This is a genomic window from Streptomyces mayteni, from assembly GCF_054783955.1.
Genome location: NZ_BAAGPR010000044.1, coordinates 1 through 57,671, shown reverse-complemented (window position 1 = coordinate 57,671; position 57,671 = coordinate 1). Strand labels below are relative to the sequence as shown.

The 57,671-nt window shown below is 71.1% G+C and carries 42 protein-coding genes and 6 pseudogenes; 25 read left to right on the top strand and 23 right to left on the bottom strand.

What is annotated here, in order from left to right; all coding sequences use genetic code 11:
- Nucleotides 1-313: 313 nt before the first annotated feature.
- Nucleotides 314-1,255 carry a hypothetical protein gene (locus tag ACYVPE_RS20230; RefSeq protein ID WP_461035056.1) on the bottom strand — a complete coding sequence of 314 codons (942 nt, stop codon included), beginning with the start codon at nt 1,253-1,255 and terminating at the stop codon, nt 314-316.
- A gap of 2 nt (nt 1,256-1,257) precedes the next feature.
- A complete protein-coding gene (locus ACYVPE_RS20225) occupies nt 1,258-1,659 on the bottom strand; it encodes a hypothetical protein (RefSeq protein ID WP_461035055.1) in 402 nt (133 codons plus the stop codon).
- A 57-nt stretch (nt 1,660-1,716) separates the two neighbouring features.
- On the opposite strand from ACYVPE_RS20225, the gene ACYVPE_RS20220 reads away from it, so the two are divergent.
- Nucleotides 1,717-5,172 (top strand): CHAT domain-containing protein, encoded by a 3,456-nt coding sequence (locus ACYVPE_RS20220; RefSeq protein ID WP_461035054.1) that lies wholly within the window; start codon nt 1,717-1,719, stop codon nt 5,170-5,172.
- 344 nt (nt 5,173-5,516) lie between these two features.
- On the opposite strand, the gene ACYVPE_RS20215 is transcribed toward ACYVPE_RS20220, so the two are convergent.
- The gene (locus ACYVPE_RS20215; RefSeq protein WP_461035053.1) at nt 5,517-5,864 is read right to left on the bottom strand and encodes a winged helix-turn-helix transcriptional regulator; all 348 of its coding nucleotides are present in this window, start codon (nt 5,862-5,864) and stop codon (nt 5,517-5,519) included.
- An 86-nt stretch (nt 5,865-5,950) separates the two neighbouring features.
- On the opposite strand from ACYVPE_RS20215, the gene ACYVPE_RS20210 reads away from it, so the two are divergent.
- Both ACYVPE_RS20210 and ACYVPE_RS20205 read left to right on the top strand, forming a co-directional pair.
- The gene (locus ACYVPE_RS20210; RefSeq protein ID WP_461035052.1) at nt 5,951-6,841 is read left to right on the top strand and encodes a pirin family protein; all 891 of its coding nucleotides are present in this window, start codon (nt 5,951-5,953) and stop codon (nt 6,839-6,841) included.
- Nucleotides 6,842-6,986: 145 nt separating this feature from the next.
- Nucleotides 6,987-7,925: an NmrA family NAD(P)-binding protein gene (locus ACYVPE_RS20205; RefSeq protein ID WP_461035051.1), complete on the top strand. Its 939-nt coding sequence runs from the start codon at nt 6,987-6,989 to the stop codon at nt 7,923-7,925.
- Between the two features lie 72 nt (nt 7,926-7,997).
- Here the strand turns inward: ACYVPE_RS20205 and ACYVPE_RS20200 are convergent, their stop codons facing one another.
- From ACYVPE_RS20200 to ACYVPE_RS20190, 3 genes and pseudogenes are all read right to left on the bottom strand, one after another.
- Nucleotides 7,998-8,285 carry a hypothetical protein gene (locus ACYVPE_RS20200; protein WP_461035050.1) on the bottom strand — a complete coding sequence of 96 codons (288 nt, stop codon included), beginning with the start codon at nt 8,283-8,285 and terminating at the stop codon, nt 7,998-8,000.
- 256 nt (nt 8,286-8,541) lie between these two features.
- Nucleotides 8,542-8,685 (bottom strand): annotated as a pseudogene (locus ACYVPE_RS20195) (transposase); the annotation flags it as partial.
- A gap of 247 nt (nt 8,686-8,932) precedes the next feature.
- Nucleotides 8,933-9,889: a quinone oxidoreductase family protein gene (locus ACYVPE_RS20190; RefSeq protein WP_461035058.1), complete on the bottom strand. Its 957-nt coding sequence runs from the start codon at nt 9,887-9,889 to the stop codon at nt 8,933-8,935.
- Between the two features lie 50 nt (nt 9,890-9,939).
- Between ACYVPE_RS20190 and ACYVPE_RS20185 the strand changes: the two genes are divergently transcribed.
- Nucleotides 9,940-10,521, top strand: coding sequence for a TetR/AcrR family transcriptional regulator (locus tag ACYVPE_RS20185; RefSeq protein ID WP_461035049.1), 582 nt, complete (start codon nt 9,940-9,942; stop codon nt 10,519-10,521).
- Between the two features lie 373 nt (nt 10,522-10,894).
- Here ACYVPE_RS20185 and ACYVPE_RS20180 read toward each other — a convergent pair.
- From ACYVPE_RS20180 to ACYVPE_RS20155, 6 genes and pseudogenes are all read right to left on the bottom strand, one after another.
- Nucleotides 10,895-11,809: pseudogene (locus tag ACYVPE_RS20180) on the bottom strand (ISAs1 family transposase); the annotation flags it as partial.
- A gap of 451 nt (nt 11,810-12,260) precedes the next feature.
- Nucleotides 12,261-12,527 (bottom strand): annotated as a pseudogene (locus tag ACYVPE_RS20175) (SDR family NAD(P)-dependent oxidoreductase); the annotation flags it as partial.
- A gap of 240 nt (nt 12,528-12,767) precedes the next feature.
- Nucleotides 12,768-14,216 (bottom strand): amidohydrolase family protein, encoded by a 1,449-nt coding sequence (locus ACYVPE_RS20170; protein ID WP_461035048.1) that lies wholly within the window; start codon nt 14,214-14,216, stop codon nt 12,768-12,770.
- A 361-nt stretch (nt 14,217-14,577) separates the two neighbouring features.
- Complete coding sequence (locus ACYVPE_RS20165) at nt 14,578-15,507, bottom strand: alpha/beta fold hydrolase (protein ID WP_461035047.1); 930 nt, start codon at nt 15,505-15,507, stop codon at nt 14,578-14,580.
- A 187-nt stretch (nt 15,508-15,694) separates the two neighbouring features.
- Nucleotides 15,695-16,564, bottom strand: coding sequence for a DUF4232 domain-containing protein (locus ACYVPE_RS20160; protein WP_461035046.1), 870 nt, complete (start codon nt 16,562-16,564; stop codon nt 15,695-15,697).
- Between the two features lie 97 nt (nt 16,565-16,661).
- Nucleotides 16,662-18,083 (bottom strand): serine/threonine-protein kinase, encoded by a 1,422-nt coding sequence (locus tag ACYVPE_RS20155; RefSeq protein WP_461035045.1) that lies wholly within the window; start codon nt 18,081-18,083, stop codon nt 16,662-16,664.
- A 46-nt stretch (nt 18,084-18,129) separates the two neighbouring features.
- Between ACYVPE_RS20155 and ACYVPE_RS20150 the strand changes: the two genes are divergently transcribed.
- The gene (locus ACYVPE_RS20150; protein ID WP_461035044.1) at nt 18,130-18,681 is read left to right on the top strand and encodes an RNA polymerase sigma factor; all 552 of its coding nucleotides are present in this window, start codon (nt 18,130-18,132) and stop codon (nt 18,679-18,681) included.
- Nucleotides 18,682-18,699: 18 nt separating this feature from the next.
- Here ACYVPE_RS20150 and ACYVPE_RS20145 read toward each other — a convergent pair whose 3' ends face one another.
- Nucleotides 18,700-20,085, bottom strand: coding sequence for an FAD-binding oxidoreductase (locus tag ACYVPE_RS20145; RefSeq protein ID WP_461035043.1), 1,386 nt, complete (start codon nt 20,083-20,085; stop codon nt 18,700-18,702).
- 264 nt (nt 20,086-20,349) lie between these two features.
- Here ACYVPE_RS20145 and ACYVPE_RS20140 point away from each other — a divergent pair, with 264 nt between their 5' ends.
- The 3 genes from ACYVPE_RS20140 to ACYVPE_RS20130 all read left to right on the top strand — a co-directional run bounded on the left by ACYVPE_RS20140 (nt 20,350) and on the right by ACYVPE_RS20130 (nt 27,426).
- Nucleotides 20,350-21,639: a hypothetical protein gene (locus ACYVPE_RS20140; protein ID WP_461035042.1), complete on the top strand. Its 1,290-nt coding sequence runs from the start codon at nt 20,350-20,352 to the stop codon at nt 21,637-21,639.
- 46 nt (nt 21,640-21,685) lie between these two features.
- On the top strand, nt 21,686-26,374 hold the full coding sequence (locus tag ACYVPE_RS20135; protein ID WP_461035041.1) for an FtsK/SpoIIIE domain-containing protein: 4,689 nt from the start codon (nt 21,686-21,688) through the stop codon (nt 26,372-26,374).
- Nucleotides 26,375-26,685: 311 nt separating this feature from the next.
- Nucleotides 26,686-27,426 (top strand): MerR family transcriptional regulator, encoded by a 741-nt coding sequence (locus ACYVPE_RS20130; protein ID WP_461035040.1) that lies wholly within the window; start codon nt 26,686-26,688, stop codon nt 27,424-27,426.
- Nucleotides 27,427-27,456: 30 nt separating this feature from the next.
- Here ACYVPE_RS20130 and ACYVPE_RS20125 read toward each other — a convergent pair whose 3' ends face one another.
- Both ACYVPE_RS20125 and ACYVPE_RS20120 read right to left on the bottom strand, forming a co-directional pair.
- Complete coding sequence (locus tag ACYVPE_RS20125; RefSeq protein WP_461035039.1) at nt 27,457-28,347, bottom strand: RICIN domain-containing protein; 891 nt, start codon at nt 28,345-28,347, stop codon at nt 27,457-27,459.
- 167 nt (nt 28,348-28,514) lie between these two features.
- The gene (locus ACYVPE_RS20120) at nt 28,515-38,624 is read right to left on the bottom strand and encodes a hypothetical protein (RefSeq protein WP_461035038.1); all 10,110 of its coding nucleotides are present in this window, start codon (nt 38,622-38,624) and stop codon (nt 28,515-28,517) included.
- A gap of 359 nt (nt 38,625-38,983) precedes the next feature.
- Between ACYVPE_RS20120 and ACYVPE_RS20115 the strand changes: the two genes are divergently transcribed.
- From ACYVPE_RS20115 to ACYVPE_RS20105, 3 genes are read left to right on the top strand one after another with little or no spacing between them, the layout of a single operon-like run.
- Nucleotides 38,984-40,240 carry a hypothetical protein gene (locus ACYVPE_RS20115; protein WP_461035037.1) on the top strand — a complete coding sequence of 419 codons (1,257 nt, stop codon included), beginning with the start codon at nt 38,984-38,986 and terminating at the stop codon, nt 40,238-40,240.
- A gap of 56 nt (nt 40,241-40,296) precedes the next feature.
- A complete protein-coding gene (locus ACYVPE_RS20110; RefSeq protein WP_461035036.1) occupies nt 40,297-40,602 on the top strand; it encodes a hypothetical protein in 306 nt (101 codons plus the stop codon).
- A gap of 12 nt (nt 40,603-40,614) precedes the next feature.
- Nucleotides 40,615-41,085: a hypothetical protein gene (locus ACYVPE_RS20105; protein ID WP_461035035.1), complete on the top strand. Its 471-nt coding sequence runs from the start codon at nt 40,615-40,617 to the stop codon at nt 41,083-41,085.
- Nucleotides 41,086-41,525: 440 nt separating this feature from the next.
- On the opposite strand, the gene ACYVPE_RS20100 is transcribed toward ACYVPE_RS20105, so the two are convergent.
- Nucleotides 41,526-41,915 (bottom strand): winged helix-turn-helix transcriptional regulator, encoded by a 390-nt coding sequence (locus ACYVPE_RS20100; RefSeq protein WP_461035034.1) that lies wholly within the window; start codon nt 41,913-41,915, stop codon nt 41,526-41,528.
- A 146-nt stretch (nt 41,916-42,061) separates the two neighbouring features.
- On the opposite strand from ACYVPE_RS20100, the gene ACYVPE_RS20095 reads away from it, so the two are divergent.
- Nucleotides 42,062-42,895: an enoyl-CoA hydratase/isomerase family protein gene (locus ACYVPE_RS20095; protein ID WP_461035033.1), complete on the top strand. Its 834-nt coding sequence runs from the start codon at nt 42,062-42,064 to the stop codon at nt 42,893-42,895.
- A gap of 358 nt (nt 42,896-43,253) precedes the next feature.
- Here the strand turns inward: ACYVPE_RS20095 and ACYVPE_RS20090 are convergent, their stop codons facing one another.
- Nucleotides 43,254-43,811: a hypothetical protein gene (locus tag ACYVPE_RS20090; RefSeq protein WP_461035032.1), complete on the bottom strand. Its 558-nt coding sequence runs from the start codon at nt 43,809-43,811 to the stop codon at nt 43,254-43,256.
- Nucleotides 43,812-43,943: 132 nt separating this feature from the next.
- Between ACYVPE_RS20090 and ACYVPE_RS20085 the strand changes: the two are divergent.
- Nucleotides 43,944-44,703, top strand: a pseudogene (locus tag ACYVPE_RS20085) (transposase family protein); the annotation flags it as partial.
- 523 nt (nt 44,704-45,226) lie between these two features.
- Here the strand turns inward: ACYVPE_RS20085 and ACYVPE_RS20080 are convergent.
- Both ACYVPE_RS20080 and ACYVPE_RS20075 read right to left on the bottom strand, forming a co-directional pair.
- Nucleotides 45,227-45,367 carry a DUF6126 family protein gene (locus ACYVPE_RS20080; protein WP_461035031.1) on the bottom strand — a complete coding sequence of 47 codons (141 nt, stop codon included), beginning with the start codon at nt 45,365-45,367 and terminating at the stop codon, nt 45,227-45,229.
- Between the two features lie 30 nt (nt 45,368-45,397).
- Complete coding sequence (locus ACYVPE_RS20075; protein ID WP_461035030.1) at nt 45,398-45,739, bottom strand: STAS domain-containing protein; 342 nt, start codon at nt 45,737-45,739, stop codon at nt 45,398-45,400.
- A 308-nt stretch (nt 45,740-46,047) separates the two neighbouring features.
- Here ACYVPE_RS20075 and ACYVPE_RS20070 point away from each other — a divergent pair, with 308 nt between their 5' ends.
- From ACYVPE_RS20070 to ACYVPE_RS20045, 6 genes and pseudogenes are all read left to right on the top strand, one after another.
- Nucleotides 46,048-46,380 (top strand): ArsR/SmtB family transcription factor, encoded by a 333-nt coding sequence (locus ACYVPE_RS20070; RefSeq protein WP_461035029.1) that lies wholly within the window; start codon nt 46,048-46,050, stop codon nt 46,378-46,380.
- Between the two features lie 282 nt (nt 46,381-46,662).
- A complete protein-coding gene (locus ACYVPE_RS20065; protein ID WP_461035028.1) occupies nt 46,663-47,004 on the top strand; it encodes an ArsR/SmtB family transcription factor in 342 nt (113 codons plus the stop codon).
- Nucleotides 47,001-48,743 (top strand): SulP family inorganic anion transporter, encoded by a 1,743-nt coding sequence (locus ACYVPE_RS20060; protein ID WP_461035027.1) that lies wholly within the window; start codon nt 47,001-47,003, stop codon nt 48,741-48,743. The genes ACYVPE_RS20065 and ACYVPE_RS20060 overlap by 4 nt, the downstream gene beginning before the upstream one ends.
- 23 nt (nt 48,744-48,766) lie before the next feature.
- Nucleotides 48,767-49,150 (top strand): pyridoxamine 5'-phosphate oxidase family protein, encoded by a 384-nt coding sequence (locus ACYVPE_RS20055; RefSeq protein ID WP_461035026.1) that lies wholly within the window; start codon nt 48,767-48,769, stop codon nt 49,148-49,150.
- A 134-nt stretch (nt 49,151-49,284) separates the two neighbouring features.
- Complete coding sequence (locus ACYVPE_RS20050; RefSeq protein ID WP_461035025.1) at nt 49,285-49,653, top strand: anti-sigma factor antagonist; 369 nt, start codon at nt 49,285-49,287, stop codon at nt 49,651-49,653.
- 602 nt (nt 49,654-50,255) lie between these two features.
- Nucleotides 50,256-50,799: pseudogene (locus tag ACYVPE_RS20045) on the top strand (AAC(3) family N-acetyltransferase); the annotation flags it as partial.
- 41 nt (nt 50,800-50,840) lie between these two features.
- On the opposite strand, the gene ACYVPE_RS20040 reads toward ACYVPE_RS20045, so the two are convergent.
- Nucleotides 50,841-51,155, bottom strand: a complete 315-nt coding sequence (locus ACYVPE_RS20040; RefSeq protein ID WP_461035024.1) for a DUF1330 domain-containing protein — start codon at nt 51,153-51,155, stop codon at nt 50,841-50,843.
- A 77-nt stretch (nt 51,156-51,232) separates the two neighbouring features.
- On the opposite strand from ACYVPE_RS20040, the gene ACYVPE_RS20035 reads away from it, so the two are divergent.
- Nucleotides 51,233-51,982: a TetR/AcrR family transcriptional regulator gene (locus tag ACYVPE_RS20035; RefSeq protein WP_461035023.1), complete on the top strand. Its 750-nt coding sequence runs from the start codon at nt 51,233-51,235 to the stop codon at nt 51,980-51,982.
- A gap of 113 nt (nt 51,983-52,095) precedes the next feature.
- Here ACYVPE_RS20035 and ACYVPE_RS20030 read toward each other — a convergent pair whose 3' ends face one another.
- Complete coding sequence (locus ACYVPE_RS20030; RefSeq protein ID WP_461035022.1) at nt 52,096-52,776, bottom strand: hypothetical protein; 681 nt, start codon at nt 52,774-52,776, stop codon at nt 52,096-52,098.
- A gap of 44 nt (nt 52,777-52,820) precedes the next feature.
- Between ACYVPE_RS20030 and ACYVPE_RS20025 the strand changes: the two genes are divergently transcribed.
- The 3 genes and pseudogenes from ACYVPE_RS20025 to ACYVPE_RS20015 form a co-directional block, all read left to right on the top strand.
- The gene (locus tag ACYVPE_RS20025) at nt 52,821-53,300 is read left to right on the top strand and encodes a hypothetical protein (protein WP_461035021.1); all 480 of its coding nucleotides are present in this window, start codon (nt 52,821-52,823) and stop codon (nt 53,298-53,300) included.
- A gap of 298 nt (nt 53,301-53,598) precedes the next feature.
- Nucleotides 53,599-53,970 (top strand): ATP-binding protein, encoded by a 372-nt coding sequence (locus ACYVPE_RS20020; protein ID WP_461035057.1) that lies wholly within the window; start codon nt 53,599-53,601, stop codon nt 53,968-53,970.
- 286 nt (nt 53,971-54,256) lie between these two features.
- Nucleotides 54,257-54,583, top strand: a pseudogene (locus tag ACYVPE_RS20015) (ArsR/SmtB family transcription factor); the annotation flags it as partial.
- 355 nt (nt 54,584-54,938) lie between these two features.
- Here ACYVPE_RS20015 and ACYVPE_RS20010 read toward each other — a convergent pair.
- Nucleotides 54,939-55,676, bottom strand: coding sequence for a carbonic anhydrase (locus ACYVPE_RS20010; protein ID WP_461035020.1), 738 nt, complete (start codon nt 55,674-55,676; stop codon nt 54,939-54,941).
- 11 nt (nt 55,677-55,687) lie between these two features.
- Nucleotides 55,688-56,296, bottom strand: a complete 609-nt coding sequence (locus tag ACYVPE_RS20005) for a hypothetical protein (RefSeq protein WP_461035019.1) — start codon at nt 56,294-56,296, stop codon at nt 55,688-55,690.
- Nucleotides 56,297-56,759: 463 nt separating this feature from the next.
- Here ACYVPE_RS20005 and ACYVPE_RS20000 point away from each other — a divergent pair, with 463 nt between their 5' ends.
- The gene (locus ACYVPE_RS20000) at nt 56,760-57,218 is read left to right on the top strand and encodes an ATP-binding protein (protein ID WP_461035018.1); all 459 of its coding nucleotides are present in this window, start codon (nt 56,760-56,762) and stop codon (nt 57,216-57,218) included.
- Between the two features lie 84 nt (nt 57,219-57,302).
- Nucleotides 57,303-57,446 carry a hypothetical protein gene (locus ACYVPE_RS19995; RefSeq protein ID WP_461035017.1) on the top strand — a complete coding sequence of 48 codons (144 nt, stop codon included), beginning with the start codon at nt 57,303-57,305 and terminating at the stop codon, nt 57,444-57,446.
- Nucleotides 57,447-57,671 lie beyond the last annotated feature (225 nt).

The following is a 57,671-nucleotide window of genomic DNA, read 5'->3' as shown; positions in this document are numbered from 1 at the left end:
TCCAGATACGGGCCGAGTGCGGCACGGACGTGTCGATCTCGCCACGCTGAGTCGTCATGCTCTCCATCTCCTGTCATCACCGCTCGTCGCGGTCGCCCCCGACGAGCACAGCGAGCTCTTCCGCGCCAACTCCCGCGGTCCGCCCACCGGCTGCGGAAGGACGTGATCAGCGCATCATGCCTCTCTCGGGCGAGTTCCCTCGCCGGCAGGCCGGGGCGCGGCGGACTACAGGAGCCGAAGCACCTCGGCGCTGTGCGAGGTGCAACGCCCTTGGGGGCGTGATGTTCTCGGGATTGTCAGAGCCGCTGCGCACTCAGCGTTCTTCTTCCGAGGGTTCTGGCGCGGTCTGTAGGAGCCGGTTGAGTTCGAGGCGCTGCTCGGTGGTGAGCCGGCCGGTGACGTCGAGGCCGAGTCGCTGGGCCAGGTCGATGGTGTACAGGCGGACGGCGGCCTCCAGGAGAGCGGCGTAGTCGCTCGCGGCCGTGTGGGTTCGCCACCAGGCGGTGCTGGCGAGTCCGATGCTGATGAGCGCGGCCGGCCACCACCAGGTGGCGATGGGCAGGTAGAGGAGGGCCCACGCGGCGAGGGCGGTGGCGCGGCCGAGGTCCTGTCGGGCGGTGGTGAGCTGGCCGCGGCTGTCGTCGGGGAGGAGGAGCCAGAGGTGTGGCCATGCGGTGGCCAGGTCGAGCCGCTGATCGCGGGCGACGCGGACGGCGGCCGCGTGGACTCGGTCTCCGCTCCACGTGGGACGGTCGGGGTACTCGGGTGCGACGCGTTCCATGGCTCGCCGTGCGGCGTGCCGCTCGGCCGCCGGGAGGCGCTGCCCGAGCGCCCTGGCGCGTGCGGCTTCCGTGCGGAGTCGTCGCCAGGTTTCGTGGGCGCCGGACCAGCGGCGCTGCCGCTCCCTGACGCGCCGTTCGGCCAGGGCACGGAGAGGGCGCGGCCAGGAGCGCCATTCGGCGGCCAGCCAGAGCCGTTCGACGAACGAGCCGAGCGCGCGTGCGGCGATACCGGCCGCGGCCCCTGCGGCCAGGACGGCGGCGAGGACGACGACCTGACCGCCGACGGTCTCCGTGGTCGGGTGCGCGGCGAACTCACTGATCCGCTCGCTGAGGCGTGCCACGTCGAACGGGTGCGAGTGCCCCAGCTCCCGAGCGGCCACAGAGACGGCCAGATAGAGCACCCCTGGCAGGACGAGGAGCGACAGCCACTTCTCGGCGAGCTTGCTCCCGAGTTCGGACAGCAGGGTTTCCATGGTTACAGGCGATCTCCGCGCAGCGGCGCGCCATCGAGGCGGCAGTGGGGAACCGGGGCCGTGGCGGTGGGGAACCAGTAACGCGTGCAGCGGCCGGCCGGGCACAGGTACACGGTCTCGACGAGTTCGGATTCACTGATGCCGGTGGGGTGGATGCCGCGGGTCGTGGCGTCGTGGTCGGTGTAGCCGAGCAGGCCGAGCGCGTCGCCGGACGCCTGGAGCACGGCGTGCAGAACTTCCAGTGGACCTGACGGATCGCCGCCCGCGGCCATGGCGGCCAGCGCGTCGTCCAACGGCGCGGCGCTGTGGCCGGGGCTGGAGAGGAGGTCCGTCCGGATCTCGTCCGCGTGCGCGCACACGGAGGCGAGGAGATCCGCTGACCGCCCCCGTTCCTCGGTGCTCACGCCGCCCACCCCGTTCTCTTCCCCGTACTTCGTCGACGAATGGCTAGCATGACCGGTGTGGTCGCTCAACGGAAGTCCGAGCCACGGCAGTTGCCTTCCTGGGCGATCCGCGTCATCGACAGCGTGTTTCTGCCGCCGCTCCTGCGAGTCGAGCGACGGCTGCTCCGCTCGATGGCCCGGCGACGCCGAAAGCTGAGCGACCGCCTCACGGCACGACTGGCGGTGGACAAGGCGGTCCTCCAGCGCAGGGCCCTCAACGAGGCCCGAGCGTTGCACCGGCTCCTGAAACATGACGAAGGCCCGGACGCCCGCCTGGTGTTGGGACGGTTCCATCTCGCCCGCCATCAGGCGCTGCCCGAGGACCGGCGGGACGCGGAACGCCGGGCGGCCATGCTGGCCCTGAAGCCCCTGTTCCTGGCGGGCGTCTCCGACATCCCCGAGGCGTGGCTCCCCGACCTGGCCGACGCCGCGTACGCCGACGCCTTCCGCCGGTCGCGCGCGATCCGGGACGGCGCGGTGGCCGATGCGGAGGACGTGGCGCTGTGGCGGCGCATCGTCCGCCACACCCCGCCCTCGCACCCCGACCGCGCGCGGCGGCTCTTCTTCCACGCCCACGTCCTGCACGCACGGTACGCGGCGACGGGCGATCCCGAATTCCTGGACGCCGCGTTGGCAGGTGCCGAAGCGGCACGGAGTGTCCTGCCATCAGAGGCCGAGGAACGAGAACGCGGGGGCGCGGACCTGCTGCTGACGGCCCTGTCGCTGGAGAAAGGGCGTGCCCTGCTCGACAGGTTCGCCAGCGGCGACTCCCGAGAGGATCTGACCAGGGCGATCACCTGTCTGGAGGCGGCACGGAGCAGCCCCGAGGAGGCCATCCGGTTGTCGGCGGCCGTCCTGCTGGCGGGGGCACGGGCGCAGCGGGCGACGTTGACCAGGGACCGTGCCGAACTCGAAGCGGCCATCGGGCTGTCGCGCGCCACGCTCGGGTGCCTTCCCCACGATCATCCGGATCGCGCGCTGCTGCTGGCCAACCTCGGCGGGCTGCTCCGCGAGCGGTTCGAGTTCCTCGGTGCGCGCGCCGACCTCGACGAGGCGGTCGAGTCGTTGGAGACGGCACGCGCGGCCGTGATGGCGGGCGACCACGCCGAAGAGGACCTGAGCCTGATCCTCGGAACGTTGGGAGCGACCCTGTTCACACGCTTCTACCAGCAGGGCGAGTCGAAGGACCTCGACGCGGCGATCGCCTGCTTCGAGGCGGCCAAGGTCAGACGGTCCCACCACGCGATGGTCTCCCTCGTCTGGACGAACTACGGCATCGCGCTCTGGCTGCGCCACGAACGGGCCGGCGTCCGCGCGGATCTGGCGAAGGCGATCACCCACCTGTCGGCGAGTCGCGAGGTGCTGCCCTCCGAGGACCCGGGCAGGGCCCTCGCGAGCGTCTGGCTCGGCGCTGCCCTGGTGGCGCGCTTCCAGTCGCAGGGTCGCCTCTCCGACGTGGAGCAGGCCATCGCGCTCCTCCAGGAGGCGGTGCGTGGCATCCCCGGGCACGGTGCGGAGCGTTGCGTCGCCCTGGCCGGGCTCGGAGAGGCGCGCCTCGAGCGGTTCAAGGCGACCGGCGATCGCGGCGATCTGGACGATGCTGTCCGGTGGCACCGGGAGGCCGCAGCCGCCCTCCCCGAGGACCATCCCGAGGCGGCGGTGCTCCTGTTCAACCTCGGCGTGGCGCACCGAGCTCGCCACGAGGTCACGGGCGGGCCCGCCGACCTCGACGCGGCGATCGCCGCGTTCGCCGCGTCGGCCAGCTCGCCCCATGCCTCCAGGACCCGGCGGATCTTCTCGGCGCGCGCGGCCTACGAGCTCCTCGCTCCGATCGACCCGACACGCGCCGCGGACATCGCGGAAGCGGCGGTGCGCCTGTTGCCGGAGGTGACGCCCCGGCGGTTGAGCCGTGGGGACCAGCAGCACGCGCTCGCCACCTTCTCCGGACTCGCCGCCGACGCCGCCTCGCTGGCCCTCTCCTCCCCCGACGGCACGGCCGGCGAGCGCGCCGTGCGCGCGCTGAGGCTCCTGGAATCCGGCCGAGCCGTGCTCCACGGCCAGAGCATGGACACCCGCAGCGACCTCACCGACCTCCGCGCACGCCATCCCGACCTGGCGGCGAGATTCGTCGCCGCGCGAGACCACCTCGACCAGTCACAGCACGGCGGTCCCCTCCAAGCGTCGGCGGGCACCGGTCCGACACGGGCACGGCACCGGCTCGCCGACGAACTCACCACGGTCCTGGAGGAGATCCGCACCCGGGACGGCTTCGCGACGTTCGGCCTCCCGCCCGAGACCGAGGAGCTGCTGGCCGAGGCGGCGCATGGGCCGATCGTCGTGCTCAACGTCAGCCGCTACCGGGGCGACGCGCTGCTCCTCACCGCCCGCGGGGTTTCGGCCGTGCCGCTTCCGCTGCTGCGACTCGACAGGGTGAACGAGCACGTCGCCGCGTTCCGCACGGCCGTGAACGCCCACACGGCCAGCGGCCGAAGGCAGAAGGCGCGTCGAGAGGCCGCGCAGACGGCCGCGGCCCGGATCCTCGAGTGGCTGTGGGACGCGGTGGCCGAGCCCGTCCTCGACGAACTCGGCCTCGGCGCGCCCGCCCCGCCGACGGGAGTGCCGCCCAGGGTGTGGTGGGTACCGGTGGGCCCGCTCGCCGCCCTGCCGCTGCACGCCGCCGGCCACCACGCCAGTGATCCGGCCGCCGGACGCTCGGTGATGGACCGCGTCGTCTCCTCCTACTCCCCCACCGTCCGCGCGCTGCGCTACGCGCGGGAACGAGACCGGCGTCCCTTGCCCGCCGACGAGGAGGAGCACCGAGCCGTTATCGTCGCCATGCCCACAACACCAGGCCAGCAGGCGCTCCCCCACGCCGGCGTCGAGGCCGAGACGGTACGCCGCCACCTCCCCGCGGCCGTCGTCCTCCACTCCCCGACGGCCGACGTCCGAGACGGCGCCGAGCCCACCCGGTCCCTCCCGACCCGGGACAACGTGCTGCGCCAGCTCCGCGCCTGCCGGATCGCCCACTTCGCCTGCCACGCCGTCAACGACGTGGATCCGTCCGCGAGCCGCCTGCTGCTCCACGAGGACGCCGCCCCGCTGACCGTGGAGGACCTCTCCTCGACGGGACTCGACGACGCCCAGCTCGCCTACCTGTCCGCCTGCCACAGCGCCATCGCGGAGAACAGCGCCCTGTCCGACGAGTCCATCCACCTCACCTCCGCCTTCCAACTCGCCGGCTTCCCGCACGTCATCGGCACCCTGTGGGAGATCACCGACGAACTCCCGGTACGCGCGGCGGAGAACTGCTACCTCGCCATGAGGACCGGCGACGGGCGAGTCGAACCGAGCAGAGCCGCTGCGGCGCTCCACCAGGCGGTGCGGCGACTCCGCGACGGACACGACCTGCCTCGGGGCTGGGACCGTAGAAGCACGCCTCTCCTGTGGGCCGCCTATCTCCACAGCGGCGCATGACAGTGACCGGCTCCCCCGACGCCTCCCGCCGCACCACTCACGCTGCTGAAGACGAGGCCGGGGCGCGGATCAGGCGCAAGGCGTGCCAACTGGTCCGAGGAGCGAGCAGTCAGCAGATCATCGTGCTCGCGGGCCTTCGGACGCGAACGCCCCCGCGCGGCACATGTGTTGGCGATGGTGCTCACGGTGGTGCTCTCCGATCAAGGAACGACCCACCGGGACTACGACAAGATCAATTGCTTCCACCGGTTGTGATCAAGGTCGCCTCCACCCACCCCCCTCATCCCATGCCTGCCGCCGGACACACCGGCCCGATCACGGTTCAGGCAGGGAGTTGTTCCGCGTCACGCCTCGCTTCGCGTAGGGAGATTTCGTTCGCTCCAGTGTGACAACGGCCGCAGGGCGGAGATCAGCTCTTCGGCGTCGGGAGTGAGGGCGTACGTGATCTGGACCGGCGTGCTGGGGACGACTGTGCGTGCGATGAGCCCACGGCTCTGCAACTGCTTGAGTCGCAGTGTCAGCTGCGGATCCGAGATGCCCGGGACCAGAGCGCGGTACTCCTTGAACCGGCGGGCGCCCCGGGCCCCGGCGAGCAGGATCGGTCCGGTCCAGCGGACCCCGATGATGTCGAGCGCGCGCAGGATGCGGTGGCAGCTCTCCTCGTCGACAGGGGAGTCAGGGGATCTAGTCACTTCTCCAAAGTAAGTAACTTCGGTGCTCTTTGTCGATGCGGGCAGCCGGGATGGATGCTTTCCAGACCGACGAGAGGGAGGGCACGATGACCGCACGAACCGCGCCGACGGACCGCCGGGTGAACCGGGTCGTCGCCAGGGTGGACATCGGTCCGACTCCCATGTCCGACCGGAGTGCGCTGATCATTCCGCCGGGCGACGACGCCTGGACCGACCCTTTCCTGCTCATGGGAGAGGAACAGGTCAATCAGCCGGGGTTCGAGTGGCATCCGCACCGCGGGATGGAGACCGTGACCCTCGTACTGGACGGAGCCCTGGAGCACGGCGACAGTATGGGCAACGCCGGTGTCCTGGGGCCCGGAGACGTGCAGTGGATGACGGCCGGACGGGGCGTCATCCACCGCGAAGTCGCTGCCCGCGCGGAGCACGCCCATGTGATCCAGATGTGGCTCAACCTTCCGTCGCACAAGAAGTCGGTGCCCACCGGCTACCAGGACCTTCGGGCTGGTAGCCAGGCCGTGCACACCGAGCCGGGTGTCCTGGTCCAGGTGATCTCGGGCGAGGCCGGGGCAGTGCGCGGGCCGGCGGTCAATCACTGGCCGATTCTGGGCATGGTGATCACGCTCGACCCGAGAGCCGAGTACCGGCAGGTACTCGACGGGAGCGAACGCTCTTTCGTGTACGTGATCGCGGGCTGCCTGACGGTCGCCGGGCGAACCGTACGCGCGGGAGAGATCGCCTGGTCCGATCCCGTGTCCCGGCGGGGTGACCCGACCACGCTGGCCCTGGCCGCCCGCGACGCCGACGAACGGACAAAGGTGATGTTGTTCTCCGGCCGGCCCATCGGGGAGACCGTCGTCGCCCACGGTCCGTTCGTGATGAACAGCCAGGCCGAGATCGTCCAGGCCTACCGCGACTTCCATTCCGGCAGGTTCGGCAGCGTCCCCCGACACACGCGCTTCACCGCCGGGGCTTGATCGACCGCGCACACCGCCGCCGGGCAGGCATCCGGAACACCTTCATCGCCCTTTGGAGAGAACCCGAGGACCGGCCGCCCGGATCTCGCGACGCCGCACCGGGCGGCCGGCCGTCCACAAGCAGATCGAACAAGGAGTAACCGTAATGACGACAGTACTGGTGGCGGGCGCGACCGGTAGCCTCGGCAGCCTGATCGTGAAGAACCTTCTGGAGCGCGGCGCGGACGTACGCGCGCTGGTCCGTAAGTCCTCAACGGACAAGCTGGCGGCACACCCGAATCTGACACTGTGCGTCGGCGACCTGGCAGACGGTTCCGACGCTCTGCGGCGGCACGTCGACGGTGCCGAGGTCGTGGTGTCCGCAGTCCAAGGTGGGCCGGAGGTGATCATCGACGGACAGCGGGAGCTGCTGCGCGCCGCGGAGCGGGCTGGCGTACACCGGATGATTCCGTCCGACTTCTCGATCAACCTCTTCGGATACGGCTACGGCATCAACGTGCTGTCCGACCTGCGCCGAGTATTCGCGGACGCGTTCGCGACCTCGACCGTCGCGCGCACATCGGTGGCAAGCGGCGCGTTCCCGGAGTTCTTTCTCGGCCCGGCCCACGAGGTGCTCGACCCCGTCGCGGGCACGTTCTCCGTATGGGGCGACGGCATGCGCCCGATCGACATCACCACGATTGCGGACACCGCCGCGTTCACGGCCGCGATCGCGCTCGACCCGAAGACCGCGGGCCGCGAGGTGCACGTGGTCGGCCAAAAGCTGTCCATGCTCGAACTGCGGAACGAGATCGAGGCGGCGTCCGGGCGCAGGTGGGAACTGGTGCGCAGGGGCACCCTCGACGACCTGCGCGCGGAGATCGCGCGTCGGCAGTTCACGGCGTCCAGCGTGGTCGAGTACGCAGCGCTGCAAGCCCAGGTCGCGATGTTCGACGGAACGGCCTCGTTGCGCGACGTGCGCAACGCGGACTACCCGGACGTGATACCAACCTCGGTGGCTGCCTATCTGGCGCGCCGGGGTGCGGCCCACTTCGCGGCGTCCCAGGCGGCTCGGCACCGAGGCGAGTGGCCGACCCCTGTCTGAGATCCACCGCCCGGCACCGTCCAGCAGACGAGAAAGGACGCGCGTGCGCACGCAGGAAAGCGTCATCGGCCGTCACACCACGGCCGCCACCAGATCTCGCAATGGGCTCTCCAGCTCCCGGTGGTCTCCCCGGCTCACGGACCAAAGGAGTTCGTGCAGGTCGCCGTGGGTGGTGGACCACTCGGTGACGTGCGGGGCGGGACAGCCAGTGACGGCCGGGACGGCGCGGGCGATCCACTTCTTCCGGACCGCGACCCGCTGCGTGGGGTTGGCGGCAACCGTGTCCAGGTCGGTGCGCAGGCTGTTCCACCAGGTGTCGGGCAGGTCGAGGCGCTGGCGGATGACCGGGTCGGCGGCCATGGCCGGGGCGGTGACGTACTGGGGCAGCTCGGCCCGGTAGGCGGTGCCGTACGTCTGGTGGTCGTGGATCGCGAGCGGGGGATCGAATGTCGGGCCGGCCGCCCGGAAGTCAGCTCTCTGCGGCTCGTGGGCGCTTTCGGCGACTGCGCAGCTTGCGGGGCTTGTCGGTATAGGTCTGTTGCCAGGACCTCAGATACGTACGGTCGCCCTGGCCGGCGCCCTTGAGGTCGAGGAGTGAGGACAGCGGGGCTCCCTTCGACCAGGCGCCGAACTGCGCCGGCATCTCCCGCCACTGTCCGCCCGTCCTGAACCGCCGGATCACGCCCTCGAACTGTTGCCGCAGCCGCTCGGGGTACGGGCCGTACTCACCGACCGGCAGGTACGGCTTGATCAACTCCCGGTACGAATCCGTCGGTCATACTCACGTCACCAGGAACGTCCACCGGTCTGGAGCCTGCCGCGAAGGCAGATCTCGCGGATTGATCACGACGTGATGCGCGCCCTGGCACTCCAGCACAGGTTTTCGGCTGGACTTTTCCCGAGCTATGCCGGGCACGCGGCGGCCCGGAGTCCATTGTGGCCCATGCGGTCCAGAACTTGTACCGTGCGTCGCCGACCGCCCACCAGGCTGCACCACCGGTGACCGGTCACGGGATCAACAGCAGTTTCCCGGTGGTCGTACGCGATTCGATGTCCGCGTGGGCCCTCGCCGCCTCCGCCAGTGGGTAGCGGCCGCCGATCCGGACGACCAGCTCGCCCTGCTCGACGAGTGCGAACAGTTCGGCTGTGCGCGCCTTGAGTTGTTCGGGGGTGCGGATATGGTCCTCGGTCACGGGGTAGGTGAGGCGGGTGCTGCGGGGGATGTCGTTCATCGCGATGGTCGGCACGTCACCGATCAGCGGCCCGTAGAACACCATCGTGCCGTGCGTGCGCAGTACTTGGAGCGATGCGGCGAACGTGGTCGCGCCCGCCCCGTCGAACACCACGTGCACTCCCTCGCCGCCGGTCAGCTCGCGCACCGGCTCGACGAACGCGTCACCGGCGGAGACCAGGACGTGGTCGGCCCCCGCGTCGGTGGCGTACTTGGCCTTCTCCGGCCGCGACACCAGGCCGATCACGGCGCCGCCGCGGGCCTTGATGATCTGAGTGAGCATCATCCCGACCCCGCCGGCGGCGGCGTGCACGAGCGCGACGTCCCCCGGTCGCACCGGGTGGGACACGGTGGCGAAGTGGTGCGCGGTCAGCCCCTGCAAGAGCACGGCTGCGGCCGCCTCGTCGTCGACGGCGTCGGGCACCGGGACGGCACCGTCCGCGGAGAGCACGATCTGCTCGGCGTAGCTGCCGTGGCTGTTGATCGTCAACCACGCGACACGATCACCAAGGGCGAACCCGTGCACGCCCTCACCCGTCTCCACCACCACGCCGACGCCTTCCGCGCCCGGCACCTCGGCCAAGGCCTGTCTGCGGATGGCGGTGTCGAAGAAGTTCACACCCGCCACGCGCATGTCCACCAAAACTTCTCCCCGGCCCGGACGAGGTGCCGGCCGCTCGTGCAGCCGCAGCACCTCCGGTCCCCCTGCTTCGCTGACAACTATCGCTTTCATGCGGCCGAAGGTAGGCACCAGAAAATGTACCTGCAAGTACACTCTGGGCGGTGACCACGAGGAAAGGCGCCGCGACCCGCCTGCGTATCGTCGAAGCCGCCGCAGCCGAGATCCGGGAACGCGGCACGAACGCCATCACACTTGACGACGTGGGCCGGCGCAGCGGCACCGGCAAGGGGCAAATGTTCCATTACTTCCCGGAAGGCCGGGAACAGCTTCTGCTCGCAGTCGCCGAACTAGAAGCCGAGCGCGTTTTCGACGACCAGCAGCCGTACCTGAGCGAACTCACCTCGCGCGCGGCCTGGGAGGCGTGGCGCGACCTCATTGTCGAGCGCTACCGCGATCAGGGGCTGCACTGCCCGCTCGGGGTGCTGATCGCTGACGTAGGCCGGTACAGCCCGGCCGCGCAGGCCGTCACGGCGCAACTGGTGCGACGGTGGCAGGAGTGCGTCCGAGCCGGTATCGAGGCCACGCAAGCGACCGGCGAAGCCAACCCAGCCCTCGACGCCGACCGCACGGCAGCGGCCGTGATCGCCACGGTCCAAGGCGGTGTCACCGTCCTGCTCTCTACCGGCTCTGCGGAACATCTGGAGGCCGGGCTGAACCTCTGCCTCGACCACCTGCTGTTGTGAACGCACGATCACCGGCAGTTGGACCGCATGCACAGCGGAAGCATTCGTCCGGTGGGTGGCCCACCCGTCAGCGGACGACCGGATCGGGGCCGCCGCCCGCACCGCACAGGTCTGCCTCGCGATCCTCGAACATGACGAGTTGCGAGAGTTCCGAGAAGACCCTGGAACGGCGAGGGCAGGGCTTTGACGTAGCCGCATTACGTCCGGTTCGTGATTATTGAAGGCCGAGGAGTGTGAGGGGGCGGCGAGGGTCGCGGGCGTTGCGGCGGAGGCCGGCCGCGATGTTCTTCACTCCGGCCGTACGGAGGGCTCCGATGGCGAGGTTGCGCCAGGTGGCCATCGCGCGGGGTGCATTGCCGGTCCGCAGCTGGGAGGTGTCTTCGGCGAAGGTGGTGTCGCGGACATGATGCAGGGCCTCGATCTTCCAGTGGTCGCGGACTAGTTCGGCGAGCCGGGCCGCGGTGGCCTGCTCGGCGGTCAGGCTGGTGACGGCGCAGACCGTCTTGACGGTGGTCTTGCCAGCCTTGAGGTCGGTGCGCCGGCGCTTGATCTGGACAGCCTGGCGGGCTCCGGGGAAGACGAGGTTGTTCACGGTGGCGACTTTGATCCGGCGGATCTCCGAGCGACCGTGGCCGATGCCCCGGGTGCGTCCCTGCGGCGGGACGTCCTTCCAGGGAAGGGACTTGAGCTGTCGGCGCAGCTTCTTCTGGTTGCTCTTGACGATCACGATGTAGTGGGCACCCCGGCCGAGGAGGTAGTCGGCGTGCTCGCGCTGGGTGTGCATTGCGTCGCTGGTGACGACGGTTCCTGCCAGGTCGGCGACGGTGTCCAGCAGCGGCTGGAAGCAGGTGATCTCGTTCGTCTTCTCGCCGACGTCCAGCTGGGCCAGGACCAGGCCGGTGGCGTGCTCCAGTGCGGCGAGCAGGTGGATCTTCCGCCCCTTCGCTCTGGCCGCGCCGCGCAGGCTTTTGCCGTCCACTGCGAGGCCGCGCAGCCCGGTCGCTTTCGGGCGTCGGTCAGCGAGCCAGCGTCCGACCGCCCGGTCCAGCGCGTCGCCGTCGATGCGAGCCAGCAGCCGCCGGACCGTCGATTCCGCAGGCAGGAACCGCTTTGGGAACAGTGGGTCGAGGCGTACGCCGAGGCGTTGAAGGATGTGCGGCGGGGCGTCGGCGATCCACTCGCTGACCGCCAGCACAGAGCTCGCGCCCGCCAGAACCGCGCACGCGGTCAGTGCGAGCACGGCAACCAGAGCGTGCCGTACGCCGCGTGGGTCTCGTGGGTCGGGCACCTCGGCCAGCCGCTCCAGCAGGCGCGGGACCTCGTCGGATACGACCTTGGGATGCTCGCGGAGCTGGTCAAGGGCAGGCGGGATCAGCGATGATGCGTCGGCAGACACGGTCTTCCACTCGGATCACGGGGCGTAGAGAACTCCATGATCTTGGAAGCCGTGCTGTCACGTTCCCGGACACCCCAAACTGACAGAACATCACAAACCGGGGCGTCATGCGACTACGCCGAAGCCCTGCCCAGCACAAGCCTCGGTCCGAAGGACACCCGCCACCGCCCACGATGATCCGTGAGCCCGGGATTGCGCGGCGTTCCAGCCCTCGCCGTCTCGGAGAACGGGCGCGGCGACAGACGGCCCGGGCCGGCGCCCTCGCCTCTGTGGGCGGGCCCCCACCGCGTTCGAAGGCTCGCCGGAACCGGCCCGTGCCACCGGGGAACTGGCCGCGCGGGCTCTCGCTCATCACGGCGAGCAACCGGTCCCGGGTGATCCCGGCATTGGCGACGAGCACGTCGATCGGGCCATGTGCCTCTTCCACCTTCTTGAAGGCGAGATCGACCTGGCCGGGATCCGTGACGTCGCGGGGCACGCCCAGCAGTTGCGCCGGCGGTCGCTCGTTCCGATGAGTGACCGCGACGCGGTCCCCCGCGCTGGCGAACGCGCGGGCGAGGGCGAGCCCGATCCCCCGGTTGCCGCCGGTGACCAAGACGGAACGCGACATGGACAGCCCCTTCTCCTTTGGTGAGACGTGCCAGCGGGCGGTTCCATGGGTGCGCGAGACAGCCCAGCTCAGCCGCTCCCCGGCGGAGGGCCAGCCCACTCGACTCACCGCCCCGACCCGGGCGGCGCGTCGTGGCCGCGACCGGCCTCGTACCGCTTCGTCAGTGTCGAACCCGGCTGGTCGAGGGAGTGACAGGGCTCGGGTCCGGGTGGCCGGTTCCCCTCGGCCGTGGGCTCCTTCTCAGCTGCTGTGCGTCGAGGTGCTGCGGTAGTCGGTGTAGGTGTATGGGTTGTCCAGGACCCTCGTCCGGGGGACGTCCGGGTTCATACCCTTCGCCCACGCCTCCGCCCCCAAGGCCGATCGCAGATGCTGGACGGTCTCCTCGACCGTCCGCCGCACCACGGCCAAGTCGATGCCGACCAGGCGGTGCTCGTGCTTCACGACCCGGCCGTTGACGACCACGGTGTGCACATCACCGCGCTGGGCCTGGAAGGCGACGTGGCCGTAGGGGTTGAGCATCGGGAACGAGACCGGTGAGTGGTCGTTCTTCAGCAGGACGAGGTCGGCCTTCTTGCCGGCCTCGATGCTGCCGAGATCGTGGCCGCGGCCGAGCGCCCGGGCGCCGCCCAGGGTCGCCCACTCCACCACCTGGTCGGCGCGCAGGGCGCTGTGGGTGACGGTCTCGCCCTTGGCGTGGGCTTCCAGGTGCTCGCGCGCCCGGTCGGCGCCCAGGGTGGTGCGCATGGCGGAGAACAGGTCACCGCTCCACCACACGCTGGTGTCCATCGACAACGAGACGGGGATGCCGTGGGAGCGGATCGCCCAGGTCGTCGGATAGCCCTGCCCGGCGCTCTGTTCGCTCTCCGTGGACACCGAGACCGAGCCGCCGGTCGCGGCGATCCGGTGGTAGGAGTCGGCGGAGAGGGAGGAGCCGTGCACGTAGACCGTCTCGGGCGTCATGAAGCCGTGCTCGTGCATCAGTCGAATGCCGTCGTCGTTGGTCGCTCCCCACACGCCCGCGTGCGTGGTGACGGCGACGCCGAGTTCGCGTGCCATCTCGAAAGCGGGCTTCTCGGGGAAGGCCGGATCGCCGGTGACGTCGAAGGCGAGCTGGAGGCCGAGCATGTCGTCGCCCGTGCCGTGGCGCCGTACGAAGTCGCGGAACTCCGGCGTGGACGTCCACTGCGCGGGAGCCTGCTGGATGTTGCCGTAGGCGAGGACGAACCGGCCGGGCACCGATCGCAGGGCGTCGACGGCGGCGTCGGCGTGGTCGACGGTCTGGAGCCCGTGGGACCAGTCGACGACCGTTGTCACCCCGGCGTCCAGGGCCTCGACGGCGGCGAGGAGGTTCCCGGCGTGGACGTCCTCGGGCCGGAACGTCTTCCCGTGTTCGAGGTAGTACCAGACGAAGTACTGGGTCAGGGTCCAGTCGGCGCCGTAGCCGCGCATCGCCGTCTGCCACATGTGCCGGTGGGTGTCGATCATGCCCGGCATGACGACGCCGTCGGAGGCGTCGATCTCCACCGTCCCCTCGGGAACCGCGAGTTCCTGGCCCACCGCCGCGATCCTGTCGTCGACCACGAGTACGTCGGTGTCGGCGAGCACGCTGCGGGCACGGTCCATCGGCAGCACCGTGCCTCCGCGGAACACGAGGGGCCGTCCGGTCGGTATGGGGGTGGACTCACTCATCACGGTCCTCCCACGTACTGGCGGACCATCGTCGGACGACCGTCCGCCTGACGTCTCTGGCTCGTGAGTGATGCTGTTCAGGGATTCCACGTTCTGTCGAACTCCTTTGATTTTACGGCGGTTGGCCATGGGCGCCCGGGCGGGTCCGAGGCGCCTCGAGCCTCGGAGCGCTGTTCCTCACCGCCGGGGGCACTACTCCGCGTCGCGGACCAGCGGCGCGATCCGCACCCGGTTCTCGATCCCCGGCCTGGTGAACGGGTTGCGAGGTTCGGCCAGGCGGAGAGGTCGTCCGCGACGACCAGCCCGGGGGCGTGCCGGCCCGGCAGTCGTGGCGACCGCCGGGCCGGCCCGGTTCTGGTCGTCAGCCGGCGGTGGCGCGCTCGGCGACGTCGTTGACGGCCTCGGCGGCGACGTCGGGCGCCTCGACGTGGATGTAGTGGCCGCTGTTCTCGGCGGTGCTCAGCTCGCTGTCGCTGGAGAGCGCGAGCCACTGCTCCTGGCCGGCGGTCCAGTCCTCCTCAAGGCCGGGCCCGTACTCGGGGACCTCGCCGAGGTATCGCACGCCGTGCTGGACGACCCGCACCGGGATGTCGCCGGCGGGGGCGACCTCGCCGTCGGTGAAGACGAGTTGCTCCGGGTTCTGGCCCCCGAAGATGGCCAGGGTCTGGGCGCGCAGGTCGGCGGCCGGGCCGGTGGCGGACTCGGGGATCCGCTCGGTGAGGTCGCCGACCTGGTGGGGCGGGGTGGCGTCGAGCAGCACCACGCCGGCGACCCGCTCCTGGTGCTCGGGGGCGTAGCGGGCGGCGATCAGGCCGCCCATCGAGTGGCCGGCGAGCACCGCGCCCTCCTCCCCCGCGACCTCGGCGAGCACGCCGTCCAGCACCTCGCTGGTGTCGTCGAAGTCCTGCGGGCCGGCCGGCTGGTCACTGCCGCCCGCGCCAAGACGGTCGTAGGAGCAGACCCGGCCTTCCGCACTCAGCGCCTCCTGGAAGTCGGCCATCGTCGTCAGGTCATCGCCACCGCCGTGCAGCAACACGACGACCGGCCGGCCCTCGACCAGGTCGCCCGAGCAGGAGACGTTCACCGCGTACTCCCCGACCGTGATCGTCTCGGTGCCGGTGAGCAGCTCCCGGTCCCCTTCCCCGTCCCCGGCTGGGGCTCCGCTGGTCGCTTCCGTCTCCGGAGTCGACTCCGAGTCCGTGTCGGAGTCGGAGCAGCCGACGAGCGTCACACCGGCCAGGGCGGTGCAGAGCGCGATCGCGGCGGCCGTTCCGAACTTCTTGCGGGCCATGGGACTTTCCTCCAACGAGTTGCTTACGACATCGGGTTGCTCTGTTCCGATGCGGCAAACGCTGGAAAAGTTCTCCCCATCCATCCGTGGCCCTGTGCCCCGTGTTCACAGGGGGGTTGGCGACACCCCCCACCGCCGACTCGCGTCGGATCCGGATACGTCGCGCCGCTCGTGGGCGTCGCCGGGGTCACCAGGCGAGGGCGTCGTCCCTGGTCTGCTGCCAGTAGGCGACCGTCAGCGAGTCGTCGTAGGAGACGCCCTCCTCGGGGAGGGGCGGGATGGCGCTGGCGTCGCTGCTGCCGTCGCGGTCGTGGAAGAAGACCTCGAGGGTGGTGGCCGTCCTGGGGTTGCCGGCGCTGCCGTCGGCGGCCGCCAGGGTCACGCCCGCGTAGCCCGACTCGCCCGGCTCCAGCGTGACGGTCTCCTGCGGTTGGGAGCTCTCGTAGGCCGGCGGGACCGCCTGGGCGCCCTCGAAGCGGAGCGCCGGGTAGCCGAGCAGGTCGCAGGGGGCCGAGGCCGTGTTGGTGACGGTGAGGAGGAGATGGTTGACGGGACGTGCGACCTCGCCGGCCGTGGTCTCGGTGTTGGTGCCGTCGCACGGGTCGTACGGGCCGGGATCGGCGCCGTCGCCGCCGTCGGATTCTCCCGGGCCGCCGGAGTCCCCCGAGCCGGTGTCGGAGCCCGGGGCGCCGTCCGAGTCGGTGTCGGTGTCGGTGCCGGTGCCGGATCCGGTGCCGGATCCGGAGCCCGGGTCGGAGTCGGCATCGGAGCCGGAGTCGGCGTCCGAAGGCGCGTCCGATGTCGCGTCGTCGGTGGGTTGTTCCCTCCCTTCGGCCTCGTCCGGGGCTTCCGCCGAGTCGTCCCCGGCCGGCCGCGCCATCCCGGGCACCGCCTCCGGCTCGCCGCCGGCGCCGGATCCACAGGCGCTCAGCAGGAGGCCGAGCGCCACGCTGCCCGAGGCCGCCGCCACCACCCGGGCGGGGTGTGCGCGGCTCCGGCGCGCTGGAGGGGGAGTTCGAGGGGCCCTGGCCGCCTCGTCGCTGCGGAAGATCACCATGTGCGTACTCCTGGAGAGGTTCGCTGTCTCTCCTCTCCGATGCACGGTGGCGGACGCTGGTTCGTGGCCCCCGCCGGCACGCCACGGCCCTCCGGGGTCAGTCCGCCACGCGCAGCGAGTCCAGGACGGAGTCCGTCGCGTCGCTCCCGCCGTCCTGGCGGAGCTGCACATAGAGCTGCGGCTGGTCGCCGGCGCCCGACGGAACGAGCGCGACCTCCGTGACGGTGCCCGTGTCGGCCGGGCAGTCGCTCCACCTGCGCACCGTCCCCCGCCAGTCGGTTCCCCGGTAGGCGCGGCTGCCCTCGTACTGGCAGCTGTCGTGGCTGAGGGCGTCGACCTCGGGCGTGACGTCGCCCTGCTCGCTGAGGCCGACGAACAGGCCGCTGGCCGGAGAGCCGAGGTCGGGCCACGTGGCGAGGTCGTCCGCGACGACCAGCCCGGGCGCGTGTCCGTCCGGCAGGCCGAGGATCCCCGAGTCCCAGCCGCCGTCGCCCAGTTGTCCCGCCCACAGCTGGGGCACCTCGACGGAGATCCGCCCGGTGGCGTCCTCCACCACCTGGGTGCCCTGCGCGGTGCCGGCCCGCTGCCAGGTCAGCCAGCCGGCGACGCCGCCGAGGGCCACGGCGGCCGCCGTGGCGGCGGCCACGAGCCAGGTGGCGGGGCGGCGGCGTCGGCGGCGGGGCGGCGTGGCGGGCTCCTCGGCGGTCAGCTCCGCCAGCCTGTCGAGCTCGTCGGCGAAGTCCTTCGCGGTGGGCCAGCGCCGCTCCCGGTCCGGTTCCATGGCCCGCAGCAGCGCCCGCCGCACCTCCGGGTGCAGGCCGGGCCGCAGTTCGTCCGGGCGCACCACCTTCCCCGGCGGCCCGGGAACCGTGCCGGTGATCAGGCGGTAGCCGATGGCGCCCAGGCCGTACACGTCGGCCCGCGCGTCGATGCCGGCGCCGGGCTCGGCCTGCTCGGGCGGCTGGTAGCCGGCCGATCCCGCGGCCATGGTCAACCCGGATGCCTGGGCCAGGCTCTTGGCCAGCCCCAGGTCGCCCATCAGCACCGTGTCCTGCCCGCCGTCCGCTCCGCCGTCCGCCCCGTCGGACGAGCGACGGAACAGCACGTTGGAGGGCTTGATGTCCCGGTGCACGATTCCCGCCACGTGGAGCGCGGCCGCCCCTCGGGCGGCCTCCGCGGTGAGGCGCAGGGAGAGGGACACCGGCAGCGGACCGTCGGCGAGCCGGTCCTCCAGGGTTCCTCCGTCGGCGTACTCCATCACGAAGTACGGTCTCTCGTCCGGGAGTTCGCCGATGTCGAAGACCTGCACCACCCGGCTGGAGCCGGCGCGGCGCAGCAGTCGTGCCTCGGACAGGAAGCGTTCGCGGATGTCCAGGCGGTGGGCCCAGTTCTCCGCCATCACCTTCACGGCGACCGGGGCCTCCAGGACGTCGTCGTGAGCGAGCCAGACGACGCCGAAGGCGCCGGCTCCCAGGCGCCGGTCCAGGCGGTAGCGCCCGATCCGCTCGGAGGATTGCATGTCGATATCATGCCTTTCCTGAACCGCGACCCCGAAGGGAGTCCCCGTGCAGCACGGCGGCCACACCGAGGAACTCGCGCTCCGCGCAGCTCAGGGGGACGACGCGGCGTTGAACGCCCTGTTGGAGAGCATCCGCCCGGAAGTCGTCAGGCGCTGCGGCAGGTTCCTCCCCTGCCGTGAGGACGCGGAGGAGGCGGCGCAGGACGCGCTCCTCAAGGTCGCCAGGAAGATCGACACGTTCGAGGGGCGCAGCCGTTTCAGCACCTGGCTCTACGTGGTCGTGGCGAACTGCGCCCGGGAGAAGTACCGGGAGCTCAAGCGCCGGGCGGCCGAGCAGCCGACCGTGATCGAGGACACCCACCACGTGGATCCGCGCACGACCAGCGTCATCGCCGGCTCCCGCATCGACCTGCTCGACGCGCTGGAACGCCTGGAGCGGGAGCACCCCCAACTGGTCGCGCCCCTGGTCTACCGGGACATCTGCCAGTTGGACTACGCGGAGATCGCCGAGCGGGTCGGCGTCCCGCTCGGCACCCTCAAGTCACGCCTGCACAAGGCGCGCAGGGAGATCAGGCCCCTGCTGTCCGGATCCTCCTGAGGCCGGTCGGCCTCGCCGTCAGACGGGATGCGACCTCCCGTCGGTCTCCAGCGCCCGGCGGTCGGGGAGCGGGGTGGCGGTGAAGACGTGGTCGGGGTCGTAGCGTTCCTTGGCCGCCACCAGGCGCGCCGCGTGGCCGCCGTAGGCGTGCGCGATCTGTTCGTGCCGGTCGGGCGCGAGGAAGTTGGGGTAGCCGCCGGGCAGCGCGTGCGGTGCCAGCGCGGCGTCGACGCCGTCGAGCCAACTCCGGTACGGGCCGGGGTCCTCCCGTGGCCCGCGGCCGGCCGAGATCTCGACGACCAGGTGACGGGTGCGCAGGCCGAAGGCGGTGTCGTCGGCGCCGACCCGGGTGGCGGCACCGTGGAACGGGCGCAGGCCGATTCCCGCCCCGGGACCGGGACGCGCCTCGGCCGCGCGGATCAGGATCTCCGCGATGTCGGGCGTCGGTTCGGCGACGGTACGGGTGCCCAGGTCCCAGTGCATCCCGTGCGGAACGCTCCGGTCGAATCCCGCGAGCAGTTCTTGCTGGGACGTCCGGCCCACGCTGCTGGTCAGCGGCGTCCCGAGCCGGGTCACGCGGTCGATCACGGCGTCGGCCTGCCCTGGCTCACCCGACCAGACGGGCACCGCGAGGAGACACGGCCCGACCTCGGGGACGACGGTCAGCTCCAGCAGGAGGGTCAGGCCCTCGGGCGCGTCGGCGGTGAGCTCCGCGTGCCGGGCCAGCACGCTCGCCGCCTCCTCCCAGGGGAACAGGACCATGCCGCCGACGAGACCGCGGTCGGGGTGGAGGCGCACCCGCATCGACGTCACCACGCCGAAGTTCCCGCCGCCGCCGCGCAGCGCCCACAACAACTCGGGGTCGTCGTCGGTCGAGACGAGCCGGCCGTCGGCGAGCACGACCTCGGCGCCGAGCAGGTTGTCGGCCGCCAGGCCGGCCGTGCCGAGCAGCGGACCGTAGCCGCCGCCGAGGGAGAGTCCGGCCATGCCCACGACGCCGGCGGTCCCGGTGGCGACGTTCAGGCCGTGCGGAGTGGCGGCCGCCACGACGTCCCGGGCCTGGCTTCCGCCGCCGATGACGGCCGTGTTCCGTTCGATCCGCACCTGGCGCATCGCGCCGAGGTCGATCACCAACCCGCCGTCGACCAGCGCCCGGCCGGCCCAGTCATGGCCGCCGCCGCGCACCGACAGGCGGACGCCGGCTTCCCGGGCCGCGGTGACCGCCGCCGCGACCTCGGCGCCGGTGCGCGGCGACACGACCAGGGCGGGCCTGGTGGTCACCGCGCCGTTCCAGAGCCCCACCGCGCCGACGTACCCGCGGTCGGCAGGGCGGAAGACGCGGTCGGCGCCCAGCCGTTCCGCGAGACGACAGTGCAGCTCGTCAACCGGCTTCGTTGCGTTCATGGTGGGTGAGACGGACCCCACCGCCGAAAAGTTCTGGGCGGGCGAGGGCGCTGGCGGGGACCGTCGCGACACCCCGCGCCGAGTGATCCGGGCCACGTTCGGACCGAGTTGAGTGTGCCCCAGGGGCAGGGTGTGGGCTGGCCCCACGACGTGCTGACCTGCCGACGGCTTGTGCGACCAGCCCGGTCCTGGGAGTGCGCCGTCGCGTGCCGCGTGCCGTGCGCACCACGTCCTGGCCGCCCTCCGTTCGGAGTTGCCCGTCACATGAGGACCACCGACCCCCTCGATTTCCTCACCACCCACCGGGACACGATCTTCCGGGTGCTTGGCATCCTCGCGATCCTGCTGGTGATCTTCCTGATCATCCGGGCCGCCGCCATGCGCCTCGGCGGCTGGGGCGCCGCGTGGCGCCGGCTGTGCCGCGAAGTCGCGGTCACCGCCCACGCGTTCGCCGCCCCCGCCCGCGCCTGGCTGCGGCACCGCCGTTCGCTGCGTACCCTGGTGCGCGCCCTGCGGGAGCCCGCCACCTGGCGGGACGCCGAACGGGCCCTGGCCGCCGCGCGGGAGGCCGCGGCGGCCGGCGGCGGCCGGCCGTACGCGGTGCTGGTGGACGCCGAAAGCGTCACCGTGCTGCTCGCCGGGCTGGACGACGAACTGCCGGAGCGCGTGCCGTGGCGGGTCGACGAGGATGACGAACTCGACCACTGGAGCGTGGCCAGGGCCGCCCTGCCGCCGGTGGTGCCGGTGCCCGACCAGGTCCCTCCGGTGCTGGTCGCGGTCGGTGAGGTCGCCGGCCGCTGCGCGTTCCTCGACCTGAACGCCGGGCCGCCGATGGTGTGCGTGTGGGGCGACCGCCGCTCAGGCGCGGCCCTGCACCAGGCCGTGGCCGCCCAGCTCACGGTGCGGCTGCCCAGGGGCCAGGTGGTGGTCGCGGAGGGCGTGCACCGGGGGTTCGCCGGGCCACTGATCCGTGACGCCCACCGGCTCGCCGCCCGGCTGCCGGTCCAGGCCGGGCTGCCGCCGGTGCTCGTCTGCGCCGAACTGCCCGACCCGCTGCCCCCCGACCTCACCGCGCCGCCCCACGAGCTGCCCGACCTCCGGCTCCTCGTCCTCGGCCCCGGGCGCGGCTACGTGCGCACGCTGCTCGCCGACCGACTCGGTCAGATCGCCGTCGTCGGATCGCCCCTGGTCGCAGAGGGCGGCGCGCTCGGCCGGGCCATCCCCCGGGTGCTGTCCGCCATCCCGCCGGCGCTGCCGCCGGCGCCGCCCGGCGCGGGGGCCGCCCCGGGCCGTGACTTCGCCGAACTGGACGACGAGGAGAACGAGCGCGCGGAGGCCGAGGAACTCGGCCTGGACGGCGGCGCCACCGCCATCCTGCTGCCCCGCCCGCCTGTCGCCGAGAGCGAGGAGGCGGAGGGCGGCGACCGTGCCGGCGCGCCGCACCGCGCGGGTGCCGACGAGCTCGACGAGGCGGGGGACCGTGCCGGCGGGGGCCCGGCCGTGGCCTCGCCCGGCGCCCGGCGCGGGCCCGTCAGAACCCTCCATCTCCCCTGACACCCGGATATCCACACCCGGATATCCACACCCGGTAGGACTGCCCGTGAAGCTCATCGTCACCACCGCCGATCCGCAGGGCCGGTTCACTGACCACCTGCTCGACCTGCCGGGGGACGCCACCGTCGGCGAACTCGCCACGGCCCTGGCCACCCCCCGGCTGTTCCTCGACGAGCGGCCGCTCGACTCCAGCACCCCGCTGGGCGCCAGCGGCGTCCGCGACGGCGCGGTGCTCGGCCTCGGCGGGCCGGCCCCGCGGCCCGCCCCGGCGGTCGGCGGCTGGCTGCCGACCGCCACCGACCCGGTGCTGGTGGAGCTGCGGCACGTCTCGGGCCCCGGCGCCGGGCAGGTGTGGCGGCTCGGCCCCGGCAGTTACGAGGTCGGCACCGACCGCGGCTGCGCCATCCGGCTCCCCGAGGCGGACCCCGGCCCAGGAGCGGCCGTCGGCGAGACGCCGGAGTTCGCGGAGCACGGCGTACCCGACCGCGACACCTGGATCACCGTGCACACGGACGGCTCCGCCAGCTTCCGGCTGCCCGCGGACGCCGACCCCGAGCTGTGCGGGCTGCGCAGCCTCACCCCGCCGCCGCCCGTCGACCCGGAGACCGGCACGCCGCTGACCGACGAGGAGCCGGCCGACCGGCGCGACGGCGGCCCCGGCGGGCACAGCGCCGAGCCCCCGCCGGCTGGCCCCGACGGGCTGCCCCAGAAGCCATCGCTGCCGCCGCCTGGACACCGGCCTGAGCCGGACGACGGCTCCCGGCACTGGCCACGCTTCGCCGACCTGTCGCTCGGTCACCATCTGCTGCGGCTGGCCCCCGAGTTCGAGGCCAGGGCCGCGGTCAAACCGGCCGCCGACGGGTTGAGCGTCGAGTACAGCCGACCGCCGCGCATGCTGCCCCACCTGGACGCCGAGAACCTGAGCCTGCCAGGACCGCCGGCGCCGAGCGGGCCGCGTCCCTTCCCCTTCATGCTGATGATCTCGCCCATGGTCATGGGCATGGCCATGATCGCGATCTTCCGGTCCTTCTACTTCCTCATCCTCATCTGCTTCACCCCGCTGATGGCGATGGGCAACTGGTTGACCGGCCGCCGGGCCAACCGCAAATGCCACGAGGAACAGCTGCGCCGCTACCGGATGCGCCGCGCCGCCCTCGAACGCGAGATGCGCCGCGCCACCGTCGAGGAACGCCACCAGCGCAACATCGCCTCCCCCGACCCCGCCTCCGTCCTGCTCGCCGCCGCCGGCCCAGGACCCCAACTGTGGGAACGCCGCCGGCACCACGGCGACTACCTCACCATCCGGCTGGGCACCGTCACCCGGGCCTCGCTCAAGAAGATCACCGACCAGGCCCGCGAGAGCAACCACCGGCAGGTGCACTGGCGGCTCGCCGACGTGCCCGTCAGCGTCGAACTCCCCCTGCTCGGCGTCGTCGGCGTCGTCGGCCCCGACCGCACCACCCGCGCCCTCGCCCGCTGGGCCGTCGCCCAGTCCGCCGTCCTGCACAGCCCCCGCGACCTGCGCATCGTCATCCTCACCGACCAGGCCCACACCGACGAGTGGACCTGGGCCCGCTGGCTGCCGCATCTGCGCCCCGTCCGCCCCGGCGCGGCCGGCGCCCCCCTCGTCTCGCTGGGCAACGACCGGGAGACCACCGCGCGGCGGGTCAACGAGCTGTACGCCGAGGTCCAGGCCAGGTCCGAGGCCGCCGGCACCGCCAGGGGCAGGGAGGCCGCACCGGGCGAGCCCGACATCCTCGTCATCCTCGACGGCGCCTACCGGCTGCACGAGGTGCCGGGCGTCACCAACATCCTCACCCAGGGCCCCGCGGTCCGGATCTACAGCCTCTGCCTGGACGACCGGCAGCACCTGCTGCCCGAACAGTGCACCGCCGTCGTCACCGCCACCGACAACGAGGTGGCCCTGCACGTCACCGGCAACCCCACCGTCGCAGGCATCCGCGCCGACCTGGTGGACCCGCGCTGGTGCGAGCAGACCGCCCGCGCCCTGGCCCCCGTCCGGGACGTCACCGTGGAGGCCGACGCCGGACTGCCCGCCCAGGTCAAGCTGCTGCCGCTGCTCGGCCAGGAGCCGCCCGACCCCGCCGCCCTGGTGCGGGCCTGGGAACGGCGGCCGGCCAGCACCGCGTTCGTCATCGGCGCCGGCTACGAGGGCACCGCCCTCCTCGACCTGGCGGCCGACGGCCCACACGGGCTCATCGGCGGAACCACAGGGTCCGGCAAGTCCGAACTTCTCCAGTCCATGATCGCCTCGCTGGCCGCCGCCAACCGGCCCGACGAGCTGACGTTCGTCCTCATCGACTACAAGGGCGGCGCCGCCTTCCGCGAGTGCGCCGAACTTCCGCACACCCTCGGCATGATCACCGACCTCGACGGCCACCTCACCCAGCGCGCCCTGGCCTCACTCGACGCCGAACTCCGACGCCGCGAACAGCTGCTGGCCGACGTCGGCGTCAAGGACGTCGTCGAGTACCGCGCCAAGCGGGAACGCGACCCCGAACTGCCCCCGCTGCCCCGACTGCTGCTCATCATCGACGAGTTCGCCACCCTGGTCCGCGAACTCGTCGAGTTCGTCCCCGGGTTGATCAGCCTCGCCCAGCGCGGCCGCTCCCTCGGCCTGCACCTGATCCTCGCCACCCAGCGCCCCGCCGGCGCCGTCAGCAACGAGATCCGCGCCAACACCAACCTGCGGATCGCGCTGCGCGTCACCGACCGCACCGAGTCCACCGACATCATCAACTCCCCGGCCGCCGCCGCGATCTCCCCCTACACCCCGGGCCGCGCCCTGGTCCGCCGGGGCGGCGGCCCGCCCATGACGTTCCAGACCGCCTACGTCGGCGCCGAACGCCCCACCGACGACGATCCTGGCGGCTCGCCGGGCCCGCGCATCGTGCACGGCGCCGAACTGCCCCTGCACCGCCTCGGCCGCCCGCTCCCGCCGCCCGAGGTCATCCACCAGGCGAACGCCACTCCGGAGACGGCGGACCCGGAGGCCGCCGACCCCGACGGCGCGGCGGAGCCGCCCGTCGACCCGCCCACCGACCTCACCGTCCTGGTGGACGCCGTGAACGCGGCCGCCAAGGCCCTGCCCGACTTCACGCCGCGGCCACGCCCCTGGCTGCCGCCACTGGACGACGAGGTCACCCTCGAAGCCCCCGACCACGACCCGCACCCCGGCGCGACGCGGCTGCCCCCCTTCCCCTACGTCCTGTTCGACCTGCCGGGGCAGCAGGACCAGCGGCTCGGCCACCTCGACTTCGGCACCTTCGGCCACCTCTACGTCATCGGCGCGCCCCGCTCCGGCCGCACCCAGACGCTGCGCACCATCGCGGGCTCCGCCGCCCTGCACCTCACCACCGATCAACTGCACGTCCACGGCATCGACGCCGCCGGCGGCGGCCTGACCGCGCTGGAGTCCCTGCCGCACACCGGCGCCGTCGTCTCCCGCCACGAAACCGAACGCCTCGACCGCCTCATCCGCCGGCTGATGGCCGAACTCACCCGGCGCCAGGTCCTGATCGCGCAGGCCGACGTGGCCTCGATCAGCGAGCTGCGGGCCAGGCTGCCCCGGCTGGAACGCCCCGCCCACCTGCTGCTGCTCATCGACGGCTGGGACGCCCTGGTCACCATGCTCGACAAGCAGGACGGCGGCCGGACCCTGGAGGATCTGCTGAGGCTGCTGCGCGAGGGCGCCGCCGCCGGCATGCACGTCATCGCCACCTCGGAACGCCAGCTCCTCGGCGGCCGCGCCGGCCAGCACAACGACCGGCGGCTGCTGCTGCGCCAGTCCGACCGGATGGACTACGGCGTCGTCGGCGTCAACCGCAGGAAGGTGCCCGAGTACCTGCCGCCGGGCCGCGGCTGGTTCACCCCTGGCGCCATCGAGGGCCAGGTGCTCAGGCTGCCGCTCACCGCGCTCGCCAAGGGTGACGACCAGGCCGACGCCCTGCGCGCCATCGGGCGCCGGGCCACCGCCAGGGACGGCGGGGTGGCGGACTCCCAGCGGCCGTTCCAGGTGGCCAGGCTGCCCGAGGTCATCGGCTTCCAGGAGGCGGTCGACATGGTGCCTGACGAGGACCGGCGGCCGATGTGGGCGCTGCTCGGGGTCGCCGGCGACGACGGCGCGGCGCTGGGCTACGACTTCGCCACCGGATCCGGCACCTTCCTGATCGCCGGGCCGCCGCACAGCGGCCGGTCCACCACCCTGGCCGCGATGTGCGCCTCCCTGGCCATGAACGGCACCGGCCTGGTGGTGCTCACCCCCCGGGAGTCGCCGCTGCGGCTGCTGGCGGAGCACGGCCTGGCGCGGGTGATCGACGACCCGGAGCCGACGGCCGAGGCCCTGAACGAGGCCCTGGAGGCGTTGGACGGCAAGCCCGCCGTGGTGGTCGTCGACGACGCGGAGCTGCTCGTCAACACCCGGGTGGACCAGCCGCTGCGCAAGGTCGCCTCAGCCGGTCGGGACCGCCGCCTCGGCCTGCTGCTGGCCGGGCCCGCCGACGGCCTGACCACCATGGGCTGGATCGGCATCGCCAGGCGGGGACGCAGGGGGCTGCTGCTCGGGCCCAAGAACCTCACCGAGGGCGAGCTGATCGGCGCGCGGATGACGCCGGACCACATGCGTCCGCTGACCATCCCCGGCCGGGCCTGGACGGGCGACGGGGCCGGGCATCCAGTGGCGGTGCAGGTGCCGCTCACGGTCCTCCGGGGATGACGGTGTCGACCCGACCCCTGACACGACGAGCGCCCGGGTCCCGGCCGTGTGGGCCGGGACCCGGGCGCCGTGGCACGCCGGGACCGGGGAGCCAACGAGCTCGTGCGTGGTTGGCGGTGCGGCCGTCCGGACACCTCGAGTCGATGGCGGCCCCGACCCCGAGTGGACCGCCCCCGATCCCCCGCAGAGCCTCGGCGGCGGCCAGTACCGGATCGCGGCGCACAGCGCCCGCGCGGAAGTCTCCTGACCCGTGAACCACCTCCTCGTCGTCGCCATCAACACCAGGGACGGCCTTGAGGAAGGAAGCAGTCGTGGGGTGGAGCACACATCAGATCGCCGAACTCGCGGGCACCACCGTGAAGGCGGTACGGCACTACCACAAGATCGGCCTGCTCGACGAGCCCGAGCGGAGCGCCAACGGATACAAGCGCTACCGCGTGGCCCATCTGACGCGCCTGCTGCGGATCAAGCGCCTGGCCGACCTCGGGGTCCCGCTCTCCCGCATCACCGCCATGGGCGACTACCTGATGAACGAGTACCCCGAGGGGGAGTTCCGCGCGCAGGACGCCGAACTGGCCGCCCGGATCGAACGGTTGCAGCGCAGCCGCGAGGAGATCGCCCTGATGCTGCGCTCCCGCGCGCCGTTCGACCTGCCGCCCGAGTTCGCCGCGGTCGTGGCCGGTCTCTCCGAAGCCGACCGCTCCCTCATGGTCGTCGTCACCCGGGTGCTCGGCCCCACCGCCCTCGCGGCCTGGCGGGAGGCGCTGCCGCACGTCCACCGCGACCCGGTGATCGACCAGTTCCGGCGGCTGCCGGCCGACGCCGACGAGGCGACCAGACAGGACCTCGCCGGCCGCCTCGGCCGCCTCGGCCAGGTCCTGGCGGCCAGACATCCAGGGCTGTGGGACATCGGGCCCGGCGCGCCGTACGACGCGAAGTCCGCGGCGCGCGTCGTCGGACAGGCGGTCAACGACCTCTACAACCCCGCCCAGTCCGACGTGTTGCGGCGCGCGAACCGGACGTGCCGGGACGCGCAGCCGGCCGGCGCCTGAACGCCGGCCGGCGGCGGCCACCCGCCCGGCTCACGGCGCCGGTTCGACGTGGAAGACCTGGGCGTCGCTGCCGTTGCACACCCACTGTCGGATGTTCGTGCCCTGCGTGAAGTCGGAGGCGTCCACGTCCATGCACTGGTTGCTGTGGGTGGCGACCAGGGAGTAGGCGCTCAGGCCCGGCTGGGCTTCCAGGCGCCAGGTCTGGGCCCCGGTGCCGTTGCAGTCCCACGTCCGGATGTCGGCCCCGACCTCCTGTGAGGTGCCCGCGACGTTCACGCAGTTCTCGCGGAACTCCAGGACGTACTCGAGGCCCTGACCGTCCCAGTGCATGATGAAGTTCTGGGCCAGGCCCCCGTTGCACCCCCACAGACGGATGTTGGCGTCCCGCCTGGCCGAGCCCTCCTTCACGTCCACGCACATGTTCAGGTTGCCGGCCGAGACCAGCCGGTACTCGTGGCCGTCGATGATCGGCATGCTGCCCCCGTCGCCACCCGTGAACGACGGTTCCTCGGCCTCCTCAGCCGACCTCTCCTCCTCCTGCGGGACGGAGTCGGGCTCCGGTTGCTGGACCTCCTCCTGAACCGTCTCCTCCTGGGTCGTCACCTCCGGCTCGGGCTCCTCCTCCGGCTCCGGCTCCACCTCGTCCTGGGCCTCTTCCGACGGGGTCGGCAACGGCGTTTCGCGGGCCGGGGCCGGGTCTACCTGGGCCGCCACGGGCTGGTCGGGCCCGCCGCCCGACAGCGAGGTGGCCGCCCACACGGACAGCACGACGACCCCCACCAGGGCGGCGGTCCAGGCCGTCGAGACGAACACCCGCCGTCCCGGCATGAGTCCGCGCCGCGCGAGGGTCGGCCGACGGGTGTAGGCGTCTGTGTAGTCGTCGGGAGAAGGATCGCTGGGCTTCTCGGACCCTGTGTTCATCGCTCTGCCTCTGGTCTGGTCTCGATGTGGGGTCGGGACAGGTCGGTCAGGATAGGTCAGTTCTGCTCAGGGCCCGGTGGGCGCGACGCGGATCGGGTCGTCGGTCATCGAACTCCTGGCGTGGGTCGGGTGGTGTCGCCCCCTGGGACCTGGCGTTCGCTCCCCGGTCACGCGGGGGTGAAGTCGAAGGGCTGGTTGTTGGAGGGATCGGACCCGTTGTCGGGCGAGGGCGGGACGATGCCGAGGGACTCGCGAATGGCCGGGCCCAGGACGAAGACGGCCAGGTTCTTGTCGATCAGCTTGCTGAGGACCGGCATCACGAGGAAGTCGATGACACCGGCCCGGTGGTAGAGGCGGGCGGCCGCGGTGTTCTGCGTCATGCCGCGGATGGCGCCGACGCTGAACGTGCCGGCGAGGCCGCCGGCGAGGCCAACGACGCCGTACATCAGCGCGTCGCCGCCGGAGAGCTGGTGCCGGTTGCCCTCGGAGTCCTTGACGCCGAAGATCGCCGCGCCGGCCGCCGCGCCGGCGAAGCCGCCGAGACCGCCGACCAGACCGTCCTTGAAGAAGTCGTAGGTGCCGACGCGCCAGCGCAGCACCTTCTCGTTGCCGGCGAACTCGACGTCCCAGCTGTCGTCGTTCGTACGGAAGTAGGAGGAGTTGCCCAGGTCGAGCGTGCCCAGGCCGACCTTCCAGGTGCCGCGGTGCCCCGCCCAGTTGTGCAGGCCGTTGGAGAGGGTCTTGACGCCGCCGGCGATGGCGGCGCCGAAGGCCGCCTGCTGGACGTCGGTGAGGGTGAACGGGGTGCCCGTGACCGCCGAGACGATGCCGAAGACGGTGAGGTTGAGCAGGAAGTCCAGGGTGAACTCCTGGAGGAGCTCCACCCCCATCTGGCCCAGGGAGTTGGCGATGAACGGCGTGTAGAGCGACTCGGCGCCGCGCACCGGCCCTGAACCGTTGGTGACGGACGGGCCCCAGCTCCAGCGCATCGGCTCGCGCCACTCCCGGGTGAAGCCGCGGAACTCGTTGGGGAAGTCGATGAAGTGCGTCTCGCGGCCCACGAGGTGGGTGCGGCCGAACGTGTCGCGTTCGTAGACGTTGCCGGGGATGGTGCGCTCGTCCACCACCGTGTGCGTGTTGTTGGTGCCGAAGACGTACCGGCGCCACTGCTTCTGCCAGGTCTCCCGCTCCAGGAACGAGCCGTCCGACAGCCGCTTGATCTCGCGCACCATGATGCCGGCGTCGTACTCCTTCCAGGCGCGGTAGGCGTCGGCGTCGACCGCCGTGTCCAGGTCGGCTGGCTTGGCGAAGTACTCGCGGACCCGGAACGGCTTCATGGTCAGCGCGTCGCGGGCCGGGTTGCCGCTGGTGGCGAACGCGGGGATCTCCTGGATCCGCACGGAGAGGCCGCCCTCGTCGAGGGTGTCGACCCAGCGGGCGCCCGGCTGCCAGTCGCCCAGCAGGCGGCCCCGGGAGTCGAACCACTGGCGGACCCGCGCGTCCTGGTCGCCGAACCGCCGCACCGTGCCGTCGGCGTCGATCTTGTTCCAGCGCCAGGTCGGCGGGGCGCCGTCGTTGCCCGGCACCTGCCAGCCGCCCACGGTGACGCCCTTCGCCAACAGCCGGTGTTCGCGGACCAGTTGGCCGTTGGCGTCGAAGTCCTGGAACGAGTGGCGGTCCCAGCCCCGGTAGTGGATGTCGTTGGTGGCCGCGTGCTTGCGAACGCCGCCTGAACCGTCGGCGCCGATCCAGCGGTTGGGTCCGTCGGCGCGGATCTGGACGCCCGCGTCGCCGAGCCCGAAGGTGTCCTGGCGGGCGACGACCGTGCCGTGCGGGTCGAGGATCGACCAGTCCGCGGTGCCGCCCTGGTAACCGGTCCGCCGGAAGTCGAGGGCGTCGCCCACGGGGTCCTCCATGGGGCGCGGCCGGTAGTCCAGCATGGTGCCGTCCTTGAAGCCGACGCGGGCGATCCGCCAGTCGGCGGCGTCGGCGGTCGGCGAGAACGGGTCGGCGTGGGCCCGGTTGATGTGGAACCGGTCCACGAACAGCACGTCGTCGGCCGTCTTGCCGCTGCCGTTCGGCAGGTGGACCTGGGCGAAGTCGGCCTGGTTGAAGGTGCGGTGGCCCTCCAGATTGCCGGCGCCCTCCGACCACGGCTGGTAGCGGTGGGGAAGGGTCACGCCGTCCGGCAGCTTGACGTCCGCGCCGACCTTGAGGTCGTTGCCGTTGGTGAGCTTGCGGGTCTCGCCGACGAAGTTCCCGGTGTGGCTGATCCGGAACACGCCGTTGCCCTGTTGGCTGGTGAGCTGGACGCCGTGGTCGACGGCCACCCCGCCGTTGCTCTGTTCCCAGCGGGCGAGCTGCATCCTGCTGTCCTTGGCCCAGCGGGCCTGGTCGCCGCTGAAGTCCGTGCCCCGGAACTCCGAGCTGAGCACCGACCGCCAGGCGTTCGGCGGCCGCTGCTCGGCGACCCGCTCGATGGTGAGGAGGTCGCCGTTCTTCATGGCCGTGGAGCCGCCGACCTCCTTGCCGGTCGGCGCGACGGCCTTCCACTCGTTGCTCCAACCGCCGTTGGCGTTGATGTCGTACGCCGTGTAGCGGCGGAGGTTGTCAAGTCCCGCGATCCGGCCGAACTTCTGGTGCACGATCTTGGTCTCGCCGGTGGCGGCGTCTCCCATGGTGTCGATCCAGGCGCGGCCCGGGCTCCAGGTCCTGGTGCCGGTGGCGACCTGCTGGTAGTCGGCGTCGAACCGGTACCAGGTGCCGGTGCTGCCGGACCAGTAGTGCGCGTTCATGCCGCGCATGTCGGCGATGACGTGGCCGCCCTGCGGGTTCTCCCGGAAGTGCCGGACCGGGTTGCCCGCGTTGTCGTAGTCGACCCAGGCGCGCCCGCTGACGCTCCACTTGCGGCGGCCGAAGTCGCCCAGGTTGCCGTCGGCCCGGATCTCCGACCAGTGGTCCCGGGTGCCGGGGCCGAAGGAGACGCCGTTGCCGCCGCGCAGGCTGGGGGCGGCCACGTGGCTGTCGAGGACGCCGCCGTCCGGTAGCACCCGGCGCTCGAAGACGGGGGCGCCGCTGTGCGAGAGCAGGGAGACGCGGCCGTGTTCCGCGCCTTTCATGTCGACCTCGCCGAAGTCGAACCACTTGGGGTTCCGCGGGGCCGCGGCCTCGGTGGAGGGGTTCCTGGTCCAGGTGGGGCCGCCGGGGGTGGTGTAGTCGATCACGAAGTGCTGGTCGCCGACGGCCCGCCCCTGGTGGAAGACGTCGATCCGCTGCCTGGTCATCTTGCCGGTGGTGCTGTACTCCGCCCACTCGTTGGCCCGGGCGCCGTGGCCGTCGATCCGGTGGCCGCCGTTGTCCCGGATGTGGATGGTGCCGTGGCCGTCGACCAGTCCCATCTCACCGTCGAGCAGCCGGAGGTTGGTGGCGTCGGTGATGTCGAGGTAGCGGGAGTTGACGCCGTCGGCCAGTTCGAGGACCCGCGGGTTGGTCGGGGCGCCGCCATCCGCTCCGTGCGGGGTGACGTTCCGGATGTTGGTGGTGGCGTCCGGGGCGCTGACCGAGACGTCCAGGTGGCCGTCCTGCCGGTAGAGCCGGAAGGCTCCTTCGTCGCCGTTGACGCGGAAGCCGGGGTTGGGGTTGACGCCCGTCCGGGGCCTGGGCAGCACGGTGCGGTCGGGGATGACGACGTGGTTGTTGTCGAGGAGTTCGTAGGAGCGCCGGCCGAAGTCGTGTCCGAACTGGCGCATCCGCACGAACTGGTCGGCGCCGCCCGCGCCGGCGCCGGGCAGCCGGATGTCCTGGAACTGGAACGCGCCGTCGGCGCCGAACCGGGCGACGATGCCGTTCTCCGGGCTGGCGACGGTGAACTCCCCGCTGGGGAGCCGGGTGAAGGTGACGTGGAGGGTGGGCGTGCCGTCCGCGTTCCGCAGCCCGGCCCCGGCCGGGTTGGTGGTGTCGACGAACGCGAAACGCGCCGGCTGCCCCGGCTGGTTGAGGGTGAAGACGTCGTGGGTGACGCGGCCCTGGTTGTCGATCGCCAGGCCCCGGCCGTTGATGTCGAGGCGGAGTCCCGTGCTGTCGCCCAGCTCGTCGACCTGCTCGGTGACGGTGGCCGACGCCGTGGCGCGGTGACCGCCAGGCGGCGTGATGGTCGCCACCGTGTTGCCGGGCCTGACCACGAGATCGCGGCCGTTGAGGTCGGCCCCTCCCCCGTTGACGCGGATGGTCTCCTTGATCAGCGAGCCGTCGTACCGGTGCACCGTGTTGCCGGGCGGGTTGGGCAGGGTGGCCGTGCCGCCCCGGACGGTGCCGGCCGGGATCCCGGCGCCGTTGCCGGTGTGCAGGGCGAGCGGCGCGGTGTCGGCTGGCACCGGCAGATGGCCGAAGGCGTTGAGGCCCGCACCGTTGCGGCCGGTGAACTGCATGGCGGTGCCGGTCAGTTCGCCGGCCTGGTTGACCAGGGCGTGCGGCCCGGTCGGCACCGGAACGCGGAAGGTGCCGGTGGTGCCCTGCGCGACGCCCTGGGTGTCCCCGACGTGGGGCACGCCGCCGTTGGGCGCGGTGACGTTCTGGCCGACGAGTGGGCCCCTGTTGTGGTGGACGACGTCCTGGATCAGGGTGCCGTTCGGGTGGTAGGTGCTGGTCACGTTGCCCGCGACCTGCTGGAAGTCGCCGTTGGCCTGCCGGGTGACGCCGGCGAAGACGGTGCCGTCGGCCTGGAGGAAGGCCGGGTCCGCCGGGTTGCCCACGGGGACGTGCGCGAGGACGTTCCTGGTGGCGCCGCCGTGGCCGGTGAGCTCGACGACCTGGGACAGCCGGGTGCCGGCGCCGTCCACCGAGACGTGGATGCCGCCGCCCTGGAAGCGGGTGCCGCCGCCGACCTGCGGGTGCGGGGTGACGCCGCCAAGCGCGGTCCCGTCGAGAGCCCGGACGACGGGGCCGCCGCCGGTGCCGGCCGCGGGCACGAACACGTGGTGGCCGCCGGCCGGCGCGCCGGGCACCGCCGCCGTGCCAGGGACCGGCAGCAGGCGGTGCGTGACGGCGTCGTTGGCGCCGACGACGATCCGGTTCGGCCCGGCGGCGACGAGGTGGTGGCCCGGGATGTGGGGTCCGAGATCCGTGACGGCGTTGGGCACCACGGCCGTGCCGCCCCGGCCGATCCGCAGCTCTGGGGCGGCACCGGTCGTCTCGTTGAAGCGGAGCGAGGTGCCCCCGAAGCCCAGGACGGCGCCGAGGTCGACGTTCCGGTGCCCGGCCTGAACCGTCGGCTGGGCGCCCGTGAGCTGGACCGTCATGTCGCGCGAGATGCCGCCGCCGAGGTCGTGGTGCAGCCGCACCGTGCCGGCGGTGTCGCCCGCCGTGATGGTGACGCGCCCGCCGCCGGCGCGGGTGGCGCCGGTCACGGTCGGGCCGCCGGCGGCAAGGTCGTCGGTCCGCAGGTTCACCGGGCCGAAGTGGGCGTCGGTGAGGTTGGCGGCGCGTTCCATCGAGAGCAGTTCGACGCCGTCGCCGTCCACCCGGAAGCTCAGATTCCGGGTGACGCCGCCGCCGAGGGCCTGCTGGGCGCGGAACACGCCCTGCGGGTCGCCGACCCCGTGGGTCGCCGCGACCGGCGGGTTGGTGCCGGCGATGAGCTGGACCCGGGTGACCCCACCGGCGTCGTCGAAGGTGGTCGCGAAACGGACACCGGTCAGCCCCTCGACATCGAAACTCCTGGGCCGGGGCGCCGGGGTTCTCGTGCCGATGTCGGAGACCCTCACGATCGCGGAGTCCGGCGGCCCACCGGTGGAACCGGAACCCCCGAGCGAGCCGGTCGAGCGGCCGGGCGGTGGGGTGCCCTGGGTGGGGGCCGGGTTGACGTTCGACACACCCCCGGTGGGGTTCGTCGTGCTGCTCTCGCCGCGCGGCCCCAGGTTCCCCAGCGGAATGTCGTCCGCACTGTTCAGCGCCCGCGAACCGTTCGAGACGAACACCGTGAAGACCTTGGGCTCCGGGAAGCTGGCAGCGAGCGGGGCGTTGTGGGGCAGGCCGAGCTCCTCCAGAGCCCGCCACATCGCGAGCTCCGGGTTGACGTCCCACATCTTGCCGCTGAACAGGTCGGAGACCGACCAGCCACCACCACCGGTGCCGGCGCCCCCGGCAGCCCTCTCCGATGTCGGCGCGGGGGCCGGCGGGGCGGCCGTGGTCTCGCCGAGGCCGTTGACCACACCCCTGGGGAGGTCGGGCACCTCGACCTGGAAGGTGTCCTCGGCCAACACGACGGCCCGGGAACCAGGCACCTCCGTGCCGTCCGCGCTCGTGACGAAGGCCCGCGAGCCGTCCGGCGGCACGTGCAGGACGTTGCCCTCGCCGATCGGGCCGTCCGCGCGCCCGGGGACGGCGGCCGTCGGCCGGCCGTTCACGAAGACCGTGACCACGTCGGCCTCCCGCACCACGACACGGTTCTCGCCGGCATCCATCAGCACGTCGTCGCTCACCAGCCGGCCGTCGCGGCCGAGCACCACGGCCCCGTCGGACGAGCCGGCCGGCGGGACCGCGAACCAGTCGGCCGCCCCGCCGTCGAGCCGGAGCGGAGCGACGGTCACGCCGCCGCCCGACCCCTTGACGAGCAGCGGAAGCCGGTCGCCGACCTCCACGAGGATGCCCTGGTCCCCCAATCGGGTCGCGGGCACGCTGTCGAGGCGCAGCCCGTCGGGGCCGATGACGTACGGGGCACCGTCGCCCGCGGGGTCGAACAGGATGGCCGACCAACGCTGGTCGGTGTTCAACGGGAAAGCGTGGCCGAGGAGGTGGCCGTCCTTGGCGAAGATCTCGTTCCAGGCCTGCTGGCGCGGGCCGACCCACAGCTCGTCCCCGACGAACCGAGCCTCGCCCGTGCTGCCGAGGAGGTGGCTCAGATCCGGGCCGCGGCTGATGCCGCCCAGCGGCCACAGCATCGCGTTGCCGCTGGTGAGCTGGGGGTCGACCAGCCGGAAGGCCAGGCCCGTGGTCCTGCCCTTGACGTCGGTGAGCACCGGGAGGCCGCCCGGCACCTCGATGACGAACGTGTCGTAGGACAGCCGCCGCACCGTGTCGGGAGAGAGGAGCTTCCCGTCCAGGCCCAGCACCTCGAGGATGTTCCGGTCGCCGGTGGCGGGCTTGCCTCCTTCGCCGTCCGGGACCTTCCCCTTGACTGTCGTGTCGTCTGGAACCCGGTGCACCATGGGGGTTTCGGGGGTGACCGGCCCCTTGCCGAGGGGATGCACGTCGGGCAGGACCCGGCCGGCGCCGCTGAACACGACGGCGTCGGCGCCGTCCCCCACGGTGATCCAGCCGGCCTTGGGGTGCACGTTGATCGCCTGTGACCGCACCTCGGCGTCGCGGATCAGGAGCGGCGGGCCGTCGTGGCCGGCCGCGGGGACGGCGGCCAGGTCACCGGTGGGTGCGTCCTTCTTGCCCAGCAGCGGCACGACGGTGTGGGTGTGGACACCGGCGGGGTCGATCAGCACGGAGTCGTAGCCGCGGCGTCCCACGAGCCAGCCCAGGTCGCCCACCTGGTCGAAGGTGGCGAACCGCAGCGGACCGCCGCCCGGCCCCGCCACGTGGGGGCGGCCCGTGCCGTTGGGGATGACCAGCGCGTGGCCCCCCTCGCCCGGCAGGGAGAGGGCGCTGCCGAGCAGCCCGCCGTCCCGGGAGTGGAAGTCGACGGCGCCGGGGGCGCGCTGGATGACCAGGGCCTGGCCGACCAACCTGGCGGGCTCCGGGATGGCTTGACCGTCGCCGCGAAAGAGGACGAAGGGGGTGCCGTCGCCGCCGCCCCGGGGGATGGCGGCGAACTGGTCGAGCCGCGCGTCGCCGCGGCCGCCGAGCCGTGTCACGTCGAAGGTGTGCGCGCCGGTGCCGTCGACGATGGCTTCGAGGTGGCCGTTCCTGCCGACCGCCCAGCCCAGACCCCCGACCTCGACGAGGGTGGCGTCGGTGACGCGCTGCCCGTTCGGACCGACCAACTGCGGCGCCCGGCCGGGCGAGACCGCCACGAAGTGACCTTCGAGCGGGCCGCTCCGGTGGAGGTGCAGCCGGATCGGGGCCTGGCCGCCCAGGTCGTCGCCGACAGCGGTGCCGGAGGACGCGCGGGAGGAAGCGGGGACGGCGGAAGGGGGCGGCGAGGGGGCGGCGGCCTGGGGCGGGGTGAGGGTCTGGCCCTGGTCGGCGAAGTGGATCCGGAGCGGGGAGGCGAGGCCGATGTCGAGGTCGAGGGAGATCTCGCCGGGGTTCAGGCGGCCGGCGCCGGGGAGTTGGGGGGCGACCGGCCGGGCCGCGCCGTCGGGGAGGGCGGCGGGCGTGAGGACGGGCAGGTCGCCGCGGGCGATGGAGAGGCCGGCGGCGGGCAGAGTGGTCATCTCGCCGAGCTGGGGCATGGTGCCGAGCGAGAAGGCGGGGAGCCGGCCCTCGCCGGTGGGGACGATGCGCAGTCCGTCGGCGCCGATCTCCAGCCGGAAGGGGGCGGAGGAGCCCAGGCCACCGATGTCCACGAGGTGGCTGGGGCTTTGGCCGACGGGGGCGGGGGTGCCGTTCACCACGCTGGTGGGAGGGACGACGGTGGAGCCGGTTGGCAGCAGCGGCACTTCGACGCCGATGGTCTGGCCGCCGGCGGCGGGCACGTTGACGACGACGGAGGGCCGGCCGGCCAGGTGGAAGTCGCCCGGCAGGCTCCCCAGCCCGTCGGTGGGGGCCAGCGCGAAGCCGGGGTGGTGGCCGGCGACCCCGATCCGCAGACCCTGGTCGGCGAAGTGGACGTTGATCGGCTGGACCGGCCGCATGTCGGCCAGGCCCAGGTCGGCGATCTTCTCCACGGTGGGCAGGCCCCCGGGCAGAGTGGTGACACCCGCTGGCGGGGGGACGGCCAGGTCGTTCAGGACGACGTTCGGGGAGGAGAACGGAACACGCTGGAGCGGGGCCGTCAGCCGGTTGCCGGCGACATTGATCGGGGTGAAGCCGGCGCCGAAGTGGTCGAGGGTGGACAGGCCGCCGATCGGTGGCAGGCTGAACGCGCCGTTCGCGCCGCCGGTGAAGAGATGCCCGAACGCGCCCACGCCGCGGAACGCGGCCCCCGCGCCGGCCTGGTAGCGCAGCCACCGCTTCTGGTCGATGACGGCTCGCCCGCTCCCGTCGAAGCCGACGAGGACGCGCCGGTCGATCGGCCGGCCGCCGAAGATCACCGCGCCGGTGCGGAAACGGCCGAAGAAGCCCCGGTCGATCAGTGAGATCTTGAACGCGTTGAGCAGCCCCGCGCCCATCTCGCCGACGTTGACCGGCGCGACGATCCCGAGCCACCCGATCTTCGTGAAGTGGGCGCCGACATAGCCGGCGAACCCGTTCTTCCCGCCCAGGCCGTTGTAGATGGCGTGGACCACTTTCGCGCTGAGCACCCGCAGTCCGTCGTCGCCGACGATCTCGATGATCCTGCGGCCCAGCGTCCACCCGCCCGTGAGCAGCCCGCCTATGTCCGTTTTCAGGTTCTTGGCGATCTGGGTCGGTCCGGCCTTGTACAGGTTCACCGCCTTGTTGGTCGACCATGTCTTGATCGTCGAGAACGCCTTGGTGATGTTCAGCCCCTTGGTGGTGGGAACCAGCATCCCGAGCACCGCGAGCGCCAGCTCCCAGGCCTTCGCGTTCCCCCCGGCGAAGTCGATCGCCGTCTTGACCAGCAGCGCCGTGTTGACCGCCAGGAACAGCAGTGCCGTGGGCCCGCCAAGCACCAGCGCGGGAACGATCAGCGCGATCGCGAAGTAGGTCAGGAACTTCCAGAACTCCTCACAGGGGTCGATGATCGAGGAGATGCTCGACGCCGCCTCCTCCAGCGCTGTCGCCGCCGTGGCGGCCGCCTCGTCCAGCGCGTCCCCCGCGTCCTTCGCCGTGCTCCGGTGCGTCTCCCGGTCCGGATCGTCCTCGTCCAGATCCGCGGCCTGGCTCAACGCACCGTCGGCGACGTCCTGTTGGTCGACCAGAACCGTGCGGTAGGTCGTCAGGGCGTCGTGAACGGACTGGTGGGCCTCCTGGAAGCTCTGCACGAACTTCCGGACCCGGTTGTCCATTTCCTCACGCAGGGCGCTCGCGGTCTCCCCGACGAAGGCCTCGCTGTTCGTCTTCATCAGCTCGTCGAGGCCGTCGTCGATGTCCTGCGCCAGGTCGATGATCGACTGCTGCGACTCCAGCAGCGCCTCCAACCGGTCCGGATCCCCGGGAGTCGGGTCGTTGTCGAGGTCGAGCGCGGACCAGTCCGGCGGACGAGCCATGACCCACCTGTCTTCTCACGGAGCGGCACCTGACGCCGGTGGTTCGACTTCCTCGCCTTCGCCGGGCGACACGAAGGCGAGGGGGTCGCCCCCCGCTCAGGGCTCGGGGGGCGACAGGGGGCGTCCCGGCCAAGCCCACACGCTGCCCCTGGGGCAGACTCAACGCGAGGGGAACGTGATCCGGGTCACGTGGCGCGGCTCTTGAACCTGCCCCAGGGGCACGGTTTGCAGTGGTATCCGCTGACACCGAACTCCCTACTCGCCCGCGAGTCGCCACTTGCCCCCGAGCGACCGACCGGCACGACGCGATCAGCGCCCTCCGGATTTCTGGGAGCGCGCGACAACCCACGGAGGCGCTCATGGCCGAAGAAGGCTCGGCCGCCGATTTCGCGATGGACTACGAGAAGTTGTACGCCATGCAGCGCGGTCTGCACGCGTTGGCAGAAAAGGCCGACACCGGAGGCGGCAATGGCGTCTGGGAGGAGGTGGGCAGCGAGACCGCCAGCGCGAACGAGTCGGTTTTCGGCAACTACGACCTCGCGTACCAGTTCCAGCTCTTCTACGGAAAGTCGAAGGTCCGGATCGACGAAGGCAAGGACAAGCTGGAACGGTTCGGCGACATGTTCGGTGGCGTCGCCGACGCATTGTTCCAGCAGGACGCCCAGATCGCCGCCACGGCCGCCACTGATGCCGCCAACTCGCTTTTCGACAACTGGAAGCAGGAGAAACTCGCGGTCGAGGAGTGGGAGCGAAGGAACGACGAGTGGAACGACTATCTGCGGGAGATCGGGGCCGACGAGTACTTCCGCGAGAACCCCGAGGACAACATCTGGGAGGTGTGTTCCAGGGAGGACAGTCCTGACTGGTGCCAGACGTGGAAGGACGACTATCCCAAGGAGCCGGACGACCACCGGCCGGCGCCGCCGGGCGAGCGGCCCCCGGATCCGGAGTTGGAGCTCCCGCCCACCCATATCCAGTTCGGGGACGACGACGGCGCGAAGACCGAGGTGTGGGTGACCTACGACGAGGACTACAACATCATCGAGGAGAAGTCCACGGTCGTCACGGCCGACGGCGAGGAATACACCACGACGATCGAGTACGACGGCCCCCCCGACTACAGCGAGCCGGACGAGAACGGCGACTCCTTCGACAGGCGTGGCTACACGATCACCACGACAGGACCCGACGGCACGGAGACGGTGGAGGAGGTCGAGGTCGAGGACGACGGCTCGGGCACCACGTCGGAAGGCACCGCGGAGTTCACCAACGACGACGACCGGGAGACGGAGACCGTCGAGACCGAGACCGTCAAGAACGACGACGGCGGGCAGACCACGACCACGACGACGACGGACAAGGACGGCAACGAGGAGACGACCGTCACCGAACTCGTCCTGCACGACGACGGCTCGCAGACGCGGACCGTCACCACCACCGACGCGGACGGCGAGACCGACACGGACACGTACCACCGCGACGACTGGCTCGGCACCTGGGAACTGGACGAGGAAGACCAGAACGAGCGGGACGTCGAGCCGGGCGCCGACGGCGCGGACGGCGACAACAACGGGGTCGACTACCCCACCGACTCCTGGACGGGACCGAAGCTGTAGCGCCGGTCGGGAACCGAATCGGAACAGACCTCATATCAGGAGAGGAAACCTCCACCATGGCCAATGTCAGCATCACGTACAGCGACGTCGAAGAGGCCGCCTCCGCGTTGCGGAGCGCCAATGCCAACACCATTATTCCGGCCAAGGATGCGGCGAAGGCGGCCCTCGACGACGCGATGGGCACCGCCCTGCGCATGCCGGAGACCCAGCAGGCCATCGCCGACCAGTACAACATCCTCCACGATCAGCTCGGCCAGTTGTGCGACGCGATCGACGGCTTCGCCCAACAGTTCGTCGCCATCAAGGACGGCATGATCGAATTCGACCAGCAGTACGCGGAGAACATCCGCAACCCGAAGTGAGGTAAGGCGACGATGGCAGATATTTCCGCCGACTACGCGGGCATAGCGGAGACCGCGAGCAAGCTCAGTGCCCAGTGCAACATCATCGTGCCGGAGATCTACAATCTCCTCAGCACGGTCGGCACCCTGCTCGACAACGGCCTGTATCTGGAACAGGCGAGCCCCGCGCTGAAGACCGCCTACGAGGAGTTCAGCAGGTCGATGCACTCGGCGGCCACCAGTATCCAGCACTGGGCCAACCTGCTCACCAGCATCAGTGACTCGTTCAAGAGCAACGACTCGGAACTGTTCGCGGCCACGCTGTCGAACATCGACGGCGAGGGCGGTTTCGAGTTGACCGCCGAGGAGGTCGAAACCGATCCGACATACCCACCCGACTGGGAGGAATCGCGCAACCTGGGAGGCCCCGACGTCATCTGGAACGAGGAGGGTGACGAGATCACCTCGATCAACGACCGCAGCAACATCAACACGCTCACCTGACGAGCTCGTGCATGGTGGGCGGTGAGGCGTTGGGCTGTTGATCGTTGATCATGGTCGTGTGGTGGGGAACGCGTCTCGGGCGGCGATCGTCAGTGACCGGAGGATCACGGGCCTGTCGGCTGACGTGCTCGCTGAACTCGCGGCCGACTTGGGCCCGTTGTGGCATGAGCGGCACCAGGCCAGGCTGGCGTCCAAGCCGCGGAAGCGCGCCTTGGGCGCGGGCGCGAAGCACCGGCTGGTGTTCGTCGACCGGCTCCTGGCCGAATGGACGCGCGAACCGCGGGGCCGGAGGCCGCCAGGCGGTGAGCACGGTGGTCGCGTCGCGTCCGGCACACCGCGGCCGCCGGTCACGGAGGGAAGCCCGTTCGACCAGGACCTCCGGCCGCCGTTCAGTCGCCAGCCCGCGGTCCCAGCCCCTCGGCGGCGTCATCCACGTTCGCTCAGCCCTGAACGCGTTGGTCGTAGTCCCTCTGGCGCGCCTGTATCTCGTCCGCGTGGCTGACCGTCCAGTCGTACAACCGGCCGAATGGCTCCCGCAGGGATTCGCCGAGCGGGGTGAGGGAGTACTCGACCCCGACGGGCGAGGTGGGCAGCACACGGCGGACGATCATCCCGTTGCGTTCCAGGCGGCGCAGGGTCTGGGTCAGGACCCGCTGGGTCACGCCCTCGAGGCGGCGCTTGATCTCGTTGAACCGAGCGGGCTCCTCGAGGACGGCCATCACCATCATCGACCACTTGTCAGCGATCTGGTCGAGGATCGGTCGGCTGGGGCAGTCGGGCCGGAAGACGATGCCCGTGCCAGCGTCGGCGCCGGTCTCAGAAATGGCCATGTCGGTATCCTTCGCGATCCTTGCGATGCCGAAAGTGCGTTATTGACCCCGCTCCCCCGCGGTCGGACCGTAAGTATGCATCGGGAACCCAGATGAACCCGGATGTACCCCGATGCGATGCACACCAGGTATCGATCGGAGCCCCCATGACCTACGACGCCCACGCGACCCTGCGGGTGCGCCTTGAGGACGGCATCGCCCACGTCACCCTCGACAACCCGCCGGTCAACGTCCTGAACGTCGCCCTGATGGCCGACCTCCGGCACCTGCTGACCGCACTGAGGGACGACGCCTCGGTTCGCGTGATCGTGTTCGACAGCGCCAACCCGGAGTTCTTCATCGCCCACGTCGACATGTCGCTCGTCGACACACCAGACGCCTTCGACAAGCTCGCGGCCGACCTTCCAGACGGCGTCAACGTCTTCCAGGCTCTGGGGGAGTTGCTCCGACACCAGCCCCAGGTGACCATCGTCAAGCTTGCCGGGATGGCGCGCGGCGGAGGGGCGGAATTCGTCACGGCCGCGGACATGACGTTCGCGGCGATCGGCCGCGCCGGGATCGGCCAGATCGAGGCCCTCATGGGCATCGTCCCGGGTGGAGGGGGCACGCAGTACCTCGCCAGCCGGGTCGGCCGCAATCGCGCCCTGGAAGCGGTGCTGGGCGCCGACCTGTACGACGCCGAAACCGCGGAGCGCTACGGCTGGGTCAACCGGGCGGTCCCCGCTGACCAACTCGACGACATCGTCAACCGCCTCGCCCGCGACATCGCGGCCCTGCCCGAGGGGGTGATCGCGGCGGCCAAGCGCGCCATCGCCCCCGAGAACCTGACCGAGGGGCTCCTGCGGGAGCACGACGCCTGGGCGGGCCAGTTCACGCGCCCCGCGGCCGAGCGTCTGATCCGCGGCGGACTGGCCCACGGGGCCCAGACCCCCGATGGCGAGCGCGACCTGGAGGGCCTGCTCAGGGGCCTGCCCGGATAGGGCCCGCCGGGTGGCGGCCTCCCCGTACTCCCCGGCCCTCGTGCGCCCGCACCAGGGCGGAGCTCCGGCCGGGTCCGTTCGGCCGGAGCCCTGAGAGGCCGCCACCCGGGACACCTCGCCACGATCGCGCTCATCTCTCGAAGCCGTTCCTCGATCACCTCCACTCCAACGCGCACCGATTCAGCTCGCTTCGAGGCCTTCGCTCCGCACGGAGCCTTTTCCAACCTGGCGTTTGAGCTTGCTCAGGAGCCTTCGATAGCGCTCGGGACACCGTGATCAGCCATCTACGCTTTGCCGAGGGCGTTGGTGCACGTCGGAACCGTGCTGGCAGTGCCGCAGCCCCCCCCCTCACGGATGCTCAGTACGGCGCCATCACCAAGTCGCCGATCACCCGCAGCCCTACTTGGGCCGCAAGCCACGGTGCGCGTTCGGCCTCAACTTGCTTGACGTGGACGAACACCGTGTAGTCGGCCGCAGGCTCTTCCAGGTCGAGGTCGCGGGCATGCGCGCACAGGGTGACGAACGCGCCGCGGGTGCCTCCCACCCCCAGACCTACCTCCGGAGCCTCGGGCCAGGCGTTGAAGTCCCATCGCACCGTCGCCGGGCTGTCGCCCACTGCCTTGAGAAACGGCTCCACGGTCTCGGGTGCCTCAGCCCAGCGTCGTAGCCGGATGGGGAGGCAGGCCGACGGATCATCCCCCGTGTCCGAGGCACCGCCCCTCTCCCCTACAGCCCACCAATCGGCGTCCGGCAGCAGGGCCAGCACCTCCGACAGAGAGTGAGTCGAGGAGATCCGCGCATCGAAATCGACTTCCAGATCCGTCAGGTCGGCGATCCCCAGCAGCCGCTCGACGATGCGCAATCCCTCCGAGAGGTCCACTGTTCTCAAGATGGGCTGCGCGTAGGAGTTGGACACGACGACCAGTGTGCCACCGCATGAGCGTTGTCCACCCCGTCAAGGGGGCTGCGTTAGTTGAGCTGACGGACAGGAGAAGCCCCTGATCGATGGGTTTTCGACCAAGAACTCCGTCTCCACCAGAGGCTTCGTGTGCTTGTCGACCGTTCCGGGATCGACGTGTCCGGCTCCGCCCACCGCTTCCCGTCCGCTCGGTTGCGCGACCAACGCCGGCAGCGCGGCACCGCTGGCGTCGGCTGAGCACGGGCCGGCAGGCTCTGCTCGCCCTCGTCCACCTGCGGTGCGGGTACCCCTAGGCGCAGCTCGCTACGGGCTTCGGCGTGGGCACCACCACCTACCGGCATGTCGCCGAGGCCGTCGATGCCCTGACCGCGCTCGCCCCGGACCTGACCACCGCGGTCAAGACCGCACAGAACAAGGCGTCTGTGAACCTCGACGGGACCCTGCTGCCGATCGACCGGATCGCCGCCGACCGGCCCATCTACCCCGGTAAGCACAAGAAACATGGCATGTACGTGCGGGTGATCGCCGATCCGCACGGGCGTCTGCTGTGGGGGCTCGCCCGCCTTGCCCGGCGCCGTCCACGACATCAAGGCAGCCCGCACACACGGCCTGCTCGACGCGTTCGACGACGCGGGCACGCCCTGCTGGGCCGACAAAGGCCACCAAGGGGCTCACGGAACCGTCCGAGTGCCCCTTCCGCGGCCGGTGGGACCGTCTGCCCGCAGGACAGCAGGCCGTCAACCGAGCTCACGCACGGATCAGAGCGCTGGGCAAGCAGGCCATGGCGACCCTGAAGAATCGACGCCTCCTACGGAAGCTCCGCCGCAGCACGACACACATCACGAGCCTCGTCCAAGCAGTCCTCACCCTGCACCTGATCTGCTCAAACCGAGGTGGGAAAAGGTTCACTGTCACCGTGCCGCAAACGCGGAAGGCCGGCGCACGCCAAGGCAGTCCAGCCGTTCATCCATGCCCTGCTCAGCACCGTAAAGGGGCGAGTCTGAGGATGCCGCCGACCGCGGGGTCCTCCAGTACAACCCGACGCGTCCACTCCGCACGATCCGCTTCGTTCGCAGCCTACGGGCGTTCGGCCGCATCGGCTTCAGGAGCCTCGGCGTCGAGCTCCGCCGTGAACGCGTCCTCGTCTTCGGAGGACTCTGGCATGAGCTACTCCACGTGCACCGCTCTTCTTCGGTGACCTCCTCGTGGTCAGCGGTGGTGTGAGCGGTGTGCTCGGAGACCAGGCGCTCGCACGGCTCGGCTTCCTCGGCTTCGGCGAGCGCCCGGTGCACGGAGATCACCGACGGATACTTCCCCGCTTTCTTGCCCGTCTTTGGGGGCGCGAAGCCTCCCGGGCACGGCCAAGCCCCACCGAAGACCTCAACGCTCATCGCCAACCACGTGCGAACTCGTTAGTCGCCGAGGGTGAAGAGGAAGAAGAGGAAGGCCGCGAACAGCTTGCCGAAGATGGCGTAGATGAGCATGCGGATCAACAGACCGCGAGGGATCTTCTCGGGGACGGGGCGGCGTGGGGATCGGTCGTCCTGGGACACAGGGGCTTCCCTTCGGGGGCGTTGTGCGGGTCACACCGCGGCTGCGAGGTCTCGCAGGGCGGTTTCCAGATCCGAGACGACACAGACATGGCGAAGACGTTCTGGGATGGCACGGGACACGGTGGCCTCGCCGAGGCCGCAGACCATGATGGGCGCACCACGCTCGAGGAGCCTGTCGATCGCGTCGACGACAGCGCGCTCCCCCTCCTTGTCCCAGCCACGCAGGTGTGTGAGGTCCAGGATGACCGAGCCATGAGAGCGCACAATCACCCAGTCGACGGCGCTAGCGAACCGGTGCGTGGCCTCGTTACGCAGGAAACCGGTGACGGTGAGCACGTCGACGCCGTCGCGGTGGTCATGAGTCCAGTTCACCAGGGTCTTCCTGAGGGTGGATGGTCGGCATCGACCGTGGGGAGCGAGCCCGCGCTCCGGTGGACGCTGTCTCTGAGAAGACATCCGGAGCGCGGGCGGACTGGTGACCGGCGGGCGAAGTGGTGGCCGAGTCCGGCTGATCCGCCTGCCTATTCCCTCGCGGCTTTACGTGTTGCCAAGCTTAGCAAGTGACAAGGAGGTCACTTATCCTTGCGTGCGAGAGGATGAGCGTCATGGCGAGGGAGAGATCCGCCGTTGAGCGGAGCGACCGGGACACACCTGGCGGACCGGCGTGGGGGGTGTAGGTGGTGAGTCGACCGCTGTATCAGCTGAAGGCGGAGTTCTTCAAGACGCTTGGGCATCCAGCCCGGATTCGGGTGCTGGAGTTGTTGAGCGAGCGTGAGCACGCGGTCTCCGAGCTGCTGCCCCAGGTCGGCATCGAGCCGGCCCACCTCTCGCAGCAACTGGCGGTGCTACGCCGCGCCAATCTGGTGGTGACCCGCAAGGAGGGGTCCGCCGTGTTCTACTCGCTCACCAGTCCAGAGGTGGCCGAGCTGCTGCGGGTGGCGCGCAGCATCCTCACCGGCGTACTGGCCAGCCAGGCTGACCTGCTCGCCGACCTTCGGGCGTCGTCGGAGTAGACGCGCGAGGGCGCACATCCCGGGGCCTCGCGCTGGTTGATCTCGGTCTGCCATCGACCAGAGCGCTGGCGCATACCGGTCGGCGGTCGCGGTGGAGTGACGTCGGCCTGGCGCGGTGAACGGGATCACAGGAACGTGGAACCACCACAAAGCGGGCATCAGAATTGCGAAATTTTGCAATTAGCTAGATGCTGTATCGACTGTGCCCGTGAAACCGACTGCCGCGGGCGCAGCTCCTCTGCCTGCCCCCGGGTGGGGCGCCGCCGTGAAAGTTGAGGGGTCGTGTCCGTTCCGCTGTACGAGGCCAAGGCGGAGTTCTTCCGCCTGCTGGGGCATCCGGTGCGGATCCGGGTGTTGGAGCTGCTCCAGGAGGGGCCGAAGCCCGTGCGGGATCTGCTGGCCGCCATCGAGGTGGAGCCCTCGAGCTTGTCGCAGCAACTGGCGGTGTTGCGCCGATCCGGGATCGTGACCTCGACGCGAGAGGGCCAAGCCGTGGTCTACTCGCTCGCCGGCGGTGATGTCGCCGACCTGATGCGGGCCGCTCGACGCATCCTCACCGAACTGCTCGCCGGGCGAAACGATTTGTTGGCGGAGCTGCGGGAAGCCGAGGTCGCCGCTCGATGAGCACGGCCTTCGCCCGGGCCACTTGGGTCCGGATCAGCTCGTTGCTGCCCTCTCGCACCGACCTGGCGGAGGTCCGGCGTGACCCGCGCCGGGACCTGCTGGCCGGGCTGACGGTGGCGATCGTCGCGCTGCCGCTGGCACTCGGCTTCGGCGTCTCCTCCGGTCTCGGCGCCGAGGCCGGGCTGGCGACCGCCGTGGTCGCGGGCGCGCTGGCCGCGGTCTTCGGTGGCTCCAACCTGCAGGTGTCGGGGCCGACCGGCGCCATGACGGTGGTGCTGGTACCCATCGTCGCCCAGCACGGGCCGAGCGGCGTACTGACCGTCGGCCTGCTGGCGGGCGTGCTCCTCGTAGCACTGGCCGTGCTGCGGGCCGGGAAGTACATGCGGTACGTGCCGGCGCCGGTCGTCGAGGGCTTCACCCTGGGCATCGCGTGCGTGATCGGCCTCCAACAGATCCCCAACGCACTCGGCGTGGCCACGCCGGAGGGCGACCGGGTGCTGGTGGTGGCCTGGCGCGCGGTTCAGGAGTTCGCCGCGTCCCCGAACTGGACGGCCGTCGGCTTCGCCATCGCGGTGGCCGCCGTCATGCTGGCGGGCGGTCGGTGGCGGCCCACCGTGCCCTTCTCCATCCTGGCCGTCGTCGCGGCGACCGTCGTCGCCGCTCTCCTCGACCTCGAAGCCGCCGGGCCCATCGGTGACCTGCCGGCCGGGCTGCCCGCGCCCTCGTTGTCCTTCCTCGACCCGGGTGCGCTGGGTTCGCTCCTGGCCCCCGCGGTGGCGGTCGCCGCGCTGGCCGCCCTGGAGTCCCTGCTCTCGGCGTCGGTCGCGGACGGCATGACGGTCGGGCAGAAGCACGATCCGGACCGCGAGCTGTTCGGGCAGGGCCTGGCCAACATCGCCGCCCCGCTGTTCGGCGGGGTGCCGGCGACCGGCGCGATCGCCCGCACCGCGGTCAACGTCCGCACCGGCGCGAACTCCCGGCTGGCCGCCCTGGTCCACGCCGCCGTCCTGGCCGTGATCGTCTTCGCCGCCGCGCCGCTCGTCGCCCAGATCCCGCTGGCCGCGCTGGCCGGCGTCCTGCTGGCCACCGCGATCCGCATGGTCGAGGTCGGCTCGCTCAGGGCGATGACGAGGGCGACCAGGTCCGACGCCGTGATCCTCGTCCTGACCGCCGTGGCGACCCTCGCGCTCGACCTCGTCTACGCCGTGATCATCGGCCTGCTGGTCGCCGGCGCCCTCGCGCTGCGCGCCGTGGCCAAGCAGGCCCGCCTCGACCAGGTGCCGCTCGACCGCGGCGACCACACCACGGAGGAACACGCGCTGCTGGCCGAGCACATCGTCGCGTACCGCATCGACGGACCGCTGTTCTTCGCCGCCGCCCACCGCTTCCTCCTGGAACTGAGCGAGGTCGCCGACGTCAGGGTCGTCATCCTGCGCATGTCCCGCGTCCTGACCATCGACGCCACCGGCGCCCTGGTCCTCAAGGACGTGGTGGAGAAACTACAGCGGCGCGACATCCTCGTGCTGGCCTCCGGAATACGCCCCGAGCAGCAGCAGGCCCTCGACTCCGTCGGCACGCTCGAACTGCTCCGCCACGACGGCCGGGAGTACGCCACCACCCCCGAGGCGATCCAAGGCGCCCGCGACCACCTGGCGACCGCGGGCCTCCTGCCCCTCCTTCCCCCGCGCAGTACGAGCCCGAAGACCACGACAGGCGTCAGTGAGGAACCAGTCCCGTGAGCGCACCCACAGATGCCCCACGCATGATCGAGATCTCCGGCGAGGAGGCACTGTGGCTGCTGGCGGGAGCCAGGTTGGGACGGCTGATCTTCGTGCAACGGGAGGTGACCGTCATCCGCCCCGCCTGGCACGTGTGGGAGTTCAGCCGCCTGGCCATCCGCACCCCGGTGAGCACGACATCACTCCCCCGGATCGTGAGCTATCACGTGGACGCGATGGACGCTGTCACGGGAACCGGCTGGATGGTGACCGTCTCCGGCCCTGCCGAGGTGATCAGCGAACCCCATGAGGCCGCCCACTATCAGTCCAACCTGTCCGGCTGGACACACGGCCCGCATGACGCCCTCCTCCACGTCCGCGCAAGAACAGTCACCGGATTCCGCCTCATTCAGGGGACCGAAGGATGACGGCCACCCGGCGGCGGTGAACTGTTGCACCACCGGCAGAAGGGCCAGCACACGCGGGCAACCACCCCCGGATGATCCCGGACCCGAAATCGCCCCCCATCCGGGATGAGCAGTGCGGTAAGGAAGTTGATGACATGACCATCGAGTGGCGCCACGCCGTCGAGCGGGATCTCGACATCCTGTCGGTCACCGGGCATCTGGGCGAGGAGGCGGTCCGTCGATTCCATGGCGCGATCGGCTGGATCCTCGCCCACGGCACAGGGCCGGTCATCATCGAACGACGTGGCTGGTCGGCCACAGGACAGCAAGCCATCGCCGAGGCCGCGCGCCGCCTAGGCCCTGTCCTGCCGATCTTGCCGGGCCCGCGCCTCCCCCAGCCTGGCGGCTGGGAGGTGCCCCCATCGCTACGGCACCTCGCTGCGTTACCGAATCGCGCGAATACGGCCAAGTATGAGCTGCGATCCGGCGCCTTGCGATCCACCGTATCTGACGACGCGGGCTGATCCGACAAGATCGACAAGACAGGACCTGGTCGACGCAGGCCGCGGCCTCGAGTTGGCCGCGACCCAGCCGACGGATCCCTCGCACCGACGGCTCACAGCCCTGACATTCCGGTCCACCCCGATCTACCCAGCGCGCTCGCCACACACCGCACCAGGCACCGAGGACCGCCCCAGGGCCGCCCCGAAGGATGAGTGACCCACTGACCGCGCCGAATTGGACGCGGTCGCCGTCATAGCGACGGTTCTCGATCGGCGGCCGTCTCCCTCGAAGTTGGACAGCATCCGGAAGTCGGCCACCTCACCCCCACAAAGCCTTCCAGCGCCCGCGCCTGATGTGGTGCCCAGCTCTGGATATGCGGCTCTGCGAGGTCGTCGAAGGCCTTCTTGAGGGTTTCGTAGTAGACCGCGCCGACGACACGGGCGGGCACCACCAGCCGGCGCTGGGCCCGCGTCACCTCCGCAGCTTTTGCCGCCGGCACCTCACGGCGCCTCGGGACACTGCCCCTGCTGCCCCCGCCTCGCCGAGCTCGCCGACATGGTCACTCTCTGGCGCCAGGGCCGGCCGGCCCTCGTGCCGGGACGGAGCGACTGCAGGGTTCCCGATCACGGATGAAGCGCGCCTGCTCGCCGACTCGGGCGGCCCGGTGACGCGCAGCCGGATCGGCCGCGACCTGTCCGAACTCAACCTCGGCGCCGGCGACATCGTGATGTTCCACACCCGGATGTCCGCCATCGGCTACGTGGCGGGCGGCGCGGCCACCGTCATCGGCGCCCTCCGCGACGTGGTGGGGCCAGGCGGCACGTTGCTGGTGTACAGCGGCTGGAACGCCCCACCCCCCGCTGTACGACTTCGTCGACTGGCCGGAGCCGTGGCGGGACGCGCGGCGCGCCGAACACCCCGCCTACACCCCGGAGTCGAGCGAGGCCGACCACGCCAACGGCCGACTCCCCGAAGCGTTGCGCAGCCGGCACCCGGACGTCAGCTTCGCCGCGTTGGGCGCGCTGGCCACCGAGTTGGTGGCCGACCACCCCTGGGACGACCCGCACGGGCCGGGAAGTCCCCTCGCGCGGCTGGTGGCACACGGCGGCCGGGTGCTGCTGCTCGGCGCGCCGCTCGACACCATGACACTGCTGCACCCTGCCCAGACCAGGCCGCCCTCCGCCCGACACAACCGAACGAAGCACTGCTAGGACGGGAGCGTGAAGCCCTCCGGCGGCGCGCCCTCGACGAACAGCATGTCCACCGGGACCTTGCCCTCTCGTATCTCCCGGGCCCGTCGGTACTCGGGGGAGTCGTACCACTCCCGGATCCGGTCCATGTCGGCGAACTCGATGACCAGGAAACGGGAGGAGTCCCAACTGCCCTCGACAGGCCGGGGTGTGGGCCCCGCGACCAGGTAACGGCCTCCGTGGCCGAGGATGGACCGCTGGGCCAGGGGGGCGTAGGCCAGGCCGGCCTCCTCGTCGAGCACATCGGCGTTGACGATGACGTATGCGGGCATGGGTTCCCCGTCTCTTTTGGACACGGCGTGTACTAATGTCACGGCGCAGACTATCGCAACCCCGGTAACCTCCCAGAGTGCGCATCGACGAAGAAGAGCCCGTTCGGGGTGTGACGAGCCGCCGGGAGCGGCTGCGGATCGAGACGACCCGGGAGATCAGGGCCATCGCCCTGAAGCAGATGGCGGAAGGCGGTCCCGGGGCGATCTCACTACGCGGCATCGCCCGTGAGATGGGCATGACCGCTCGCGCGATCTACAGCTACTTCCCCGCCCGGGACGATCTGATCACGGCGCTGATCAGCCACATCGCCGCCTCGCTCGCCGAGGCGGTGGAGACGGCCAGCAACGCCGTGCCCGAGTCGGACCCCGGCGGCCGGCTACTGGCCTGGGGCCAGGCCCTGAGGGAGTGGGCACTGGCTCACCCCGAGAGCTTCCGGCTCTTCTACGGGCACCCCGTCCCCGGCTACCAGCCCCCCGAGAACGGTCCGGTGGACCAGACGGCACGTCGCGTCTGCCGCGAACTCACGAGCCTCGTGGCCGCAGCCTGGCCCCACGCCCGGCACCACCAACCCGAGGACACCTCCTGGTCCGATCTCCACCCGGACTACGTCGCGAAGATCCGGCGAGACCTCCCGGACGTGCCACCCGCCGCGGCGGCGCTCGCACTCCGCGTCTGGGGTCGGATGCACGGCCTCGTGGCCCTGGAGATCGACGGCCACATCCACCCCGTCGCCGGCAACCCGGCCGCCCTGCACCGCGCCGAGATGCTCGACCTGGTCAGGTCACTGGGCCTGGACCAGGGCCACGACGGGCGGGTCACCGCCTGACAGTCGGGGCGTTGTCGTGATGAGCGTCGGGGAGACTCAACCGACGAGGAGCGGGACCGGTGGCGGCCGTCGCCGCGACTCACCCTGCACGTCCGGCTGGTGAAAGTGGGGAATCAGGTGAGGGACCGGCTACGACCGTGGCCGAGGTCCGCGATCTTCATCGCCCAGGTGGAGAAGTCGGCTCTCTCGGCGGACTCGGTCCGCAGGTGCTCTGGAATCCAGCTGGCTGTCGCGGCGTCCAGGAGGTCGGCGAGGCCGAGGTGGCACCAGTCCTGGTGGAAGGCGCTGTAGGCGAGCATGAGTGGGGCGACTGTGGCCCTGATGCCGGCCACCTCCTCTTCGCCCAGACCAGCCTGGCTCAGGCGTGTCCGAGTGACGGCCTGGCGCTCGGGGGTGAACTCGGTGTCGACAAAGGGTTCAAGAAGGTCACCCCACACGTCGGGTCTGGACTGTTGGGGAACCCCGTTGGCGACGCAGAAGCTTCGCAGTTCGGCACGCTGCTCGGCCGAGACGAAGAACGTCTCTCCCGAGATGGTGCGGATCTCCGGTGGAACGGTGTCCGGGGCGGCGTCCCGGATGGCGGTGGCGGGGATGATTCCGCCCGGAGCGACGTCGGCAGGCACGAGGCCAGACTCGGGAAGGCGGACATGGTCACCGGCGAGAACGATGCCGAGTTTCATCCGGCCATCCTGACCGATGGCAGGTGGAGAAGGAACCAGTGATCGGGTCTCCGCCGACAAGATCAGCGGCAACCAAAGCGGTGGCCCAGGATCCAAGTCCGCGCGATAATCCACGATACGGATCGGATGAGGTCGCGACGGGCGGACGGGGTAGGGCCGTGGTGGTCGCCTTCGGGTGCATGGCGCCCGCGGTGGCCATGCTCGTCGGGGCAGTGCGCTTCGTCGTCTATCTCGTGGTCAGGACGCCCACATCGCCCTACCAGGTGCACTTCTCGACGGCCGGCGCCGAGTGTGTACCGAGCGACTCGGACGGTTTCGATGACATGGAGGACAAGGATCTGATCCTCGACGAGGAGACGGGCGAGGTGTTGTACTGCCGCCTCCTGGCGCCGATCTTCGGCGAAACGACGAGGCGCACACCGCCGGGTGTTCTCCGCTGGGCAGGTCGCCCGGGTCACGGAGCTATCGATGTCGCTCGCCTCCGACGGTCACCTCGACGAGCGGAGCGGGACGACGTGGCGCGGCTGGCCGCGGAGATCGGCCTAGAGAACCGCCACGAGGAGACGTCACCGTCGACGCTGGAGGGCGTGACGTGGCGCGTCGCGCTCTACGACGTCACTGGGGGCTGGGCTCGCTGATCCTGTTCGGCGTGTTGGCGCGGCGCTTGGAAGGGGGATGGAGTCGCCGGCACGCTGATCCGCCGAACTCGCGGCGGGCTCAACCCCGCCGAGTCACCCCACGCGGGCGTCGAGCCGCAGCGAGCATGGACCCAAATTGCATAATTCTGCAATTCGCTACATTCTTATATCTACTCATCTCCAGGTGGACGTGGTGGTACCGCCTGGTGGGTCGCTGAACGATGAGAGAGGGACACCGTTGACGACCGTCGTTCAGGCCGAGGCCCTGCCCTACCGGCACGTCCTGACCGTCCCCGCCATGGGCTCCGCGGTGCGGATGGCGCGGGAGAGCGCCGAACTCGTCCTCGTCGAGTGCGGCGTCGGCCTCGCCCACCCGGCCGTCGGGCCGGCGCTGCTGGTCCTGTCCGAACTGGTCACCAACGCCGTCCGGCACGCCGCCAGGACGTCGCCGATGATCACGGTGACCTTCGCGCACGGCCCCGGCACGCTCGCCTTCGCCGTCCACGACCGCCACCCCCACCAGCCCACCCCCTACCGGGCCCTATCCATGGCGCCCAGCAGCGGCCTCGCGCTGGTGGCCGACACCACGACGGAACTCGGCGGCACCGTGATCGTCCGCCCGGACGCGGACGGGCTCGGCAAGGCCATCTGGATCACCCTGCCCTTGTGATGCCGGGAAGGACGCGGCGACGATCCCACCGACCTCCGCCCCCAATCCGCTTCACCCCGCCCCACCCCGCGTGGCCGCTCATCACGCGGCCCGAGTGTGGCGCACCGACGACCGGACCACGGGTGTTCACGACTTGCAGGAATCTGCACTTGTGAAGGTCGAGGTGAGTTCGGAACGGGGGTGGCATCAGGACCGGGCGCCTCGAAGAGGAAACGGTGGGTGGATCGGGATGTCCAGAACGAGCACGTACCAGGCGGCCGCGGCCCCGCGGCCGCAATGCCCCCCACTGGGCCCACCGCTGTACCAACTGAAGGCCGAGTTCCTCAAGACACTCGGCCATCCGGTCCGCATCCGGGTCCTGGAACTGCTGAGCGTCCGCGAGCACGCGGTCGCCGAGATGCTCCCGGAGGTCGGCGTCGAGCCGGCGCCCCCCTCCCAACAACTCGCCGTCCTGCGCAGGGCGAACCTGGTCACCACCCGCCGCGAGGGCTCCGCAGTCCACTACCGGCTCGCCAACGACGACCTCGCCGAACTCCTATGCGTCGCCCGCGGCATCCTCACCGGCGTCCTCCAGAGCCAAGCTGAGCTCCGCGCCGGGCCTGCGCCCCCCGGTAGAGCCCCCCGATCCGATGGGCGGCCGCCCCGCCCAGCCGGCTACGTCCCGACCCCGGCCTCACGCACGATTGGTCGCGGCCGCCTCACCTCGCGTCGCACGGCTCAACACCATGCTCGCGGGCCGTGCGCAGCGCATCCTCCAACTCATCGGCCGCCCCCGCCTCCTCGAAAGGATCACAGGTCTCCTGGGCTGCTGCCACGCGGGCCCTTGCCGCCCGGATACGCTTGCGCGCCGCTTCCGCGAATGTGGACACGCCACCTACCCTTCACTTCGAATCTCGCAAATTGCAGAACTCTGCAAGCCTAATGGCCGTGGGTCCGCAAGTCTGCGACGGCGACCAGCCCCTGCCGGGTCAGTGCACCTGGTGCACCCGCTGGCTGGTCAGCTCGTACCGGGCACCGACCACGGCCAGCCGCCCCCCGGTGATCCTGTCAGCCAGGTCAGGCTCCGCGGACAGGCGGGCACGTACCCGACGCACATTCTCGGTGACCGCCGCGTCCACCCGCGCATCCCCACGAAGTTGATGGTCGATCGCCGGGCGGATCCGGTCCGCCAGGTATCGGATGTGTGCCGGCAGCCGCGTACCTTCCTCATCAGTGTGCACCGCGGCGGCGACCGCGCCGCATCCCTGATGCCCCAGGACGACGATCAGCGGGATGTCGAGCTCCAGCACCCCGTAGGCGATGCTGCCCAGGACCGCTTCGTCCAGGACCTCGCCCGCCGACCGCACGGTCAGCAGATCACCAAGGCCCTGGTCGAAGACCAGCTCAGGCGGCACCCGCGAGTCCACGCACCCCAGGACCACCGCGAACGGATGCTGCCCGCCCACCAGCGCCCTGCGCACACCCTCGGCCTGGTCCGGATGGCTCTCATGGAACGTCCGCCACCGCCGGTTCCCCGCCTCGAGCTCCCGCCACGCCTGCCCCGGCCCCGATGGCCGCGGCACACTGCCAACCGGCCGCACACCCGACGCCACCGACGGCCCGCACACCAGCCCAGCCCCCAAGGCCACCGCCCCGCTCAACCCAGCGCGCACCAGCCGGCGACGCGCGGCCAACACCTCGCCCCCGCAGTCACGATCCACTCTCATGCCCGGACAAGCTAGACACCGCCCGCCCACAGGCGCCGGGCCGCCACCGGAACCCGACCCGACCTTGAGCAAGATTTGGCCCGCCCCAAACCCGAATCCTCGTGGTACGCGGCCAGTCGCTCGGTGACCTGGAGCGCGACGGCGGCCATCCTCGAGTAGGCGACCAGCATGACGGCGGTGCCCTCGCGGGTCATCTTGGCCCTGCCGATCTCGGCGGGCTCGTCGTGATGGGGAACTTCTCCCCTGGTGTTGTAAGGGGCGAGGTTTTCCGGCGCGAGGACGGGGTCGTCGTCGCGGCTCGCCGCCAGCGTCAACGTCTTGGCGTCGGCGGGGGTCGAGGGGGCGACGACCTTCATGCCGGGAACGAAGGCGCAGGAGAGCTCGATGTTCTGCGAGTGGGTGGCGCCGAGTTGCTGCCCACCACCACCCGGGGTACGGATCACCAACGGCACGGTCACCTGGCCGCCGAACATACCGAAGCTCTTGACGGCGTGGCTGACGATCTGGTCCAGGGAGAGCAGCGAGAAGTTGATCGTCATGATCTCCGCCACCGGACGCAGGCCGAGCACAGCGGCCCCGATCGCCGCACCAACAGAGCCCTCCTCGGCGGCCGCGTTCACTCGCGTGGGTGTTTCCCGAAGTTCCCGCTCGCGATGTCGCGGCGGTGCGTCACCTCGCTGCTGGGAAGGATGTCGTGCGCCGTGGAGGAAATCTCAATGTTTGGGCCAGGGATGGATTGCTAGATTTCGCAATCGGTAAGATGCGCGCTACTTGGTGGGCAGGGAAGCCAGGGGCATGAGGCGACTGCGCAGCGTGAGGCGTACGTGGGCCCGGCATGGTCGGGTGTCGAAACCCCTAGCGTCTCCACCTGCTCTATCCGTCCCGCCGTCAGACCAGTGCCGAGCGACCCCGGCTCGCCCGCGTCTCCCGTACGTTGGCTTCCTCTCTCGCGTGCTTCGTTGAGGAAGCCATCTGGGGGAGCCACTCGTCGAAAGCCGGCCTGGTGGATGGCCGTTGCTCCGACACGGCGGTCACTGGGGCGCACGACACAGCAATGCAATGCCTGAGGGAGTCATGCCACACATGATCAACCGTCTCATGACGCATCACTGGCACATCCTCACTCTGCCCTCGGGCTCCGCGGCTGTGTCACTGGCTCGAACCACAGCTGAGATGGTCTACCCATCCTGGGGAATCAAACCCTCCCACCCGGTGATGGATCCCGCCCTGCTGATCTTGTCGGAGCTGGTCACCAACAGCGTTCGGCACGCTGCTTCCGCCTCACCGAACCTCGATATCGTCTACAGCACTGCCCCTGGGGTACTCGCTTTCGCCGTCCACGACCAGCACCCGCACCACCCCGATCTCACGGCCCAACCTGACACGCTGGGCAAGGGACTTGCCCTGGTTCTCCAGACCACCGTCGAACTTGGTGGCTCTGCCGGTCTGCAACCTGACGAGGACGGTCGCGGCAAGAGCGTCTTGATTGCTCTTCCCGTGACCGAGGGGCACAGCCTGGGCGCCGACGACCGCATGCCGTGAGCGTAGTCAGCGCGTGTCGCGCCCGCGCCGATGTCATGCATCGGTCGGCGAGCAGATCGGCCGGGCTGACCGCACGTCAGCGGGATGTTGCGTGCGGATTGCAGCGGCTCGGTCATATCCTGGCCGACCACGGCCGGGGACAAGGCGAGCCCCTGGTCGATCGGGGGACCGACGCTGGGCACCGACCTGCGGGAGTTCGCGCAGGACAAGCAGGACGACGGGGAGTAGATGATCGACGCACCGGCCACCCCGAGCCGTGCCTCTGGTCTCAGCACACCAGTGGCCCGTTGAAGGTGACTGGCGCTCACTCCCCCGGTGGATCTGGCGTCCAGGCCTCGGGGCCGCCGCCGCGCCACTCGACGAGGGTGGGGTCCTCGAGCAGCACCTCGTCCGGGTCGAGGCCGGCGCGGCGCAGGAACTCGATGAGCTCGACGGGGGACCTGGCCACCCCCA

Bases quoted from the DNA above. Each gene is read 5' to 3' on its own strand.
- ACYVPE_RS20230 (WP_461035056.1), bottom strand. From the start codon at position 1,255: ATGGAAACCCTGCTGTCCGAACTCGGGAGCAAGCTCGCCGAGAAGTGG.
- ACYVPE_RS20210 (WP_461035052.1), top strand. From the start codon at position 5,951: ATGACCGCACGAACCGCGCCGACGGACCGCCGGGTGAACCGGGTCGTC.
- ACYVPE_RS20205 (WP_461035051.1), top strand. From the start codon at position 6,987: ATGACGACAGTACTGGTGGCGGGCGCGACCGGTAGCCTCGGCAGCCTG.
- ACYVPE_RS20200 (WP_461035050.1), bottom strand. From the start codon at position 8,285: ATGGCCGCCGACCCGGTCATCCGCCAGCGCCTCGACCTGCCCGACACC.
- ACYVPE_RS20190 (WP_461035058.1), bottom strand. From the start codon at position 9,889: ATGAAAGCGATAGTTGTCAGCGAAGCAGGGGGACCGGAGGTGCTGCGG.
- ACYVPE_RS20170 (WP_461035048.1), bottom strand. From the start codon at position 14,216: ATGAGTGAGTCCACCCCCATACCGACCGGACGGCCCCTCGTGTTCCGC.
- ACYVPE_RS20165 (WP_461035047.1), bottom strand. From the start codon at position 15,507: ATGGCCCGCAAGAAGTTCGGAACGGCCGCCGCGATCGCGCTCTGCACC.
- ACYVPE_RS20160 (WP_461035046.1), bottom strand. From the start codon at position 16,564: ATGGTGATCTTCCGCAGCGACGAGGCGGCCAGGGCCCCTCGAACTCCC.
- ACYVPE_RS20155 (WP_461035045.1), bottom strand. From the start codon at position 18,083: ATGCAATCCTCCGAGCGGATCGGGCGCTACCGCCTGGACCGGCGCCTG.
- ACYVPE_RS20145 (WP_461035043.1), bottom strand. From the start codon at position 20,085: ATGAACGCAACGAAGCCGGTTGACGAGCTGCACTGTCGTCTCGCGGAA.
- ACYVPE_RS20140 (WP_461035042.1), top strand. From the start codon at position 20,350: ATGAGGACCACCGACCCCCTCGATTTCCTCACCACCCACCGGGACACG.
- ACYVPE_RS20125 (WP_461035039.1), bottom strand. From the start codon at position 28,347: ATGAACACAGGGTCCGAGAAGCCCAGCGATCCTTCTCCCGACGACTAC.
- ACYVPE_RS20120 (WP_461035038.1), bottom strand. From the start codon at position 38,624: ATGGCTCGTCCGCCGGACTGGTCCGCGCTCGACCTCGACAACGACCCG.
- ACYVPE_RS20115 (WP_461035037.1), top strand. From the start codon at position 38,984: ATGGCCGAAGAAGGCTCGGCCGCCGATTTCGCGATGGACTACGAGAAG.
- ACYVPE_RS20110 (WP_461035036.1), top strand. From the start codon at position 40,297: ATGGCCAATGTCAGCATCACGTACAGCGACGTCGAAGAGGCCGCCTCC.
- ACYVPE_RS20105 (WP_461035035.1), top strand. From the start codon at position 40,615: ATGGCAGATATTTCCGCCGACTACGCGGGCATAGCGGAGACCGCGAGC.
- ACYVPE_RS20100 (WP_461035034.1), bottom strand. From the start codon at position 41,915: ATGGCCATTTCTGAGACCGGCGCCGACGCTGGCACGGGCATCGTCTTC.
- ACYVPE_RS20095 (WP_461035033.1), top strand. From the start codon at position 42,062: ATGACCTACGACGCCCACGCGACCCTGCGGGTGCGCCTTGAGGACGGC.
- ACYVPE_RS20060 (WP_461035027.1), top strand. From the start codon at position 47,001: ATGAGCACGGCCTTCGCCCGGGCCACTTGGGTCCGGATCAGCTCGTTG.
- ACYVPE_RS20055 (WP_461035026.1), top strand. From the start codon at position 48,767: ATGATCGAGATCTCCGGCGAGGAGGCACTGTGGCTGCTGGCGGGAGCC.
- ACYVPE_RS20050 (WP_461035025.1), top strand. From the start codon at position 49,285: ATGACCATCGAGTGGCGCCACGCCGTCGAGCGGGATCTCGACATCCTG.
- ACYVPE_RS20040 (WP_461035024.1), bottom strand. From the start codon at position 51,155: ATGCCCGCATACGTCATCGTCAACGCCGATGTGCTCGACGAGGAGGCC.
- ACYVPE_RS20020 (WP_461035057.1), top strand. From the start codon at position 53,599: ATGGGCTCCGCGGTGCGGATGGCGCGGGAGAGCGCCGAACTCGTCCTC.
- ACYVPE_RS20010 (WP_461035020.1), bottom strand. From the start codon at position 55,676: ATGAGAGTGGATCGTGACTGCGGGGGCGAGGTGTTGGCCGCGCGTCGC.
- ACYVPE_RS20000 (WP_461035018.1), top strand. From the start codon at position 56,760: ATGATCAACCGTCTCATGACGCATCACTGGCACATCCTCACTCTGCCC.
- ACYVPE_RS19995 (WP_461035017.1), top strand. From the start codon at position 57,303: ATGTTGCGTGCGGATTGCAGCGGCTCGGTCATATCCTGGCCGACCACG.